This is a genomic window from Bacillus sp. M13(2017) (genome assembly GCF_002218325.1).
Lineage (GTDB): Bacteria > Bacillota > Bacilli > Bacillales > Bacillaceae_G > Bacillus_A > Bacillus_A thuringiensis_K.
In genome coordinates this window covers 346,029-403,699 of the sequence record NZ_KZ268502.1, presented here as the reverse complement: position 1 = coordinate 403,699, position 57,671 = coordinate 346,029, and the positions used below count along the sequence as shown (strand labels likewise).

Sequence of the window (57,671 nt, the reverse complement as noted above, 5' to 3'; positions counted from 1 at the left end):
TAGACCTGCTTCAGTAATTGAAATGGATCCGGCACCAATTGCTCCAGCCACCATAGCCGAGAAGATTACAAGGCCATTTGCACCGAGCATAAAAGCAATCCCGGCACCAATTGCTGGTGCCATAAGTGATTTTGCAACAACTCCGATTGTAATAAGTAATGGTATATCAACAATTCTTCCTATATTTTCGATCAGTAAACCAATTCCGAGGGATACGAAAATACCTTGTGCGATTCCAGCAGATGCTTTAAATACACGAGACATTATATATTCCTTCATTTGTTTCACCTTCTTCTATAAGTTAGTAACCAATTGTTTTCATATAATCACGTAAAATATCGTTTGATTTTGCGAATCGAGATTCTTCATCCTCTGTTAAATTGAGTTCTACAACTTCTCTTATACCGTCTCTAGTAATAATAGCTGGTACTCCTGTACAAATATCATATTCACCATACTCACCATCTAAAATGGCTGATACAGCAATGACACGGTGATCATCATTAAAGATTGAACTCGCAATATATGCTAGAGAATTTCCGATTCCGTAATAAGTAGTTCCTTTTCGCTTATAAATTTCCCATCCAGCTTTCGCAGTCTTCTCAACAATTTCATCTAAATCTATTTCACCAAATCGTTCTTTTTGTTCTTCTAAAATTTGCAGAATTGGCTTTCCACCAACAGTTACGTGAGACCAAGCAACCATTTGAGAATCACCATGTTCTCCCAATGAATACCCATGAATACTACGAGGGTCTACATGTAACATTTCAGATAAAATTGTTCTTAAGCGAGAAGAATCTAATGATGTACCTGTACCGATCACACGATTTCTAGGTAATCCAGATAATTTCCATACTTCATATGTAATAATATCAACTGGGTTCGATGCGAGTAAGAAAATACCATCAAATCCACTTTCCATTACGCCACCAACAACACTTTCCATAATCTTTGCACTTGCTCCTAAAGTATCTAAGCGACTTTGTCCAGGTTTTGGTGCTGGCCCTGCAGTAATAATAACAATGTCCATATCTTTGCAGTCTTCATAGCTTCCTGCATATACTTTTGTTCTTGTATTTGTAAAGTTAATGCAATGTGATAAATCCATTGCTTCCCCAACTGCACGTTCATGATTTATATCAATTAATAATAGCTCTTCGCAAATGCCTTGATTCACAATAGAATACGCACAACTTGATCCAACTAATCCAGTACCGATAATTGCAATTTTTCTTGTATGTCTTTTCATAGCAATCTCTCCTAAGTGATCATATAATCTATTTCTTTTGTTCTTTACACTCTTAATTATAGAGGTTATCACGATAGAAACCATGGATACTTTGTGAAATATCGAACAAAGTTTTTGTCCTTTTTGTGAATTGTTATATTCCATTTTCGTCATATTTGTTACAACTGGAAAAATATTTATTATGTATTTATTGACATACAAAAAATAAAACGAGCGAATTCATTTTCGCTCGTTTTTTCATCCTATTATTCTGCACTTAACTGACTTTTCAATTGCTGCACAATCATCGGATTCGCAGGTGCTGCTGGTTTATAATAACTCTTTTGCTTTGCGTACTCATACATATTACGTTGGCGCATCTCATCTTGATTACGAATTTGGATTAACGTTTGATGTAACTGCTCATTATCAGACTGAGCAATATAATTTGCATAACTTGTTAAACTTGCATTTAATCCTGCTAAATAATCATTTACCATATCTTTTTCATTCATGTTCCGCTTCCTCCTATCCTAAAAAAGTCATTAATTGTTGCTTCGTATTTCGTGCATCTTGTGCATCCTTTTGTAGCATTTGTTTCAGTTGTGGATCTGTACACGTCTGTGCATACTGCTCCAACTTGTTAATAATTGTTGCATGTCCACCGATTAAATGACGTAAATTTTCTACTTCAAGCTCTGTTAAATTTTGCATGGAATACTCCTACCTTTCTTCTTTCATTCTCCTTTAGTATTCTGTTCTTTTTAAATCGTATTCATGAAAAAGCTTTCTTACACTTCAAATCAATCACATCTATTTATAAATACAAAAAAATGTTATAATTACAGAAAAAATACAAAAATTAAAATTTTATCCTTATGTTACCTTGATAATTTACAAATATATTAAGAAGAGGTGCCTATGCAAAGAACATTTAAAGTTATCTTTTCATCATTTACACTATCCTATATATAAAATTACTAATTGATGTATTAACTTTAAAACCACTATTCACCTCTATACCTTTACATATATTATTTCTCATTTTTTTCTATTTATAGCACTTAACAATTATAAAAATCGTAACACTACATTTTTCTTATTGTTTATTAGTGCAACTCTATTAGTAAGTATTAGCTTCATTAAAAGTATTCTTATATAAAGGAGCAATGAACATGAAAACACATGACTTCCTTACAGAAATCCAGAAGGGCTCTGAGCCTAGTCCATATCAAGATCCCATCGTATTCAGTTTCGTTTGCTTTTTCTTAGCGATATATACATTTTTCAAACCTGCAAAATAATCTTATTAGATGAAAAAGAATCTCCAAACCATTAGAGACTCTTTTTCATCTAATATTTTCTTTTCAAAACTACGATAGTTAAAGCATAAGAACAAAGTACTCCAGCTAATAAACATGCATTTCCTAATTTATACTGTTCGCCTGTCAGTGAATATAGATTCCCAATTAAAAAGATAACTAAAAATCGCTTCTAAGGCTTCTAATTACCTTGCTTCTTATTCACGTAATCCTTTAATAAACGTTTCCAATAATACATGTAAACTTGTATCTAAATCTAGTGGCAAACCAAATCCACCCTGCTGTTCAATCGACGCAAATCCATGACAAATACTTCTGAATCCACGTGTCGCATGAAGTGCATTCTCTCCTTCTAAGCCGTATTGCTGTAAAACCTGAAGACAAAGCTTTACAATTCCGTCACCTGCTTTTCTTACTTCTTCATCTCGTAAAAAAGTTGCTTCATATAGTCCAGGATGTTTGCGGACAAATGCTACATACGCTTCTCCTAAAGCATGAACTGCTTCATCCATCCGTTTATCCTCGGCCGCTTCTTCCAGTCTGTTATGCAGCTGTTTGATTCCGTAAATGCCAAGATTTTTCCGTACATCTTGTAAACCTTTTACATGATTGTATAGCGAGGGTGAACGTACCCCTAATGTTTGCGCTAATGAAGCTAACGTTACTTCTTGTATTCCGTTTGTATCTGCAATTTCTGCTGCTGTTTCTACAATTTTCGGTAATGTAAGTCCGATTCTCGGTGACATAAATTAACCTTCTTTCCTACTTTCTATATTCCGCTTAGCTTTCTTAATAGCAAGCTCTATGATAGCACCTGGATCTTTTATCATTTTCCCATGTCCTGCCGCAAGTAAGGAAGGCTCATATTTGCTTAGCTTCTCTGCACTTTGTAACGATATTTCTTTGCTCCACGTTGCCATCGCAGGAAACGGAAACCAAAATTTCATTTGTCCCGAAACAGCCATACCTCCTCTTGTTTGAAATACATCCCCGACAATAAGAGCTTTATTTCGTACATCAAGAAATGACATGGAGCCTGGCGTATGTCCCGGTGTCCTAATCGCAAGAAGCGATCCAACTCGGTCGCCATCTTCCAATAAAACATCAGGTACCGTTTTTACCTTTTTAGGTACACCGCCTTTTATCGGTATATTTGGTTCATCCTTTTGTAATGTCGTATCTCCTTCTAACAGCTTTGCGTCCCGCTTAGAAATATAGACTGGAACGTTAGGAAGTACTTCCTTTAATGCGTCTAATGCACCGATGTGATCATCATGCGCATGTGTTAATACAATCTTAGTAATTGGTTTTCCTATTTTCTCAGCCGCCTGTAAAATACCTTTTGCGCTATATGGCAAAGCCGCATCAATTAAAGTTAAACCATCTTCTTCCTCCACAAAGTAACAATTCACTGGAAACACTCTTGGCAAAAATGACAATTGATATACCGTTTTTTCATGTATCATTCTCATATTTCCATCCCCCTTTTCACGAAAACTAATACCATTAGTTTTATTATACTAATGGTATTAGTTTTATGTCACTAAAAATTTTATTTTTTCAGAAAAAAGAACAGTAGCCGTATAAACGACTACTGTTCTTTAAAAGTATTAAACTGTGTAACGCTCATCTTCTAAAATTTTCGCAGCAATTTCACGTTTCTTCGGAATTACGTTAAGTGGTGTGTGGCGAGTTAATTTACGTAATGATGATAACATCATGCGTAGCATGTCGCCGTTTTCAACTGCGATAAGTGTTTCTTTCGCATCTGCTTCGATTTCGTTGAATGCTTCTTGGCAGAATACTTCAGTGTATAACACTTTTTGTTTATTCTTTTCAAGACCAGTTGTTTTAATTGCTTTTTCTGTACGAAGAACAGCTGATTCCATTGCATATAGGTTACTTACGATGTCAGCGATATTCACAAGAATTTCTTGCTCTTTATCTAATGCTTTACCGTATTTTTGAGCCGCTAATCCAGCTACCATTAAACCAATTTTCTTCGCATTAGTTACTAAATACTTTTGAAGTGCTAATGGCTCATCGCCTACTTCTTCTGGCATCATCATCATTAACTCTTCTTGTAATTTTTGTGCTTTTTGAAGAAGTGGTAATTCACCTTTCATCGCTTTACGTAAGAACGTACCTGGTACGATTAGGCGGTTAATTTCATTCGTTCCTTCGAAAATACGGTTAATACGAGAATCGCGGTACATTCTTTCAATCTCGTACTCTGCCATAAATCCGTAACCACCGTGAATTTGAACACCTTCATCTACTGTATAATCTAGTACTTCAGAACCGAATACTTTATTTAAAGAGCACTCGATTGCATATTCAGCGATAGAAGCTGCTACTGCTTTACCGTCTTTTACTTCTTCTTCAGATAATGTGCTCATGCGGCTTTCGAATAAACCTACTGTACGATATACAGAACTTTCAGCTGCATATGTTTTTGCTGCCATATTCGCAAGTTTCTCTTGAATTAATGGGAAGCGAGCGATTGGTTGCTTGAACTGTTGACGTTGGTTTGCATATTGTGCTGAAATTTCTACTGCACGTTTCGCAGATCCAACTGTACCAACACCTAATTTATAACGGCCGATATTTAAAATGTTGAATGCGATAATATGACCTTTACCGATTTCACCAAGTAGGTTTTCTTTCGGTACTAATGCATCTTCTAAAATTAACGTACGAGTTGAAGAACATTTAATACCCATTTTCTTTTCTTCTGGGCTTGTAGATACGCCAGCATATTCTTTCTCTACGATAAATGCTGAGAAGTGCTCTCCATCAATTTTTGCATACACGATAAATACGTCAGCGAATGCAGAGTTTGTAATCCATTGTTTTTCACCATTTAATACATAATGTGTACCTTCTGCATTTAAACGTGCAGTTGTTTTTGCACCTAATGCGTCAGATCCTGAACCTGGCTCTGTTAATGCGTATGCAGCTAATTTCTCACCAGTTGCAAGTAATGGTAAATACTTTTTCTTTTGCTCTTCGTTACCGAATAATACGATTGGTAACGATCCGATACCTACGTGAGCACCGTGAGTAATTGCAAAGCCACCTGCGCGAGAGAATTTCTCTGCGATTAACGCTGAGCTTACTTTATCAAGGCCAATTCCTCCGTACTCTTCTGGTACATCAGCACCTAATAAACCAAGTTCTCCAGCTTCTTTTAACAGACGAACAGAACGATCAAACTCATGTTGCTCTAAATATTCAAGCTCTGGAAGAACTTCATTTACGATAAAGTCCTCTGTCGTTTTTGCAATCATTTTATGCTCAGATGAAAAATCTTCTGGCGTAAACACTTGATCAATCGTAATCTCATCTACTAAAAAGCTACCGCCTTTAACCGCATTTCCTACTGTTTTTTCCATGAAAATTTCCTCCTTCATATTTTCATGAGCAGCTTCTTTCAAAAAAGAAAGAAGCTGGCTCTCAATTTTATTTTTTATAAACCTTCGTTGCTTCCATTCTTTTTTTATAATCCAGTTCCAGTGGCTAAAACAGTCGGTCGTTTCACCCCTTCCTGTGAGGCAAAAAGCGCCTCTTCGTCAGGGCTTCCAACGCCCTCCTGTTCTGAGCAAGCCGCTTCCACTTTTTTTATAGTCCAGTTCCAGTGGCTAGAATGTTCGGTGGCTTCGCTTCTTCCTACGAGGCAAAGAGCGCCTCTTCGTCTGAAGCTCCATCCCCCTCACATTCTGAGCAAGCCGCTTCCACTTTTTTTATAGTAATTCAAATACTCCCGCTGCTCCCATTCCGCCACCGATACACATTGTTACGATACCGAATTGTTCGTTGCGGCGTTTCATTTCGTGAATAAGAGATAGTGTTAGTTTTGCTCCTGTACAGCCAAGTGGATGTCCAAGTGCGATTGCACCACCGTTTACGTTTACTTTTTCTTCATCTAAACCAAGTTCACGAATAACTTGGATTGATTGTGAAGCGAATGCTTCATTTAGTTCGAATAGGCCGATATCAGATAGCTCTAAACCAGCTAGTTTTAACGCTTTCGGAATTGCAGCGATTGGACCGATTCCCATTACTTCTGGTGGTACGCCAGCTACTGCAAATGAACGGAATTTCGCAAGTGGCTTCATACCATCACTTACTGCTTTTTCACGATCCATCAATAATACAGATGCTGCACCATCACTCATTTGTGAAGAGTTACCAGCTGTTACAGAACCGCGAACGTTAAATGCTGGACGTAATTTACCTAAGATGTCTAATGTCGTTTCTGCTCTTACACCTTCGTCTTGTGCGAAAGTGATTGTTTCTTCTTGTAATTTGTTGTTTGCTCCAACAGTACGTAACGTTACATCTACAGATACTGTTTCATCAGCAAAGTTCCCTGCCGCTAATGCTTTGGCAGCACGTTGATGACTTCTTACTGCGAATGCATCTTGCTCTTCACGAGAAATTCCATATTTCACAGCAACTTGCTCTGCTGTATGTCCCATACCCATATAATATTCTGGAGCTGCTTCTACAAGGCGACTATTCGGACGAACAACGTGTCCCATCATTGGAACTAAACTCATTGATTCCGCTCCACCTGATAATACAGCTTCAGAGTGACCAAGCATAATACGCTCTGCTCCGTAAGCGATACTTTGTAAACCTGAAGAACAGTAACGGTTAATCGTAATAGCTGGAACATCGTAAGAAAGTCCTGCTAATCCACCGATATTACGAGCCATATTTAAACCTTGCTCTGCTTCTGGCATCGCACAGCCGAAAATTAAATCGTCAATTGGTCCTTCATAATTCGCACGCTTTAACGTTTCCTTTACTACTAACGCCCCTAGATCGTCAGGACGAACTGCTTTTAATGAACCCCTCTTTGCTTTTCCAATTGGTGTTCTTGCTCCCGCAACAATGACAGCTTCTCTCATGAACGATATCTCCCCTCGTTATTAGTTACGTAATGGCTTTCCTTTTACAAGCATGTGCTGCATTCTTGCTTGTGATTTCATCTCACTTACTAAGCTAATAAATGCTTCACGTTCTACATCTAATAAATATTGCTCATCAACTTCTGTTCCGTACGGCACTTTTCCACCCGCAATGACATATGCAAGTTTCTTCGCAATGTGAAGATCATGTTCAGAAATGTAACCTGATAAATGCATTGCTTCTGCACCAAGTACAAGAGTTGCATATCCTGTTTCACCAACAACTGGTATCTTTTTACGAATCGGTGCTTTATAACCAGCTTCATATAAAGCAAGTGCTTTCTGTTTCGCATCATATAGTAAGTGATCACCATTCACACTAATACCGTCTTTATCGCCTAAGAAGTTGTTCGATACAGCTTCTTGGGCTGATGTAGAAACTTTCGCCATCGCTACAGATTCGAACACTTTATTCGCAACTTTTTGCAGGTCAAACTCTACACCATTTGGCATTTTATTTAAGTGTTTAATGTATAGCTCTTTATTACCGCCTCCGCCAGGAATTAAGCCAACACCAACTTCTACTAAGCCCATATACGTTTCACTAGAAGCTTGAATGCTAGCTGCTGGTAAGCAAACTTCTGTACCTCCGCCAAGCGTCATACCATATGGTGCTGCTACAACTGGCTTAGAAGAGTACTTAATTTTCGTCATTGCATCTTGGAAGTTTTTCACAACCAACTCAATTTCAAAGTAATTGTCGTCTTGTGCTTCCATTAAGATCATCGCTAAGTTCGCACCAACGCAGAAGTTCTTCGATTGGTTACCGATAACAAGACCTTTATAATTTTTTTCTACTTCATCAACAGCATAGTTAATCATTTGCGTAATATCCATACCGATTGCATTGCTCTTCGAATGGAATTCTAAGCAAAGGATGCCGTCGCCTAAATCAATTAAGCTCGCTCCGCTATTTTTCTTTAATACACCATTTTTCGCTTTTAATTGCTTAAGAGAAATTGCTTTTTTATTACGCTCGATTAGCTTATATTCGCCATTATCGTAATAGTAGCTATCGCCGTTATCATGTTTATAGAAAGTAGTGAAACCTTTCTCTAACATTTCTTTCACCCAAGTAGGAACAACTACGCCGTTTTCTTCCATCTTTTGAACAGATTTTTCAACACCGATTGCATCCCACACTTCAAATGGTCCTTGCTCCCAGCCGAAGCCCCACTTCATCGCTTGGTCAATTGCAACGATATCGTCAGCAATTTCTTTATGAAGTTTTGCAGAGTATAAAAGAGTTGGTGTAATGATGTTCCATAACAACTCTCCTGCACGATCTTTCGCGTATACAAGCGCTTTCAATTTATTCGCTAATCCTTTTTCTTGTTTACTTAACTCTACGGATGCAGCTTTTAATTTTTTACGCGCTTCATATTCCATCGTTTTAGGGTTTAACTCTAAAATTTCTTTCCCTTGTTTTAAGAAGAAGCCTTGACCCGTTTTACTTCCAAGCCATTTTTTCTCAAGCATTTCATGCATGAAAGCTGGTACTTTAAATACATCACGCTCTTCTTCTTGCACATTTTCATATACGTTATTTGCAACGTGTACGAATGTATCTAAGCCGACAACATCTAATGTGCGGAACGTTGCGCTCTTCGGACGACCAATAAGTGGGCCTGTTACAGAATCAACTTCCCCAATACTATAGCCGCGTTTTACCATCTCTTGAAGAGTAACAAGTAAACCGTACGTACCGATGCGGTTTCCAATAAAGTTTGGTGTGTCTTTTGCGATAACAACGCCTTTTCCAAGAACGTCTTCGCCAAATAGTTTCATGAAGCTTAATACTTGTGGATCTGTTTCTTTCGTCGGTATTACCTCTAGAAGTTTTAAATATCGTGGTGGGTTAAAAAAGTGTGTGCCTAAGAAGTGTTTCTGGAAGTCGTCTGAACGACCTTCTGCCATTTTTTCAACTGAGATGCCTGACGTATTCGAGCTGACAATAGAACCCGGTTTACGAACAGCGTCTACTTTTTCAAATAATTTCTTTTTAATCTCTAAGTTTTCAACTACTACTTCAATAATCCAATCTACATCAGCTAGACGCTCAAGATCATCTTCTAAGTTACCTGCTTCAATCAGTGCTAGATTTCCTTTCACTGTCAGAGGAGCTGGTTTTTGCTTTAATAATTTTTGCACAGCCGTATTACTAAAACGATTTCTCACACTTTTATGTTCTAATGTAAGTCCCTTCGCTTCTTCTTCTTTCGTAAGCGCAGGTGGTACAATATCAAGCAATAATGTCGGAATACCAATATTAGCTAAGTGTGCCGCAATTCCCGAACCCATTACGCCTGAACCTAGAACAGCAGCCTTTTTAATTTGGAACATCCAATTCTCCCCCTATTCTTGAATGAATGCTCATTCAATTTTTCGACATAAGTCGCAATCAATGAGTGAGCCTCTACTAATAAATATATGATACTGTTTAAATTTTCGCAATATATTTATTGATAAAATTTTCTGAAATAAATATTTTTCTTTCATTTGGCTATGCTATACATGTGTATTTTCTTTGTTTAAATGCACTTTTCCTTTTTATAATCTGACGAAACTGGAGGAATATATATGGCAAAACTTAAGAAGAACCCTTCAAAGGCTGGAATTAGTGCAGCTAGTGTAACTGGAAACGCAGGTCCGCATAATCACGGTGTTGAAAAAGGACGCCAAGGTAACAACCAACAATATAAGAAGCATAATATGGGCGAAAAATAACGCTATATTTTTGGGCAGAGAACGTGGCATAATGATTAATGGCTGCTTTTTCTGCCCAATTTATTTGTACATATGGAAAACAAAAGAGGGACCGATGATGAAACGAACAATAGTTATGATTGTAATGATTGCTACACTATTTACAGGGATGATTTTCTTCTCTTATGCACAAAGGCAACAAGCTGTAAGAGTTAATCAACCTAACATTACTGGGCAATACGCCATTACAATCGATGCAGACACAGGTGAAATTTTGTATGGGAAACGTGAAGACGAACGCTCTTATCCGGCTAGTATAGCCAAAATGATGACAACCCTTCTTTTACTAGAGAATGTAAAAGAAGATGAAGAAATTACAGTTACAGAAAATGCAATTAAAACAGAAAGTCAAAGTAAGAAAATTAAACTTCGTGCTGGAGAAAAATTAAAACGTGATGAGGCATTAAAACTTATGCTTATCATTAGTGCAGATCCAATAGCTGAATCAATTGCAGAACATATCGCAGGATCAAAAAATGAATTTGTGAAAATGATGAATGCTAGAGCGAAGGAACTTGGTACAAAGCATGCGACTTTCAAGAACGCAAGTGGTGCTGATGCGATTGGAAATAAAGTATCACCATATGACATTGCTATGATTACGAAAGAAGCATTAAAGTATCCAGTTGTTTTAGAATATATGAATTCAACACGTACAACTCTACATACTTCAGAACGCTCTCCAAATATCGCAAACTATGGACGAGAAGAACTATATGACGATCCATATGCGATTGGAAGTAAAAGCGGTCTATCAGCACTTGGCAAATATACAGTCGTAACAGTCGATGAAAAAGATGGTAAACGCGTCATTAACGTCGTATTATCTTCTACTCGGGCGCAACTATATCCTGATACGAAGAAAATGGCACATTATGCATTTCAGCAATTAAAATAACCAAGGAGTATTTTCTCCTTGGTTATTTTTTAACCATACCTTTTAATACGAACGCAACGTTTGCTGGACGCTCTGCTAGACGACGCATGAAGTAGCCATACCAGTCGTTTCCATAAGGTACGTAAACACGCATTTTGTAACCTTCTTTTACTAGCTCAAGTTGACGCTCATTACGAATACCATATAACATTTGGAATTCAAATTGATCCCTTGGAATGTTGTGTTCTTCAGCAAGTTTTTTTGTATATTCAATAATCGCTTCATCATGTGAAGCAATCGCAGTATAATTTCCATTTAATAAGTGCATTTTAATAATCTTTTTATAATTGTCATCTACATCTTTCTTATCTGGGAATGCTACCTCTTCAGGTTCTTTATAAGCACCTTTTACAAGACGTAAATTAGGATTATACGCATTTAATTCTTCCATATCTTTTTCTGTACGATATAGGTAAGCTTGAATAACAGTACCAATATTATCGTATTCAGATTTTAATTGTTTAAAGATATCAATTGTTTTACCACAGCGTGTATAATCTTCCATATCAATTGTAACGAACACGCCATTTTCTTTTGCAGCTTCTAAAATACGGCGCATATTGTTCATTACGATTTCATCAGAGATATCTAATCCCATAGAAGTCATCTTTAAAGAAAGTTGCGAATCAAGACCTTCTCTTCCAATTGCACGGATCGCTTCAATCGATTGGTTAGCCATTTCATTTGCTTCTGCTTCATTATCAACGAATTCCCCTAAATAATCGATTGTTACACAAAGTCCTTGCTTGTTCAATTGTTTAATAGCTGCTGTCGCTAATTCAATTGTCTCCCCTGCGACAAAGCGACCTGCACCAAAGCGTAAACCGTACTTTTTAGCCAGTTTTGTTAGCGCTTTATTTTTAGATAAGAAAAGAAACGAATTTCGCATTAATTGTTCCATGTAATTCACCCCTATGACTGTAATTTATCTGTTTTTTACCCCTCTTCAAAATTATATCATTGTTTAAAATTATTGGATACAAATAATTATTTAGATAATTTATAAAATACTATAAAAACATTTAAAAACCTATATTCTCGCATGCAAATATGAAGGGAATATTTTTCGACATTTAGAAAAAACGGGTTTACTAGGGCAAAAATAGGCATACCGAAAATATTCGACATGCCTATAAAACCCTTAATATTCCACGTAAGTTATATAAGGATATTAATACAGAAAACTTGCGATTATATTTCCCTCAAGTTTTTTTATTGCTCATTTCGCTTCTCTTCATTCAGCCTTTTAATATCTGTAATTAACTGCACCATCTCTTCTTTCGCATCTGGATATGTCTCATTCCAATGCTTTACTAAAGCTGGCATTGTCTTCGCTATGTAAGAATAAAGCGCCCACTTCTGCACCTGCTCTTTTCTCTCTTCATTGCTCTCTCCAAGTAATAGTTCCGTGTATTTCTCTAACAACCCGTCAAATTGTTCATTAAACTTTTCACTCATCTTATTTACCTCCTATATGAAAAAAGCAGCGAAGATCGCTGCTTTTTCTTATAATTTTGATCGAACAGAGTTTAATTTTTTCTCCATTGTGCTTACTTTATCACGACGATCATCAATACGAATAGTTGTTGCAACACGCTGTGCACCTTTCGTATATGGAACTTCATGCATTTGTTGAATTACTTCTAGAATGACAGGAAGATCTCCTTCAATAATTGTATTCATCGGTGTTAATTGATACTTCACACGATCCGCATTTTTCTCTAGCACCTTTTGTACTTCTGCTACATATTCACTAACACTTGGATTACCTGTTCCTACTGGAATAATCGATACATCAACAATTGCCATAGTAGTCTTCCTCCTATAATCGTTTCTTATATATCCATTGTCTATTTTACCGAAATCCTCTTCATTTTACTAATATGTTACTCTTCCACTTTAAACTGCTCGACTAATCTTTCTAAATCTCTCATATGTTCTGTCAAACTTTCCATCGTGTGAGCTACCTTTTCTAAATGATTCACCTGTGATTCCGTTGCAGCATGTACCTCTTCAGAAACAGCTGCACTTTCTTGACTCGTACCAGCAATTGTATGCATTACCGCTGTAATTTCCCCTTGCTCGTAACCTATGTTATGTACCTCTGCTACAATTTTTTCAACTGAAGTACTAATCGTATTTACAACTGACATAATTGTCCGGAACTCTATTTCCGCCTCTGTCGTCACTTTATTTTGCACATCTGCAATATCTTTCAATTTACTTACAACTTCTACAACTCTTTTTACTTCTACTTGCACATCACCAATCATCGTTGTGATTTCTCCAGTTGCCTCTTTTGATTGTTCCGCTAATTTACGAACCTCCTCAGCAACAACCGCAAATCCCTTACCTTGCTCACCTGCACGGGCAGCTTCAATCGAAGCATTTAAAGCAAGTAAATTTGTTTGATCCGAAATACCTTTTATAAGCTCAACCACATTTTGAATAGATCCAACTCTTTGTTCTAACTTACCCGATGCTTCTTCTGTATGAACAACAATTGAAGATGATTGTCCCCTCGTACGAACTAAGTTCCTCATTGTATTTAATCCTTGCTTAGATGCCTCTTCCGCTTTGCCAGCCACTCCTTTTATTTCATCAACAGAGCTGTTCATTTGTTCCACTGACTCCGCCATATTTTCGAGCTGAGCTGAAACTTCATCCACACTATTCGCAAGAGTAGAAGCTCCTCCGCTCACATCATCCATTGCTCCTGACACTTCTCTACTAGCCGCTACTGTTTCGTTCGTTAAATAATGTAAACTATTCGTTGATTGTTGCACCGTTGATACGCTGTTTTTAATTTTACTTACCATTTCATTCATTTGTTCAACCATATCATTAAAGTGCTTCGTCAACTCTCCAACTTCATCTTTACTTGTCACTTTCATTCGCAGCGTTAAATCGCCTTCTGCTACTTTTTGCACGTGATTCTTTAATAGTTGCAGTGGTCTTGCTAATCTTCTTGAGAACAAGTAGGAAGCTACGATTCCAACTAATAAACTAATACATGCCATTATAATAACTGTATTTCTTGTACTATTTAATAGCCCATCGATCGTTTCTTTCGGATAAAAGATTCCTATCGTCCATTTCATCGTATCAAATGATTGACTATAAACAACTACATCTTCACCTTTTATTGTAGTGACCGCATATTTTGTTACCTCTTTATTTAAGCTCTTTATAAGTGGCTCTTTAGAAACATCTTTCCCTATCTTTTCTGGATAAACAAGAGCCATATTTTTATCATTTATAATAAACATTTCTCCGTCATTATTGTATTGAATATTGTGAAGCAACTTCTGAATCGTCCCAAGCGATACATCCATCGCAACAACACCTAATACAGACCCATCTTGAGCTGTAATTGCTTTAGAAACACCTACACTTAACTTTCCTGTTGCAATTTCATAAGAAGGTTGTCCCCAATGGACCTTTTTTACATCAGCCTCTGAATCTTTATACCATGGTCTTGTCGTTGGATCGTATCCTTCTGGCACTTGCCCACCTTCAGCAAGATTGGCACTTAATGTTTTTTTATCTTTCGTACCAATATATAAATCTAAAATACCAGGATGATTCTTTTTATACTCTGCAAACTCTTTCGTTAAAAACGCTTCCTCTTCTGGAGTAACCCCACCTTGAAGCATATTACGAATCATCTCACTGTTCGCATAATACCCCATATCTTCATCCGTTCTTTGAACAAATGTCGTAAGTTGCTCTGTCACAAGATCCATCGCATTTTGAGAATACTCGTCTAAGGAACGCACTTCCTTTTCTTTCTGTAATTGATACACAGCTGTACCCAATATTACGAACATCATAGAAATAAGTACTGAAAACACTACCGCAATTTTTAAACGTAAACTTCTTAACATCTTCCCCCTAGCATCCCCTTCGCATTAAACTAAAATCTTATTAATCATTATATTAAGTATAATAGATAAAATTAAAAAATTGAAATTAATTCTCACCTTAATACAATTAGAAAACGGACTACCACTTGTGCAAAAACAAATAGTTCATTATCCTTAAAATATAATCTCATTCGTTCGGAGGTAACTATGTTACAAAAATTCGGTTTCTCACAATATGAAAGCCAAGCTTATGAAGTTGTCGTATCAAGCAATGAACCGTTAGATGCTACAACAATTGTGAAGCATTCAGGTGTTCCAAAAGCAAAAATATATGAAGTACTCGCACGCCTAATCGATAAAGGAATGGTAATGGATTCTGTTTCAGAAAAGAAAAAATTGTATACAGCATTACCACTAAAGCTAGCAATTGAAAAATTAACGACAGAATTCCAATCAAATATTAAAGAACTGGAAACAAATATATCAAAAAAATCATTTACAGATGACCGTGTGTGGAGCTTAAAAATGCAATCTTCTATTCGAGTTCAAAGTAAAGAACTCATTGAAAGTGCAAAAGAATCAATCCGTATTTCAGCTTGGAATGATACTCTTTTAGAATATCTCCCTTTACTAGAACAAAAAGCAAAACAAGGTGTTCAAATTGAATCCCTTATTGTTGGAGAAGTAGAAACAGACTTAGAAAAGATGCATTTTCTAATCCCAGCTGAAGAGCCTAATGCATTAGAGCGCTACTTACTACTCATCGTTGACGATCGTGAAATTTTATTTGCTGGCGTAGAACAAGAGTCATGGCAAGCGATGAAAACAATGTCACAACCTTTCGTAAAGTTCTTTACAGAATTTTTCTATCACGACGTTGCACTTGCAAAGATCACCCAGAAGCACCACGATCTCTTTATGGAAGATGAGGAAATTAAGAGTTTGTTAATGAAATTAAGATACTAATTAAATAATAAAAAGGAGTCTAGTTTTTCACTTAGACTCCTTTTCGTTTTGTTCCTTTATCTCCATCAACAGCTCAATGATTTTCTCATTTTGCTCTACCTGTTTCTCAGAATTTTTATAGATGAAACGAACCCATCTAAGTGCAAGAATAATAAGAAACAAAGGGAGCATTGAAATTAGAAGACCAATAATTGAAAAATTCGTATACATATACCTCACCTCGCTATATACACCTTCTCCATCTTTCTACTAAAACCTGCAATTTTTTACAAATAAAAAAGAACCTATCAAACGATAGATTCTTCTTTCACGAACTGAGTAGAGCGTCCTCTTGTAATCGAGAAAATCGCACAAAGTAGTGCTAATATAATAAAGCCACCGCCTACCCAAGCATTATATATAACAGATGATTTTTCAATAACAACTCCACCTACTGTTGAACCCAGTGCAATTCCTAAATGAAGCGCAGAGTTATTTAAACCTTGCTGAATACCAGCTGATTCCGGTGCAATTTCAATTAAATAATTTTGCTGTGCTGGTGAAACCGCCCAGCTCAGCATACTCCAAAGTCCCATCATAATGATGAAGAGCGGGAATGAGAATGTCATTAATGGCAACATGAAGATTGCACATGCAAATACGATAATAATCGAGATAATACTTTTCTTCGACCCCCATTTATCAGCAAGCCATCCACCAAATCCGCCGCCAATTACTGCTGCGATTCCGAAAATGAAGTAAAACACACTAATCCAGTTTGCTTCAACATGCATGACATCCTTTAAGAAAGGCGTTAAATATGCATATAGTGTTAAATGACCCGTTAAAAATAAAAAGGATGTTAACTGTGCACTTACAATTTTTTTATCTTTTAAAGTAGCAAGTTGTTTCTTTATTGATAATACCGATGTCGGTGGTACTTTCGTTAAGAACAATGAAATACAAGCAATAGCCATAACTGTTAATATCGAAATTAATACAAATGGCGCACGCCATCCGTATGCATTTCCGAGCACAAGACCGAGCGGTACTCCAAGTACGAGTGATCCGCTAATCCCCATAAAAATGATTCCAATTGCACGCGCACGAAAATGCGGTTCCACTACACTAGAAGCAAGTGTTACCGATAGTGCAATAATTAATGAACCACTTGCCGCACAAATAACCCTTGAGAACATTAACATTCCGTAATTTACACTAAATGCCGAAATGATATTTCCGATTAAGAAAATCGATAATGCTCCAACATACAATGTTTTTCTTTCAAACTTCCCTGTCACAGCTAATAAAACTGGACCTGACAAAGCAAATACTACCGAAAATATTGTGATAAGCTGACCAGCTGCGCTAATAGATACTCCTAAATCATTGGCAACTAAATCGAGCGTTCCTCCTATAATTAACTCAACCGTTCCGACTACGAAAGCCGCGATAGCTAAAATATAAACACGAAAATTCAAGTCTTTCCCCACGCTTTCTATTTTGGTTACTACGACTATAGTAACCAAAATAGAAAGTGGACGCAAGTATAATTTTTTTGCAGTAAAAAAGGTAGGCGTATTATACGCCTACCCTTCCATCATTCTGTTTCTTTCTTCTTATTCAAGTACCAATACACCGGAAGTCCCGTAAATACAATTCCAATTGATAAAAAACAACTTACTGGATCGTTAATAATCGCACTACCGATTACAAAAAGCGAACCTAAAATCGCAACAATTGGTACGATTGGGAATAACGGTACACTATATGCACGCTCTTTATTCTTATTACGTTTTCTTAAAATGAAGACACCAATAAAAGTCATCACATAGAAAATATAAATAATGAATACGGAAATCTCAGATAGCTTATTTGGATCACTAATAATCATTAAAATAATTCCTAAAATGATTTCAACAGTAATCGCATTTGCTGGTGTTTTAAATCTTGGACTTTCCTTTGCAATAAACTTAGCAAATGGAAGTTGTCCACGTTCTGCCATCGACATCGGGATACGTGGGAACGTTAAAATCTTTCCATTTAAACAACCGAAAATAGAAACGATAATACCGATACTAATAATTTTCCCGCCATATTCTCCAAGTAGCATGCCGGCAGCTGTCGCTGTTGCATTTTCTCCAAGGTCTACAATTTTCGCTGCTGGTAATACATTTAATAACGCCAAGTTAATTAATACGTATGCAGCTGTTACAATTAAAATCCCAACTGTCATTGCTTTCGGTAATAACTTTGTTGGATTCTTCATTTCCCCGCCAATTGAAGCAAGTAAAATCCAGCCGTCATAAGCAAATAACGTTGCTAAAATTGCCATACCGATACTTTGATTTTCCGATATCGGCACAACTACGTTAAAGATATCGCTATTCCCTTTCCAAAAACCTAGCACAACAATTAACACAATCGGAATCATCTTCCCAATTGTCGTGATTGTTTGAACGATACCTCCGTATTTTGTTCCCATACTATTTACAACGCCAAGGAACACAACCGTTCCAATTGCAATTGGTAAATTCCATGCTTTATCTAAATAGAAAAAATTAATCATTAAAGAACTAAAGTATAAGCCTAATGTTCCGATAATAGCAGGTCCATAAACAATTGTTTGCATCCAACCTGATAAATATCCCCAAAAACTTCCGTAAATCTCCTCTAAATACGTATACAAACCACCATTTTTCGGGATTTGCGCTCCAATTTCAGCTACTGTTAAACCACTCGCTAGCGTCAATAGACCACCAATTACCCAAGCAAGAATGGCCATATTAGAACTTCCCGAGTAATCTAATACGCTCCCTGGCTTCATGAACACACCAGATCCAATAATCGTTCCTACTACGATAGAAAGTGCTACTGTTAAACCAATTTTGTTCTTCTCATCATGATGCATGCTGCGTATCCTCCTTCCAATCCTAGTGTGATGCAAAAATGAAATAAAAAAACACTCCTCCCTAAAAAAGGGACGAGTGTTGTATTCGTGGTTCCACCCTTGTTTCAATTCGTAAAGTAACACACTTCACCAATTTCTCAAGTCTAAATAACGGTTTTTGCCGGCAAGCAATTACTAGATATTCGTTCACTGCTGCAGTTCAGAGGTGGTAATCTATTTTTCCGTATTAGGAAGCTCACAGCCAAAGGCTTCCCTCTCTGAGAATCGTAAAAAATTGATCGTGTCCTCATCATCACTTCTTGATGTCGAATTTTGTAGTTATTGTTCATTATATTGAATTGTTATAAAAAATCAATATATTTTTTATATAACATAAGAAAGAATTCTCTTCTTATATTATAACAGAAGATACAAAACTTCTCTATTTCCCTAAAAATGGTATATTCCATTTAGGAGGTGCATCAATAATGATTGCTGTCTTTTGTATCATCGCTACATGTCTCTCTGTTCTATTCGCTATCATGCATCGGCACAAGTATCCTGGTTATAGCATTTTAGCGGTAGCTATTATACCAGCTGGTTCCTTCTACGTATTGGGTAAATATCAATATACGGAAGTGTTTATCGGTTTTGCAATCTTCTACTGCGTCTTCGGATACATACTAACAATGAAAAGAATTTTATTGAATCATTAAAAGAGACCGATTTCTATAAGTAGAAATCGGTCCTCGCACGTACCTTCCGGTTGCCCCACGAAAGATACATAAATCCATTATTTATCTTCTTTTTTCATAAAAAAACTTGCCCCGTAAAAGCCCGATTGGTGAGGGCTAATAATCAGTGGAAATGCACCACTGATTAAAGTTTCACTTTATGATGCGGAAGATCCACATTTAATTCCTCTAATTGTTTCTTTTCATTGTCTAAAATCGCTTTTGCTTTTGTTTTCGTTGCTTCATCTAATCCCACAAAGATATCTTCATGCTTCTCTTTCTCTGGAAGTTTTACACCTAGTTTTGTTAATTCTTCTTTTGCTTGCTCATGCGTTAATTTTCCGGACTTTTCTTGTTCAAAAATAGACTTTGCTTTTTTCTTTGTTGCTTCATCTAAGTTAGCAAGCATGTCTTTACGCTTACCCTTCTCCGGCATTTTCACTCCTATCTTTGTTAATTCCTCTTTTGCTTGCTCATGCGTTAATTTTCCAGATTTCTTTTGCTCTAAAATCGACTTCACTTTTGCTTTCGCCTGTTCATCTAATCCTGCAAACATGTCTCCATGCTTACCCTTCTCCGGCATTTTCACGCCTATCTTTGTTAATTCCTCTTTTGCTTGCTCATGCGTTAATTTTCCAGATTTCTCTTGCTCTAAAATTGACTTCGCTTTTTCTTTCGTTTGATCATCTAATCCTGGGAACATGTCTTTACGTTTTTCTTTCTCCGGAAGCTTTACACCTAGTTCCTCTAACTGTTTCTTTGTATCGTCCATAATTGTTTTTACTTTTTGTTTTGTAGCGTCATCCAAATCCTTTTTCGCCGTTTTTGCAGGCTGATCTGTTGCCGGAGTATTCGTTGCCGCGAATGCCGGAATACCGACTCCTCCAATGATTCCGAATGATAAAGCACCTGCAATCGCTAAATACCCAACTGTTTTCTTCTTCATAGGAAATTTCCTCCTTCATATTTCTAAAGCATGTACACTTTCGTATACATCACCTATAGTAATGTTGGTTCCTTAAAATTTCCTTAACGATTCAAATAAAAAACACCGCTCGTGATGAGCGGTGTTTCTCTATGCTTTTTGTAATTGTAACTCTTCACGTTCCATTATTTTTCTTAATACAATTGTTTGTGTCATTGTAAATAAGTTACCTGTTATCCAGTACAATACAAGTCCTGATGGCGCCGCAAACCCCATAAATAGAATCATTGCCGGCATCATAATTTGCTGCATCTTTAGCATCTGTACTTGTTCTCCAGGTGTAATATTAGATTGGAAAACTTTCATTTGAATAAATGTCGTTAACGCTGCAATAATCGGTAATATATGATATGGATCTGCATGTCCTAAGTTCACCCATAAAAACGAAGATGTGCGAATCTCTTCTGTTCGGCTAATCGCATAATACAAAGCAGAGAAAATCGGCATTTGTATAAAAATTGGCCAGCAACCAGCAAGTGGATTCCAACCGCCTGATTTCATTAGTTCTGACATTTCTTTTTGATACTGTTTTTGTTTTTCAAGATCTTTACTTACATCACCGTATTTTTTCTTTAGCTTCTGCAATTCAGGTTGCATTTTCTTCATTTTCGCTTGGCTGCGATATTGCGAAACAGCTAATGGAATCATGGCTGAACGAATAACGAGCGTCATGATAATGATGGCAATCCCAAAGCTAGCTCCAGATATATGATGCGCAACAAATTGAATCATAAACGAGATTGGATATACAAAATAATGATCCCAAATCCCAGTACTATGTGCATCAATTGGGGCCGCATTACTGCAACCAGATAAAACAAAAACAAGTAATAATGATAAACTAACGAGCACAGCTCGGTATGATTTTAACATGTTCATTCCTCCAATGTTTCGTAATTATTTAGCGAAACATTGGTGTATACGGACCGACCTCGTCATTCTCTTCACTTGATTCTTGTCTGCGTACAGAACGAATCATTCCATATTTATAAAAAATAGAAAATAGCGGTACATTTCCCGCACTATCTTCACATGTATCAACTAACGCAAAAGCTCTTTGTCTACCGCTTGATGCTTGTTGACGCACAAAGCGAGAAACATTAGCAAGGAAGAAAACTTCTAATAAACAAAGTGCTGTCGTTACAAACGATATATATAGAATTGCATCCTGCAATAAAAATTCCATCGCTTCACATCCTTAATAAGGTCATTTTAGCACATTCAGCAAACATTCTCTATTTCCTTTTATTTTCAAAAAAAGCATTTTGCATATTTTCTCAAGAAAATAATAATTAAGAAACATTGTATTCGCTTTCTTTAGTATATTCACACACATCAATGAATAGGCTTGATTTATTAGAAATTTATAAAATTTTTGCATTATAATAAAACTATTGCCAGTTTTTGAAAAAACCTTTATTCTCTTCTTGTAATCAAAAATGAATATGGAGATGAAACATACTATGGGTCAACTAGGAGACGCCGATTACGTTCCCGACACCGCCTTTTTATCCTTCCCAGCAGCGAAAACATTTCACTTAGAATTTATCATACAGTTGGTTGTTATTTTTATAGCTTCTATTTTGTATGCAATTTCTATGAATATGTTTTTTATCCCGCATAATATGATTAGCGGTGGGTTCGCTGGTGTAGGGATGATTATCGGTTATTTAATGCACTACAATATCGGTGCACTTATCTTTTTACTAAACATTCCTCTTCTTATTTTAAGTCACTTTTACTTAGGCAAGAAGACAACCTTTTTAACAGCGTACTTTGTAGCTGTATCATCGTTAGCGATGAACATTATCCCGGTACACCAAGTTTCAGACGATATTTTACTTTCTTCTGTATTCGGTGGTGTTATCTGCGGAGCAGCTTCAGGAATTATATTCCGATTTGCTTCTTCAACAGGTGGTTTTGATGTTGTTGGATTGATTGTAGCGAAATATCGAGATGTTTCAATTGGAGCAATCATATTTGTATTCAACTTAATCTTACTTGTAGCAGCAGGTTTTATTTTCGGTTGGGATATTACACTTTATACGTTAATTAGTCGATTTGTAGTCAGCAAAGTTATCGACGCTGTGCATACGAAACATATTAAATTAACGATAATGACTATTACAGAAAAAGGCGAGGAAATAAAAAGCGCACTACTACATCACGGTATACGCGGGGTGACAATGGTAGACGCTGTCGGCGGCTATACAAACCATAAGAAAAAAATGATTTACACTGTCGTGACTCGCTATGAGTTAGGCGAAATGAAACGTATTATCCGTCAAGTGGATAACAAAGCATTTATGAACATTACTGAAACAGTTGAAATTGTCGGCCGTTTCAAACGTATATAAAAAAGGGTAATAAATTAAAGGGCATAACATATTAGTCATATATAATATGTTATGCCCTTTGTTATTCAACTAACGCACCTTTTAGCATAATAAAATCACTAAGTTTATTACTACAAATCGGAGGATAGCATTCCATATACAATACTATCTGTCCATTCATTTTTATTCCAAAAATCTTGTATGAAATGTGCTTCCTTTCTCATGCCTATTCGTTCACACAATTTTTGTGAAGCTGTATTACGTGCATCAAGATTAGCCTGTATACGATGTACATTACATTCATTAAATAATTTCAATACTAAACTACTTACTGCTTCTGTTGCCAAACCTCTCCCAGCTACTTCATTTGAAAAACTATAACCAATCTCAACAGTGTCTTTCATATTTGTGTACCATACAGATAAATCACCAACTACTTTAGCCTTATATATAACTGCCAAACTTAATATTGATTCTTTAGTAAGTACATTATTTGCTAGCTTCTTATTAAATCTTTTCTGCATGTCTTCATGAGTCCACTTATTATGTAATAGGAACTTACATGTATCATCACTATTATAAATAGCAAATACATCCTGTAAATCAGTACTCTTAAAAGGTCTAATTATTAATCTTTCTGTTGTGAACTCCAAGTTAGCTCTCCTCCCTTACATTCATGCTATAAAACATTTTTTATAGTATTTAAGCCTCATTCTTAGATCTCACCTTGATTACATATTTCATCATAATAAATTAAAGTCCTTCTTCCACTAAACTGCACCGTTAATGGTATTTCCTTGCGATTTTTATTTTTTACACTTATTACAAAATCAGATAATTCTATTATTATGTCCCTAAATGTGTTATAATGAAAGCAGACTCACAAAAAAAGAGTATATAGACTTGGAAGTTTCTCTTATTTTACAAGCAAAAAGAAACGAGCAGTCGGGTATATTTCAGACACCATACACGTAACGGTTTAAACAACCGATCATCTTAGTTACTCTTCAATGATCTTTTTATAAAAAGATACGTACAATTAAAACTCACTTCAATATACTATACCTACCTTTTTGACTTCCAAATCATCTTATTACATAGGGAGATGAACATATGAATCAATATATACGATATACAATAGCTGTCCTGTTTGCTATTATCGGCGGAACAATCTGCTTCTGGACAAACACTCAGCTTGGAGAGAATATCATTTTTAATGGAATCGAAACACTTGTAAGCGCTTCAATTTTAGGCGGATACATTTACTTCCTCTTCAATCCAGAAGAAAATGCTCAAAAAACAATGTTATTAACAATGATCGGAATCGTTGGTGGATGTATTTCCTACTCAATGACAAACTATACATTACCACTTCAATTAAGCTCAGCTTTCTTCCACGGTCTATGGACTTGGTTCATTGCATTCTGCTTAGCAGACGTATTCAACCTATTACAAGACAATGAAGAAGATAGCGGTCGCCAAATTGAAAGTAACTCTTAAGCTGGAAGGAATTCTTCCAGCTTTTTTATGTTGGTTTGCATACCCCGGTTAGTATCTACCGTAATATATCAGCGATTCTCCAAATATATCGGCGATTTCCCCACTTATATCAGCGATTTTTTCATTATATCGACGGTTCGACACATTATATCGACTTACCGACAATTTTCGGCAACCTATTTATGCTCTATACCCCGTCACCACAATAAAAAGAAGCTACCCAACGGCAACTTCTTTTCCACATACCCCACTTCGTATTCACTTAAATATATCAACGATTTTTCAAATATATCGATCGTTTCTCCACTTATATCAACGATTCGGCACAAAATATCGTTTTAACGACAATCTTCGACACTCGAAACGTACAACATACCCTATCCCCCAAGCAACTTACTGCCGAACTCTACGATTAAAAAGATAATTAATAGGATCGCGAGTATCTTTAATGCTACATATGCCACTTTAAAAACAACATAAATGAGCAAGACTATCAAAATAATTGATAAAATTTCCATATTTACTTCCTCCAAGCTGCGCTCTTCTTATCTTATTTTACTCGCCCTAGGCTGTTTATGGAACGGCATAAGATGACATAGAAAAAAGAGGATACCTCACCCATCGTAAGATACCCTCTTCTTTAGCTGCTCAAACCATTCTCTCTCTAATTGTAAATATCCCATTTCACTCTTCTCGGCGCTCTTTAATTCTTTATCAGCTTTCCTCATATAAGTACGGGATGCTTCCATATCGCCCTCTAAATATTTAATAATTCCTTTTGTACGGTAATATCCGTTTAGATCCATTTTTGTAATGGCCTTTGCATGTTCCTTTGCTTCTTGCAAAGAAAGACTGTCCATCTCATAAAGTGCTTTATATAAAAGGTACCAACTATGAAAACTACTAACGAAAAACTTATTTTCTTTCGTTACAGGTAGTTGAACAATTCGTTCTATATGCGGTATCGCTCTTTCCATTCCCTCTTGATCTGCACGAGCAAAAAAGACAAGCATAAGTCTACTCATTATCTCTCTTATCTCTTTATTCTCTTTTATTTTCTCCTCACTAAGTTCTACTAATCTTTCATCCCAATCTTTCGGTCTTTTATAACTAAATAACTCACTCGATATTTGAATCTCATATAAATGATTTCTAGCTCTTTCATCATCTTTAATTAAAATAAGAAATTGCATCCCATCACTCATAAGCGTTCCTTTTATCGGCACAATTGTAACCGCAAAGATTGCAAAATGGAAAAAGGAAAAATATAAAAGATATTGATAATAACTTACCATGTATATGTAACCAAAAGTAATACCAAATAGTAAATTCGTAATCGGTCCACCTAAAGTGAGCCAAGCCCATTTTTTCGAAAGATTCGGTGTCTCTATAGAAGGTGGTACTAATGTTGCAACGCCTCCAAAGTACGCCCATAATTTATTTTCTCGAATGCGTAATTTTCCTTTTTCTTTTTGAATAGTAATGGGTCCTACTGTTATAAATTTAAATGTCAAACCACCTATTACACCAAATACTACATGCCCTAGCTCATGAATGGCTAACACTAACAATGCAATCCCAACTATTGCCCACAGGTTCAAAATTACTTCTAATTTCCCAGTTCGGATTACTCCGTATAAAATGGACAGAATTAGCGCCACTGTCATTGAGCCAGCTGGCCTTCTTAAAATATCCACCTTTTTCTCCCCTTAATAAATCATTTTTCTCTGCATTTCGTACATGAACTTCCCGAGATGCAATATCCAAATAAATGAGATTAAACCAATTAACACAAAATCGATATCACTAGCAGCTGTATATATAACAGCAGCCCACCATACATATGCCAATATTGTATTCGTAAATTCATATGCTTTATATCCAGCCTCATGCACAATGTGCTTTAATCCTTCATCTGCGTTTTTCGTCCACATTTTCATAGATTCCATATATGTTACACCTTGTTCAGGATATAGCTTATTATAACGATTTTTTGTTATGAGTCCGATAATTACTACAGTAGTTAAACAAGCAATAGAAGCTACTAAATTCCACACCGCAAATGAAACATTTGTATCTTGCAACAGTGCACGTCTACATGTAATAACTGCATATACAAACCATGCCTGCGTAACTATATCACCTACACGTAAATATATACTTATAATGCCTAATTTTCTGCCTTGCACGCTCTCTTCTTCATCGCGTGCCTCTGCTAACATACGTGTATTCTTCCAAGTGTAGTACATCATTAAGATTCCAAAAATAGTACATATACCTATAAATGTATTGGATGATAATTTTCTCGGTTCATCCGAGAGTAAATTTAAAGCTATATAAGACGTTAAAAAACCACCCAGCATACTTAATGCTATTTTCCCTACAGAATCAAATTGTTTTTTTCGCTTACTCTTCATCGTCCTCTTCCCCCTCTACTAACGTAAATATTTCCTCCACCGATACGTTGAAAATTTTTGCGATTTTTAACGACAATACGATAGATGGCGCATAATCCCCACGCTCGATTAAACTAATCGTTTGCCGCGATGATCCAATCGCTTTCCCTAAATCCCCTTGTGATAAACGATGCTTTGCTCGCAATTCCCTCACTCGATTTTGAAGCTTCATGTCTTCCCTCTTTTTCATTTATTTAATTAAAATTGTAAATAATATCCTTATTTTTGTCAATTATAATTGTCATTACGACTATGATAATTGACAAAAATAAGGATATCTTATGATAGAAATAACCTATATAATGAATGTGAAATATTAAACAAAGGAGATTCCATATGAAGAAAACATCTACCTTTTCTTACATTCTTACTAAGCTTACAGCAGCTTTCTTGTTATTATTACTTATTAGCACGCTTCTCTTAACAACTAGTCAACCAACACTATATAGTTTCTTAACTGGATTACGCGAACTACTATATGTTCCCTTCGTTCCTATTCTTGCTGCATATGCAATTTTTTGTTCTATTTGCATCGATAAATTGAAATTAAAAACACATACAAGACTAAAGACATTATTCCTTTATATTTTTTGCGGCTATTTATTTTTTCTTCCCTTCCTAATATTTAAAGAAGCTAGTCTAACACAGTTCTTGTACCTCGGATCAATTGGAGCATTATGTTCTCTTTTTTTCTATTTATGTATAGTTATAGCAACAAAATTTAAGTGGATACAATATGTCGTCCCAGGCATTATGCTTATTATATTTATCACAATCAACTTTATTGATTTAGAAAAGGTTGGAACATCAAAAGAGCAATGGGTCGAAACAATAACAGATAACTCTTTCGAAGCATCTTTTCAACATTTTAGTGGTGAACATAAAGTCCCCATTGAGCTAAAACGAGGTGACATATTAGAATTCACCATTGAATCACAAGCTGAAAATCCAGATGGCTACATGGGAGACGTAAAAATGGCTAGTGAGTTTCAAGAGGAAGAAAATTATTTAGCTTCAGTCGGCCCTAATACATACCATTTCGCAGCAATTAAGACCGGAACTTACTACATTATAGTTAGCGGACACCAGTTAAAAGGAAAATTAAAAATAAACTGGAACATAAAATAAAAAAGGCAGTGCGTCTGCACTGCCTTTCAAAATTTTGACATAGAATGGATTTCATATTAACTTGCGTTTTGTAGTAATACTCGTTTTAACTGCTTACGGAAACGAATACCTAACGTAACCGCTACAATCACAATCACCCCAAAAATGATTTTACCGATGTGACCTTCTAGCGCCCCAAAAATATCATGTAAGTTGCCACCTAACCAGTAACCACCAATTAAGAAGAATGATACCCAAAATAGAGCACCTGAGTAAATTGTAATGGCAAAACGACGGAATGGTAAGTTAATAATTCCTGCAAAGTATCCTGTGAAATGACGTACACCAGGAATAAAGAAACCAATAAAAATTAAGAAGTACCCATACTTATCAAACCACATTCTCGTTAAGTCAATTTTTCTTTGTGTTAAAAATACGTATTTTCCATACTTTTGAATGAAAGGCATACCTAATTTATTTCCTAAAAAGTATTGAATCGTCATTCCTACACTTGTCCCAATAAAGGATAGAATAATTAAAATCGGTAAACTTAAATCACCCTTATGTGCTAAAAATCCCGCATATGCTAATGTTGGCTCTCCCGGAAACGGAAGTGCAATATATTCTAACAGCAAGCCGACAAGTACAACATAGTACCCGTATTGCTGAAATAATTCATGAATCCATTCCATGTCATCTCTCCTTTCAGTCACGTACAACTTCTTACTATTATTGTATAAAAAAATTGTCGAAATAACTATCACAATAGCTTACATTTTTATTACATTTTTGTAAGGGTCACACTAATGATTTTCGTTCTTTATTAAATAGTAAAAATCATTTTTTAAGTCGAAATAGCGAAAAGGTACATTAATAACATGCAGATTTCATCCATTTTTTAGCACTAAAAAACCTCTCTTATTTTGTTCTCAATAAAAAACCATCACAAACTCATGCTAACTTCATATTAGCTTCATATACGTATTGTAAGATTATATCGGAATTTGTTGAAAAATTTAACCAATATATGACTAAGCATTAATTTGAATAAATATAAGTCGTTTTTCGAAATTGAAAAAAGGGTGAATACGAAATGGAAGCATATAAAATGCACGATTTTATTAATACAAATGTTGAATCTCATCAAAATGAAACCGTTTTTAATTTACAAATATGTGAAACAAGTGAATTTGACGTAAGTTTAACAAAATCTACAACACTATCTTTTATCGTTTCAAAAAAGAATATTAAAATTGTCACGAAAAAATGGATTAATTCAAATCAAGAAAGCATGATTGGCAAAAGCTACATCATTCCAACAAAAGCTTTTCACTATTTCTTACCAATCATTTCTGAAAATGAAGATGAGCTAAATATTCAAGTTCAAAGTTTTGGACTACGTGGTGAGCTTTTATTAAATGAAAGATTACTTATTGATAACAACAAACATAACAGCAAAATCACTACATTCTTTGAAACATTAGATGAAAATGTAAATAAAGCATTACGAGGATTACAACTTCATTGTATGTAAGACTATTACGATAGTAAAAGGAGAATAACAATGAAAAAATTATTATTAAGCGCACTATTATCATTAGGATTTTTAACTCTTCCATTCGCTAGCACAGAGGCAGCTACAACGAAAGATCAATTAATCGTAGATACTCAGTTAAATAAAATGGATTATTATCAGGATGGAAAATTTATAAAAAGTTTTACTGTCGCTACTGGAAAAGCAGCAACACCTACACCTAAAGGCACTTTTCAAATCGTAAATAAAATTAAAAACCGCCCTTATTATACAGGCAAAATTAAAGGCGGCGATCCACGTAATCCACTTGGTGACCGTTGGCTTGGATTAAATATGGCAGGAACTTACGGAACAACTTATGCGATTCACGGAACTAACAATACTCAAGCAATCGGCAAATGGACAACACTTGGTTGTATTCGTATGTATAACAATGATATACACTGGTTATTTGAGCGCGTTCAGCAGCAAGCTACCGTCACTGTAAAATAGCCTAAAAACAAGATTTATGTGTAGCCAAGAATTTTATGTCTTGGCTTATTTTATTTATTCATTTACAGTAGCAAAACAACTGTATTTACATATATAATAGGAATAGATTTGATTAGCTAATGTCTAAACATTGATAAACGTAGATATTAAAATTATACAGTTATAATATTTTATAAATTTTATAATACATACTATAATAGAACTACTGTAATTCTGAACTATTCAGTAACACTAAACTATTCCCCTTGCTACCTTCATGATTATTTTATAGCGGGGGCTTATTATATGTATAAACAATCTGAGTCACTCGAAAAATGATGAATTCGAATATTGCAGTAAAAAGCGTTATTTAGGAGGTGTTACTATGACGCATATACTGGTGATTGAAGACAACCCAGATATACAAGAACTTATTCGTGAATTTCTAATGGCACAAAACTTTACCGTTGATGTAGTTGGTGCTGGAACAGAAGGTATTCTTCTTTTCCAAAAAAATTCATACGATCTTGTCCTCCTCGATGTAATGTTACCAGATATAGATGGCTATAGTATTTGTAAAATTATGCGAGGACAATCTGATGTACCAATCATTATGTTAACAGGCTTACATAATGAAGAAAGTGAAATTAAAGGATTTGAATTAGGTATTGATGACTATATTACGAAACCGTTCCATTACACTGTATTTATTAAGCGTGTAGAGGCTGTATTAAGAAGAGCAGCAACGAAGGAAGCAGAAGCTGCAACTATACTACAATTCCATGAATTGATGTTAAACTCTACAGCATATGCAGCTTATGTTCATGGTAATCAAATTGAATTGACAACAAAAGAATTTGAAATTATTTATACTTTACTGCAAAATCGAGGAAAAGTATTATCAAGAAGTGATTTGTTGAATAAGGTATGGGGCTATGAACATTATGGTGATGTAAGAGTTATAGATACACATATTAAAAACTTAAGAAAAAAATTAGGAATTCCTTATATTAAAACGGTGAAAGGCATTGGCTACAAAATCGAATCGTAGCAAAGACAACATCACCAAAAATATTTTCATCAAAACCTTATTATTTTGTATTCTTTTATCACTTTGTCTTTATCAAATGATTTACTTTCTAGCTTCAAACTACGATAAAGAACGTTTTGCAAAAGAAAATGGAACGCCGACTACAGAACAGGCCGATTCAGATAAGCAAAACGACGAAAGTAAAACGACGCAAAATAAAGCTGTATCAAAGGGGAGCATTTCTAATTTCCAATCTTCTATTATAGATTATAAATCTCTTTCTACGGCTATCAATCACCTTTTGCAGCCTAGCCAAACTGCAAAGGCAAAAGAACATACACAAAATCTTTCGGGGAAAAATAGCACTTCTAATCTGCCTATAGAAGCAGAAAAGAAAGCTGCTAATAATGATGCCTTACATACACAAAATGCAGCAAGTAAAACAAATGATACAAATGATAATCCAAAGTTAGCAGATGCGTTGCAGCAATTAGCTCCACATATTGGCGCGACAATGCTTGCATTATCACTACTCGGATCTTTAATTTATACAAAACTAATTGCCAAACCTTTTCAATATATGAGCGATGCTTTAAAAGATATTATGAACCTTGATTTCTCAGATAAAAAGCTACTTAACAAAAATACAGATCAAACAGATTTTAATTTGCAAGTAGCCGCTTCACAAGTACCAAATATTGTGAAGAATTTACATGCAAGCAATCAAGATTTAAGAAATGAGCTCAAAAAGGAAAAACAATTAGAGCAATCTCGTAAAGAATTTATGTCTATGGTATCCCATGAATTAAAAACACCAATCGCAGCCGTTATGGGACAGCTAGATGGCATGATTCACGGGATTGGAGCTTATAAAGATAGAGATAAATATTTAAAACGTTCCTATGAAATGATGCAAGACATTAACATATTAACGGAAAAAATGTCGGAATTATCCAAAATACAGAACCCTCAATTTAAACCAGATTTAAAAGTTATCTCATTAACTAACATTATTGAGGACGTTATGAAGAAGGTAGATTATTTCGTATCTGTAAAGCAATTAAATGTTCAATCTAACATTAAACAAGATGTACAGGTTTTAGCTGATCCTACATTTATTCAAACTGCTATTTTTAACATCATTTCAAATGCAATTCATTACACAATTGACCATCAGCATGTATATGTAAAACTTTATGAAAAACCAAACGGTTATGCATTAGAAGTATTAAATACAGGTTCGCAAATTGATGAAGATAAACTTGCTCATTTATTTGAGCCTTTCTATCGCGCAAACCCTGGCAAACATGGTTTAGTACAAGGTAGTGGTCTTGGATTATATATCGTGAAACAAATATTAGATAAACATCAGTTTCCTTATGGGATACAAAACACAGCTCAAGGTGTAAAATGCTCCATTGTATTCCCAAAAGCAATGTAACATTCACTATAATTACATACCCCAAACTCATACTTCATGTGTGAGTGGCGGAATTTTGTAGAGTATCTTACTCTGTTTCGTTCGCCCGTTATCCTTATTTGGATAGCGGGCGTTTTTTATTACTTAAAAGGAGGATTTTTTATGGAGAAGTTTAAATATTCCTTGCTCGTTTTATTTGGTGCTTGCAGCTACGGCATACTTTCAACTATTTTCAAACTCGGATTCCTAAATGGATTTTCAGCACATCAACTATTAGGAGGACAATATGTCTTCGGATGGATTGGACTTCTTCTACTCGTTCTTTTCTTTTCACGTCATAAAGTAACAAAAAAACAATTCTTTTCATTACTAACCGTCGGAACAACAATGAGTATGACGGGGATTTTCTACGCTATTTCTGTAGAAGAACTACCCGCATCTATCGCTGTCGTCCTACTCTTTCAGTTCACTTGGATTGGTGTCATTATCGAAGCCATTGCAAATCGAACATTTCCAAGCCGCGATAAGATCATATCTATCCTTATTTTATTTGCTGGTACATTGTTTGCAGGTGGTGTATTTGAAGGCCTCGGACAAAGTTTTTCTACGAAAGGGATTATATTTGGACTATTAGCTGCCGTCTCTTTTTCATTCTATGTTTTTGCAAGCGGACGCGTTGCTACCGATGTTCCGCCTTATACGAAAAGCTTTCTTATGACAACAAGTGCGACTCTTATTGTATGTCTATTCTTCCCGCCAACCTTTTTAACAGATGGTGCCCTGCAAGCCGGTCTATGGAAATATGCTTTCTTCCTCGGATTATTCGGCGTTGTTGTACCTGTCATTTGTTTTTCAATCGGTGTACCAAAGGTTGGAACAGGACTCGGTACAATATTAGGTGCAGCTGAATTACCAACTGCTATTATCGCTTCTATTACACTTGTACATGAAGTCGTAACATTCATGCAGTGGATTGGAATTATTTTTATATTGATTGGGATTTTCACTCCCCAGCTGCTTACAGCTAGGAAAGCAAGGAAACATAATCGCGTGCATAGCGCTTGAAAAAAATGCAGAATTTATCTGGAGGTATAAATGACTATTTTAAGCATCGTATTTTTTGCTATTATGTGTATCTTCTTCCTAATAAGATATATGAAAGAAAAGAAATTTTACGATTTACTTCTCATTCCCGTTTGTATATATGCAGGAGCAGTGAAAACTCCTTTCGTAGAGTACTTAAACTTTAATACTACATTTAAAATAACGTATGATATTGCAGCTATTATTCTTGTAATCCTTGCTGTACTTTTCTTTTTGAAAGATAAGAAAGAGAATCATACTGCATAACAAAAGACCTTTCATTTACTTGAAAGGTCTTTTTCTATATTTCACGTTACCGCTCCATACAGCTTCTCTATCTCATGTTCAATTTGTTTTACATCGATTCGCTCAAATAATGGCTGCACGCTATCAATTCTACTTGGCAACGTATTTTGAGGTTCCCAATTTCGTTTCACAATCGATAATGTGTTTCTAACCCTTTCACTTGAAAATGGTAAAAACGGTTCAAGGAGATTTGCAAAATTAGCGATAAGATACACACAGTTATAAATCATTTCTTCACACGAAACTGGATCATCTTCTCGTTGTTTCCAAGGCTGCTTTTCATCAAAATATTTATTTGCAAAACGGACTGCATCAAATATTGTCTCTAACGCCACCTTAAATTGAGTTTGCTCAATCGCCTCTCCTACATATTTATATAATCCTTCTACTTTATCTTTCAGCTCTACCTCAATACTTCCCTTCGGCACGATACCACCATAATATTTTTCAATAAACTTTAATGTCCGGTTCACAAAGTTCCCGTATGCACCTAATAATTCACTATTATGACTGTAAATAAATTCCCGCCATGAAAAATCAGTATCGTGATTTTCTGGTGCATTGACGGTTAAAAAGTAACGAATAGAATCTGGATCATAGCGTTCTAATATGTCAGGCACCCATACTGCCCAGTTTTTACTTGTAGATAATTTTCTTTTTTCAACTGTTAAATATTCATTCGAAACGATATGACGCGGGCTTGCTCCTTCCCCTATTCCAAGTAATACCGCTGGCCAAATGACGGAATGAAACGGAATATTATCCTTTCCGTGCACATAATATGTTTTCGCTTCGCTATCCCAAAACTCTTGATCATCTTTCCCTGTTTTTTCAGCCCAATGTTTACTCGCTGAATAATAGCCTGTCACTGCTTCAATCCATACGTAAATTTTCTTATCTTCATACCCTTCTACTGGAATTGGTACCCCAATTGGTAAATCACGTGATACGGCCCTATCTAGTAATCCTTCCTTTACATATCTCTCTGTTAGTTGAATCGCATTGTCGCGCCATGTCCCTGTTTGTTTGGCAATTTCTACAGCCCTTTTAATTTGCTCCTGAAATGTATGCAACGCGAAATAGAAATGCTCTGTTTCCTGTACAGATGGTGTACTACCACATAACTTACATTTCTTTTCTAATAAATCGAGTGGATCTAAAATAGCTGAACACGCATCGCATTGATCTCCTCTTGCTGCTTCATGACAATGCGGACATATTCCTTCTACATAACGATCCGGTAAAAATTGCGTACACGTTTCACAATATGCTTGTTCCACTGTTTTTTTATAAATATAGCCTTCTTCTAATAAACGTAAAAAAACATTTTGAACCGTTTCATGATGATGCTCGCTAGCGGTATGTGTATAGCAATCATAGGTAAAACCTAGGTCATGAAAACATCTCTGGAATTCTTCATGATACTTATTAGCAATTTCTTTCGCTGTCACACCTTCTTGTTTTGCCCTAATTGCAATCGGTGTTCCATTACAATCACTCCCTGAAACATACAACACATTCTCACCTTTTGCCCTATAATAACGCGCTAAAATATCTCCTGGTAATAAACTTGCAATATGGCCAAGGTGTAACGAACCATTTGCATACGGCCAAGCGCCTCCAATAAAAATACTCATCTTATATTCCTCCTTTAAAATATAAAAAGCCCCGCCCTTATCTTAAAAAAGATAAGGGCGGGGCTGTATAAACAGTCGCGGTACCACCTTATTTCGCTAATTACTCACATAATTAGCCTTAACAAGTACGGAGCTCTATGCTCTTATACTGTGGTTTTGATAACGAGTACCAACTCTCGTCGCCGCCTACTATTATCATTTGATAAGTTCAGGACGAAGCTCAAAGGCCATTGTTCAAATGAATATTCTTGCTTCTTCTCAGCTACCGAAGCTCTCTGGAAAGAATGTGTTCATCCTACTTTTCCTTTTCAACGCTTTTACGTATAACAAGTATTGTACGACTTAATCACAGAAAAATCAAACTTTTATCCAGAAAGAAAAGGAAATCCCATCCTCTCACCGAATACCTATACGTTCACAAAAGGAGTGATAACATTGAACCAAAAACAACTAAGCACTATAAATGAAAAAAGCTGGAATGCAGCTGCCTATGAAGCTTGGACGAATCGCCATGGGGCGCCGGAGGGTTATGCGAAAAAAATTATGGAAGATCCCACGCGCGAGGTAGCACATTATTTACCTTACATACAATCTCCAAAAGGAAAATGTATTATTAATTTACTCGGCTCAAAAGGAAATAAAGGTGTTGCTCTCGCCCTTTTAGGAGCTGACGTAACAGTTGTTGATATTTCAGCGAGTAATGCAAAATATGCAAATGAACTTGCTGCCGCCGCAGACGTCTCTATTCATTACATCGTTTCTGATGTACTAGATGTAAATCTCTCCAAATCATTTGATATCGTATTGCTGGAGCTTGGTGTACTTCATTACTTTCTAGATTTAAAACCACTCTTTCAAAAAATTGCTACTTTACTTAAGCGAGATGGAATGCTTATCCTTCGTGACTATCATCCTGTTTACACGAAATTATTAGGAGTCAACCACCCATCATTTCAGGCCAATGGAAATTATTTTGATGAAGAATTAATTGAAGATGATGTTGCTTATAGCATCCTTCTTACAGAACCACAGAAAGAATCGTTACCTAAAACAACCATCCGTCGCTGGACGCTAGGAGAAATCATTACAACACTTGCGGAAGAACGTTTTAAAATTGAAAAACTAGTTGAAGAACATGGGCCCCATCAAAGATGGGTCTTCCCTTCTACTGCACCAGAAGGAATCGAAGAACGTATCCCTGGTCTATATACAATAATTGCGACAGCATGCAAAAAAGGATCCCTTCACGGATAGGATCCTTTTGCATGCTCACGCATATAAGTTGAGGTTGGAGATTACCATAATTCTGTAGAATAGGACACAAGATATTTCAACATTTCGTCTCTGACTTACGTCGTCAAAAAGGGGTATGACCAACATAACGAAGAGTAATGTTTTTAGTTGATATTGATAATCGTTATCAACTAATTAGAAGTATACATGATGTCATTTCAAATTTCAATAGCATTTCTAATATTTATTTATGAATTTTATGATATGCAAATGTATACATTTTAAGAACTTTTTCTAATACCAATCTGACTCCTTCCATTATCTGCTATAATTTTCATTGAACAGATTAATAACTTCATAATAATGTTTTTATTAATTTCGTTTTAAAAATCTATAAATCATAATAAATAGTTTAAATGAGGGTAGGGGTAACGATGAAATATGTTAGTATTCGAAAAAAACTACTGTTCACACTCTTAAGCATTTCTTCTTTATTTAGCATTGCTCTTATTGTTATTCTTTCATTCGCCATGAATCAAGCAAGTGAAATCGAAACGTTAAAAAATGATGTATCAAAAAGAGCGACGATTTTAAAAGAACGTGGCGATTGGTTCCAAGCACAAGTTGCTGGTTTACAAGAATATTTACTATCACATGATCAAAAAGGATTAGATAAGTTCAACCGAGAAGGGAAAAAATTAGCTGATACTAGAGAGAAAGTAACAAGTGACAAGAAGCTCCCAGAAGGAATGAAAGAAGCTATTTTAATGGGGGGAAAATGGCGTAGCGTCATAGATAATGAGGTACTCCCTCTTGCGCGTGAAGGAAAATGGGACGAAGCATCTAAAATTGCTTTAGCACAAACAGATTATGTAAATGATCTTTTAGGTCGTTTTAATAAATATACAAATGAAGAAAATGAGAAACGTGACGCATTAATTGCTGACGTCGAGTCTTCTTCATCACTTATTCAATATATTATTTTCTTCTCACTCATTGCATGTACATTAACGTCTATCTTATTAGCATGGTGGTTCTCTGGTAAACTCGTTAAACCAATTCGACAAATTGATGAGAAGTTAAAAGAATTAGCTTCTCAAGATGGAGATTTAACGGCTAGATTACACGTAACAAGTAAAGATGAAATTGGTGACATTGCAAATTCCTTTAATCAAATGCTCACTAACTTACAGCATATAATAAAACAAGTTCAACAAACATCAACAAGTGTAAAAGAAGCTTCCGAAAATGTATTTATCGAAACAACCGCTTCTATGGAAAATACCGCAAGAACCCAAGAAACTATGAATGCTCTTGAACACAATATTCGTTCACAAGTTTCTAGCATTGAAGAAAGTTCAACCGCGATGGATGACATGGCAACGAGTGTTCAGCGTATCGCTGAGTCCGCCTCTTCTGTTACTAGTTTAGCTGTCACAACGTCAGAAAAAGCAGATGATGGGAATAAAGTCATTGAGAAATCTATTACACAAATGCATACAATTAACGAAGCTGTTAACGCTACATCACAAGTAGTTGAGCGACTCATTACACATACAAATCATATAGATACTGCACTTCAATCTATTTCGAATATCGCCGACCAAACAAATTTACTCGCTTTAAATGCTTCTATTGAAGCAGCTCGTGCTGGTGAACACGGAAAAGGATTCGCTGTTGTTGCCGATGAAGTTCGAAAACTTGCTGAACAATCTCAACTAGCCGCAACTGACATTAACCATTTACTGCATCAAATTCAAGCCGATACAAAAATAGCAAATGACATGATGACACAAGGTCAAGCAGAAGCTTCTGAAGGAATTGCTGTTATTCGTACTGCCGGATCTTCATTCTCAGAAATTGTTAACCACATTAACAAAGTCTCTACGCAAATGCAAGAAATGTCTGCAACTGCTGAAGAGATGGCTGCAAGCTCTGAAGAAATGAACGCAGCTTTAAATAATATCGCTTCTATTTCAAACGAAGTTGCTGCAGAAACATCACAAACCGCACACTCGGCTGGTGATCAAGTAAACAAAATGAGTATCGTGGCTAAAAAATCATCTGAAATGAAAACAATCGTACAAGAACTTGAAGTTCTCGTCTCTCATTTCAAAACAAACGCTTAAAGTGAAAATGACACGAGCTCAAAGGTATAGGAAAGAAAGTTTTACAGTCTCTCTTTTTTCACTTTAAAATATCTCTTTCTATCTCTCATTCCGTCTGCTATAATTCCTAAAGGAAATAAGAAAGCTTTATTCCAACCGGAGTAAAGCTTTCTTTCAATTTTTTACATTTATTAATTCTAATACTAAGATTTCACAAAGGAGGCTTTTAATCATATGAATTTTGTAAGTATCAGAAAAAAACTTATGTTCATGATGGGAACGATTTGTGCTTTATTTGGTATCGCCTTAGCTTTTATTTTATTTTTTGCTATTGATCAATCTCGTAAAGCTGAAACATTACAAAAAGAAATTTCTCCACTGGCAACAGAATTGAAAGAACGTGGAGACGCTTATCAAGTACAGCTCTCTGCTTTAAGAGGTTATTTACTACAACATGATCAAGTCGAATTAGACAAGTTTAATGAGATGAGTAAACGTCTTGAGGATTCAAAAGATAAACTTCTTTCTAATCCAAATCTTTCTTCGTCCGTAAAAAGCACAATGGAATTAGGGTCTACTTGGAGAAAGTTCGTTGAAGAAAAAGTATTCACTCTTGCAAAAGAACAAAAATGGGAAGAAGCTTTACAAGTAGCTTCTTCAGAAAACGGAACTGTCTATAAAGTAATTGGTGACTTCACAAACTACAGTAATGAACAAGCTAAATTACGTGAACAATCTATTGAAAAAATTGATCAATCTGCACTCTTAATCGAATATGTTATTTTCTTATCACTTGTTGTATGTATTATCGTTGCAATTATTCTTGCATGGTGGTTCTCTGGTAAACTGGTGAAACCAATTCAACAAATTGACACGAAACTAAAAGAATTAGCCTCTCAAGAAGGTGACTTAACGGCACGTCTACAGGTAAATAGCAACGATGAAATCGGTGCTATCGCAGCATCATTTAATAAAATGTTAGAAAACCTACAACATATCATTAATCGTGTTCAAAAAACATCTGTGGAAGTACAAACTGCTTCTGAAAATATGCTAGAAAAAACGAATACATCACGTGAGGCAACATTAAGAGTCCAAAGCTCGATGTCCAACTTAAATGCAAGTATTCAATCACAAACTTCTAGTATGGAAGAAAGTTCAACTGCAATGGATGATATGGCAGTAAGTGTTCAGCGTATTGCTGAATCTGCTTCATCTGTAGCGGAACTTGCTGTTGCCACATCTGAACATGCTAGCGATGGAAATACCGTTATCCAAAAATCTGTTTCACAAATGACAACGATACATGAAGCTGTAAATGCTACGTCAGAAGTGGTTGAACGTCTAATCACTCATACGAAATATATTGATACTGCTGTACAATCTATTTCTAATATTGCTGAGCAAACAAACTTACTTGCTTTAAATGCTTCTATTGAGGCAGCTCGTGCTGGCGAGCAAGGAAAAGGATTTGCTGTCGTAGCTGACGAAGTTCGAAAACTTGCTGAACAATCTAAAACAGCTGCAACAGACATTAATCAATTACTACATCAAATTCAAAATGATACAGAAACTGCTAGCTCTATGATGTCTCAAGGCCGTTCTGAAGCATTTGAAGGTATCAATGTTATTCGTGAAGCTGGTACTTCTTTCACAACAATTGTGGAACAAGTAAATAAAGTATCTACTCAAATGCAAGATATATCAGCAACTGCTGAAGAAATGGCTGCAAGTGCTGAAGAAATGAATGCTTCACTTAATAACATCGCTTCTATCTCTACTGAAGTATCCAGCGAAACTGCCGCAACGGCACAATCTGCTGAACAGAAAGTTATTGTTATGAATGAAATGACAGTAACTGCTAGAAAAATGAAACAAACAGTTGAAGAGTTAGATCAGCTCGTATCTCATTTTAAAACAGAATAGATGTTCAAAAAATATCCCTCTTGCGAAGAGGGATATTTTTTTGAGCTCATTTCCTGCACATTATGCTCATTTCCGTTATAATGAGAATCGATATCATTAAAATGTAGGAGGGGCTGCTTATGTCACAAGAAGCATTTGAAAATAAATTATTTGCCAATTTAGAAGCTGTTATTGACCCTGAACTAGGTGTTGATATCGTTAATCTTGGATTAGTGTATGATGTTACAGCAGATGAAAATAATAATGCTGTCATTACGATGACTATGACTTCTATCGGTTGTCCAATGGCTGGGCAAATCGTATCAGACGTTAAAAAAGTATTATCAACGAACGTACCTGAAGTTAATGAAATAGAAGTTAATGTCGTTTGGAATCCGCCCTGGTCGAAAGAACGTATGTCACGTATGGCGAAAATCGCATTAGGTATTCGCGACTAAATAAAGTGAAAATTTCATCATTTGCGGATAGTGGGATAAAGAAAAGACCTGACTAGGATGTCAGGTCTTTTCTCTTATTATTTTACACCTACTGCATCATAAGCTTTCGTTACAGCTTGTACAGCTTTAGAGTTTTTACCATATAAATCTTCAGCTGACTGAAGAGCAGCTTGACGCATCATTTTGAAGTCAGAGTTTGCAGTTAAATATTTCGTAAGAGCACGGTAGTAAATTTTTTCTGTCGCTTCACGGCCCACTCCAGTTACTTTCACGCCGTAATGATCTCCGCCTTCAGATACTAAGTATGCAGCTTTATTGTTAATACTGCTGTTAATATGAACGCCGCCATTATCAGCTGTTCCAGTATAACGTTTACTATAGTGATCTGGGTAACCTTCACTTGGTTTTAATGGGTTTGGAATAGACGCTGGGTCTTTAAGAGAGCGAAGCGCATCACCAGGTTTATCAGGTGTATAAATGTCAGCACCTAAATCCCAGCTCTTCTTCTCAACCATAACACCCATAATATCAGATAACGATTCATTTAACGCCCCTGACTCATTTTTGTAAACAAGGTTTGCTGTATGTTCAGTTACAGCATGCGTTAATTCGTGACCGATAACATCAAGTCCAGCAGATAATGGAATGAATGTTTTTCCATCGCCATCACCATACATCATTTGCACACCATTCCAAGCTGCGTTATTCCAGCTCTCCCCTACGTGAACAGTTGAAATAAGCTTCGCACCTTTATCATCGAAAGAGTTACGATTAAATGTCTTTTTGTAGTAATCATATACTTTTCCTGCATTTACATGCGCATCAACTGCAGCTTTATCTTCGAAGAACTTAGATTTACTTTCAACTTCTTCTCCTGTATATCCAAGAATTTGTGAGAATAAATTAAACCAGTTCTCGTCCATATTTTCTGCATCAAATGTGTGAACACCTTGTCCTCGTTTACCATCAAACAAGTTGAATTGTCCTGTTTTCGTATCTTGAGCAATTTCAAATGATTGTCTAGCACCTAATACTCCGTAACCAAATCCAGTAATGTTATCTACAGCGTTATATTTCTCAATAACATTTCCATTCGTTGCATCAACAAAATAATGCCAATATCCTGGAGCTGGTTTTGAAATCGATGCCTTAACTAAGTATGCAAGGTAGTAATTACCGTCCTTTTCATATACAAATAAATCTTTTTTCACACCGTCATAACTCTTTACTTTACCAATTTCTTTCTCAATATCTGCCTTTGCAATTGTTTCTGCTTGTTCCGCACTAATGCTTGCAGATGCAGGAATATTTTTATCATCTAAATTCGGAATAACTTGTCCGAAGAATGCTTTTACATTGTTCTCTTTATCAAGTGTAACAGTTTGATCAGAACCGTACACAGGGATGTTATTATGTTTCTCAACTAGCTTCACATGTGTCGTATCAGATTCAGCGTCTTTTTCTTCTCCAACGATATTAAAATGCTTTTCAATATTTCCTGCTAATTTAAACATATCTTTCTTACTCTCTAAGTATTGAAAGACCGTCTCTTTTTTATCTAGTCCTTCCGGTGCTTTCCATTCTTCACCTATGTATGCAGGTGTTTTAAATTCTTGATGATATTGAATTTTTTGTTCTTCCGCTTTCGTTGTCGTTGCCCCAAACGCTCCAAATCCCCCGGCGATAACAGTTAACGCTAATGCTGATGAAATGACTTGCTTTTTCACTATAACATTCCCCATTCCCATAAAGATTTTTGACACTTTTATACAATTCTGATTTTTACAGCTCATACCTCTACCGAAAATTTGAGAAACATTTTTCAGACAATTCCAATCAAAAAAAGAGGACATCCGATAGGATGTCCTCTTTTTTTACGCATTTTATTGTTTTTTCAATTCAATTGCTAAATAGTGTGATTGCTCTTTCGCTTGAATGTGAATATCTTCTCCTACAGATTCTGCTGCATCCCGCATAACAAATGTTTCACCATTTATTACACTGCTTCCTTCAATTTGTACAAGGTACAATTGACGGCCTTCTTTCACAGGAAAATGAATTTCTTTTCCAGCCTCTAATGATAAAGAATATAAATTCGCATCTTGGTGAATTTGAATTGGTGCATTTCCTTCTACTGAAGACACCATATGGAACCATTCATTTTCACGCTTGCTCCAATCAAATTTAAACTCACCGTAGTTTGGTTTATGATCTGCACGGTCTGGTAAAATCCAAATTTGTAATAAACGCAGCGTTTCATCGCCTAAATTATGCTCGCTATGAAATACACCCGTACCAGCACTCATATATTGAACATGTCCACGCTCAATCGTTCCGCGATTTCCCATGCTGTCTTCATGTGTTAAAGCACCATCTACAACGTAAGAAATAATCTCCATATCACGATGTGGATGCATATCAAAACCAGTTTGCGCCGCTACTAGATCATCATTAATAACACGTAACGCTCCGAAGTTCATATTATTTGGATTATAGTAATTGGCAAAAGAAAAATGAAAATGTGTATTTAACCAACCATGATTTGCTCTGCCCATATTTTTATGATCAACTTTTCTAAACATATCCTTCACCTCATACTATCTCGAATTCGAGATTTATTCTAAAATTTTTTCTTACTGTAACTTTTTTAGTAGTTTTAATAATTGCTTTTGTTCCTCTATATTTAAATTATGAAACTTCTCTGCTTGGAACGTTTCTTGAGGTGGGACGATTTCCTCATATAAAGCTCTTCCCTTTTCTGTTAAAGAAATATATTTCGTAGTACCCTCTTGTTCACGCAAAATCCACTCAAGCTGCTCCATTTTATTTAAAAGCTGCGTTACATTTCCTTTCGTAACAAATAGCTTATTTCCAAGTTCTTGCTGCGTTAAACGATCATGTCCTCCAACTTGAGCTAACACATCAAACTGGGCGGCAGATACATTCCATTTTTTTAAGTGCTGATTCGTCTCACGAATACTCTTATTATAAAAACGTGACAAACGAAACCATAATAGTAGCCCTAGTCTATCCTCTGTTTTCATTTCATCACCTCGCTCGTTTCATATCATTAGTTTAGAACTAAACTTAATAAAAGTCAAATACTTATTTTTAATAAGTATAAGGAAAGCACAGCGCTATTTCTCCACTATGCTTTACATTAACTTTCTACTCTTATATTCATCCAATTTCCTCTCCGCGAACTTCCTCGCATCTTTTTCAATCCATCGCTCTTCGTACCGTTCACTTCCCACATACAATATATCTCTCTTATGCTGCATCGCATGGCGAAATTCATGCAGTAGCGTTTTGAGAACTTGCTCATACTCTTCCCACATACAAACGAAAATTAATTGTTTTTCTTTATGATAAAAACCACCTACTGGGAATAGAAACTCTTCTTCCTCTTCCCCTAATGATAGAAGCACATCGTTTGCATCACACGTATCACAAAAAATAACGGGCGTTTTACATACTTCAATAAGAGAAAATAAATCCTCTCTTAGCTTTTTGACATCCCAAGGAAGCTCCGAATCCAACACATACCAATTCTCTACCTGTTGATATACATTTTGAAACTGGAGTTCCATTTCTCTTTATTCCCCTTTCCAAGCACCCTTTTTCTATATGTATGCCACAATATGGTAAATATTAAACGTATTCTCTTACCCTAAAAAAATGACAATAAAAAGAACCTATATCAGCATAGGTTCTTCTAAATTTTAAATTTTTGTAGCTTTCGTATCCCACTTAAAGATTTTATTTAAGAATTTATATACATTCTTCGACTCTTTTGTCAGAAGTGGGCCTAAAATGGATAGTATAAGCACGTATAGTGCTGAGAATGGTTTCAGTACTGACATTAAGCCACCGGCGATACCGATATTAGCCATAATGATGGAGAACTCTCCTCTTGAAACGATTGTTAATCCGATATTTGTTGATGCTTTATGAGATAATCCAGCTTGTCTTCCCGCGATCATTCCTGCTACAAAGTTACCGATTATCGTAAGAAGGACAGCGCCTAACGTTAACCATATCGCTCCGCCTAATGAGAACGGATCAATACTTAACCCGAAGCTGAAGAAGAAAATAGCTCCGAAAAAGTCTCTAAATGGAACAACAAGATGTTCAATTCGGTCACTATGCTCTGTCTCAGAGAAAACTAATCCTAGAAGAAGTGCTCCAATTGCTTCTGCAACGTGAATTGTTTCTGAAAAACCAGCAATGAAGAATAAAGAAGCAAATACTACAATAATAAAGATTTCATCTGAGCTAATATTGAGCAATTTATTTAATAACGGCGTAGCCTTTCTAGCTACTATAAAGAATAGAAGCATATATCCTAAAGCAATTCCAATTGAAGTAAGGGCACCTAAGAAGGAAGCGTGATCCCCTAGTACTAAACCAGAAACAACTGATAAATATACAGCAAGGAATATATCTTCAAACATAATAATTCCTAAAATTAATTCGGTTTCATTATTACCAGTTCTTCTTAAGTCCACTAACACTTTAGCAACGATAGCGCTAGAAGAAATCGTAATAATACCCGCTATAATTAAGATTTCTAGTAATGGGAATCCCATTATAAATCCGTATAACAAACCAAGTGAAAAGTTAATTAAAATATAAATCGTTCCGCCAATCGCAATAGAGCGTCCAGATTTAATTAGTTTTTTCATTGAAAATTCTAATCCTAGATAGAATAGAAGGAATAGAACCCCAATTCGTCCAAGGAAGGAAATTACACTTGCACTTTCAATAAATTTGAGATTGATAACACCTATTGTCGGTGCATGCGGTCCTACTAACATTCCAAGAACGATTAGAAAAGGAATTACTGAGAACTTAAATTTTCCAGCAATTACTGCTGCAACTGCCACTAAAACTAAAGCTGTACCAACTTCAAAAATTAACGTATCCATCTAATCAGTCCCCCCTATTTGAAAGTAATTCATTAATGATTTTTTTAATTTCTTCTCTCTCACCTGAAACTACAAGCATATCTCCTTCTTCAATTACTGTTTCTGGTCCTGGATTAAATAGCTTCTTCATGTTCTTCTTCATAACTGCGATTATCGTTACGCTATATGTTTTTCTTATTTCAAGATCGCCAATTGTTTTTCCGATTGCTGGAGCTGTATTCTCTACTTTAAACCACTCAATTGCTAAACCTTCAAAAACCATCTCAACATTTTCTAACGCCCTAGGCTTATATACCATTCCACCTAATATTGCTGCAATTTGTCTTGCCTCTGAGTCACGTAGTGAAATACTTGAGATGCTTTCTTCATGGTCTGAATCAAAATGATACATTTCTCTACGTCCATCATCATGAATAACAATTACCATCTTTTCGTTACCTTTCGTAACGATTTGAAACTTATAACCAATACCCGGAAGTTCACTTTCTCTAATATTCATTTTTAGCTCCTCCATAACTTATTTATTTTAATTTTCTGTTTTTCTGTCTTTTATTCATCCAATCAGCTTTAGAAATTCTAACCACTCAGGATATTTGTGATTTGGAAATCTTTTATTGTAATAATAAGTGGACCCTAAAAAGATACTTAAAGATGTAATGATAAAAAATATATTACTTCTCATTTTCAAACTCTCAAGGCTTACTTTCAATAAAGAATCTTCTTTCAAATTATCCCCACCTTCTCGCTTTAAATTTAGTTTTTTAAAATGTAAATAATTCTAAAAATATTATTATGTAACATAATCATAACACAAAAATGATTTAAGTAACATGATTTTTTAGAAAAATTGATTCTCGTATATTTTTTGCATATAATTTTCTTATTACGAAAAAAAGGAAGTGTATTATATGGTTGATATCTTTAGCAGATTCCTTGAGGTAACGAATAATATTTTATGGTCATATATTCTTATTGCAATGCTAATCGGCTTCGGTCTTTACTTCTCTTTTAAATTAAAATTTGTCCAAATTACTCATTTCAGTGAAATGGTCAGCTTAATTAGTAAAGGGTTTAATCGAAAGGAAAAAAAGAAAGATAGCATCTCCCCATTCCAAGCATTTTGCTTAAGTGCAGCAGCACGTATCGGTATCGGAAACTTAGCCGGTGTAGCATTAGCAATTTCAATGGGTGGACCTGGCGCAATATTTTGGATGTGGTTTATCGCAATTATCGGAGCAGCTACTAGTTTCGTAGAATGTACGCTCGCTCAAATTTATAAAGTAAAAGATGGTAGCAGGTTCCGTGGTGGGCCGGCATATTACATGGAAAAAGGATTAAACAAACGTTGGATGGGTGTTTGGTTCTCACTTCTTATTACAGTTGCGTACGGATTAATTTTCAATTCAGTACAAGCGAATACAGTAACAATAGCGTTTGAAAATGCTTTTGGACTAGAGCGAACGATCGTAGGAGCTCTATTAGCCTTATTAGTTGCAGTCATTATTTTTGGTGGTATTAAGAGCATTTCACGTATTACAGAAATGATTGTTCCGCCAATGGCAATCGTTTATATTGGCGTGGCTATTTTTGTCGTTATTAACAACTTCAGTATGTTACCAAGCATTTTTATGGAAATCTTTAACGGTGCATTCGGTTTAGACCAAGCCATCGCTGGTGGTATTGGAGCAGCAATCAAGTTCGGAATTCAGCGCGGTTTATTCGCGACAGAAGCAGGAATGGGTAGTTCTCCTAATGCAGCCGCAACATCTGATGTATCTCACCCTGTAAAACAAGGACTTGTTCAAGCGTTAGGCGTTTTCGTAGATACATTCTTAGTATGTACATCAACAGCATTTATCGTATTATGTTCTGGACTTTACAAAGGATCAAATTTAGAAGGTATCGAATTAACACAAAACGCATTAAGTTCACAAATTGGACCGTGGGCAAGCACTTTCTTAGCGATTATTATTTTCCTATTCGCTTTCAGTTCACTTCTAGGAAACTACTATTACGGTGAAACAAATATTGCATTCATTAAAGAAAGCAAAACATGGTTAATGATTTATCGTGTTGCAGTTGTTGGAATGGTATTCTTCGGATCAATTGCTGCTCTTAAAACAGTTTGGAGTTTAGCTGATTTATTCATGGGACTAATGGTATTCACAAACTTAATTGCCATCTCATTCCTTAGCAAATTTGCTTACGCTGCATTAGTAGACTATTTGAAGCAAAAGAAGCAAGGAAAAGATCCTGTCTTCGTTGCAAACTCTATCCCTGGCTTAAAGAATACAGAGTGCTGGGATGGACAGGATGTAGAAGAAAAACAAAAGGCTGTTTAACAAATAAAAGCGGAAGCGGCTCGTTCAGAATCGCAGGACACTTCAAGCTCTCGACCTTGAAGCGCTTTTTGCTTCGAGCGAGAGAGCGAAATGACCGGAGATTCTAGCCGCTGGAGCTGGATATTAATTAAAAGCGGAGGTGACTTGCTCAGAACAGGAGGGCATTGGAGCTCCTGACGAAGAGGCGTTCTTTGCCTCACAGGAAGGCGCGAAATGACCGACTGGTCTAGTCACCGGAGCTGGATATCACTAAAAGCACAAGTGGCTCGTTTAGAACAAGAGCTATATATTAAACAAAATCCCTATTACTCCACAGTAATAGGGATTTTTATTTACAACAGTTCATAATTTGTTCAAATTAATTCCAGCAAAAGGGTTGATTTATAGAGATTACTAGATTATAATAATTATAAATTAGTAATTGATATCACATAACAACTCAAAAGGAGATTGATCATAATGAACAAACAAGTAATCGAAGTATTAAACAAACAAGTAGCAGACTGGAGCGTTTTATTCACAAAACTTCACAACTTCCATTGGTACGTAAAAGGACCTCAATTCTTCACATTACACGAGAAATTCGAAGAACTTTACACAGAATCAGCTACTCACATCGATGAAATTGCAGAACGTATTTTAGCAATTGGCGGCAAACCAGTAGCAACAATGAAAGAATACTTAGAACTATCTTCTATTCAAGAAGCAGCATACGGAGAAACTGCAGAAGGGATGGTCGAAGCAATCATGAAAGACTACGAAATGATGCTAGTCGAACTGAAAAAAGGCATGGAAATCGCTCAAGACTCTGATGATGAAATGACATCTGACCTACTACTAGGCATCTACACAGAACTAGAAAAACACGCTTGGATGCTACGTGCGTTCTTGAATCAATAATATGTAAAAGCGGAGGCGGCTTGCTCAGAATCGCAGGGCATTGGAGCTCTCGACCTTGAAGCGCTTTTTGCTTCGAGCGAGAGAGCGAAATGACCGGAGATTCTAGCCGCTGGAGCTGGATATCATCTAAAAGCGAAGCCACCGAACATTCTAGCTACCGGAGCTGGATATTACTTTAAAGCAGAAGCGGCTCGCTTAGAACAGGAGGGTGTTGGAACTCCTGATTACGAGGCGCTTTTTGCCTCGAATGAAGGAGTGAAACAACCGACTGTTCTAGCCGCTGGAGCTGGATATCATTAAAAGCGGAAGCGGCTCGCTCAGAGTCGCTTTTTTCTGTAATGGTTGCACTTAACGGTACACGAAATTATATCAACGATTTTTCAAATATATCGATCATTACTCGAAATATATCAACGATTTTTTCATTATATCAATCATTACCCGCAATATATCAACGATTCAACAAAGGATATCAATTTGCCGACAAATCACGACAATATCAGCGCCCCTCTCCTCCACTTTCATCACTATATTACAATCTCATCTATGTTAAAATATAGGAAACACCCTTTAGTATCATAGATCCAAAAAGCTTTTCCAAATTCATCATTTACTACTTAAATGACGGGAGTGGTTCAGTTGAAAGACTACTTAATTAGAGCATTTTTTGCGTTAATAACAGTTGGGATTCTCTTACTTATAGCTAATATTTTCAATATACGTGTCGAGGTTAAGGACTATGCTTTCCTCGTTGTCGTAGCAATTGGTGGCGGCTGGGGTGGCTGGTACCTGTATAAAAAACAAAGTAATCAAAATGATAAAGGCATTCCAAAGTAATATGGAATGCCTCTTTTATTGCCTTCTGTAATAAATAATGAAATTCAGGCCACTAATACAACCAATCGCAATAAACATACAAAACGATTGTGGATCTCCAGCCAAATTATACTCATCAACAATAAAGCCAATCATAAAGAGTGTTATCGCCGAAACACCGATACACAATATCGAAATAAACCAAAGCGAAAATTCATTAATTAGCTCTTTCTTCTGCGTTGAAACGATTAGCATAACAAGAATAGACGCTGCTAAAATACTTTTAAAAACAGGACGTAAATACACAAACTCCTCCATCAATTTCTCCTTTTCCAAAAAACATCATATCTCAACATTAACATATTTAACCAATTTAAAACACATGCCATCTTAAATTAAAACGACATGTGTTTCCGTATTTGCTATGATAGTTGCTTCCACTTCGTTCCCAAAACAGGACGCTCATAATTTTGGATTGCATGAATTAGTTTATCTGCTGTCTCTGCTGAAACGATTAATTCTTTATTTGATGGATTCATAAATCCTTCTTCCGCTGCACGTTCAACCATTTGCAAAATTGGTCCGTAAAAACCTTTTATGTTTAATAAACCAACCGGCTTATTATGTATACCAATTTGTGACCAACATACAACTTCAAATAGTTCTTCAAACGTTCCGTATCCGCCTGGAAGCGCAATAAAAGCATCCGCAAGCTCTGCCATTTTAGCTTTACGTTCGTGCATCGTCTCTACTTCAATTAATTCTGTTAATCCTGTATGCACAATTTCTCCTCGGAATAGACCGCGCGGCATAACACCTGTTACACGTCCACCTAAACGAAGAACTTCGTTTGCTACTTCTCCCATTAATCCGACACATGAACCACCGTATACGAGCTCATAGTCGTTCTCAACAAACATTTTACCTAACTGAATTGCCTGCTCTTTAAATTCTGGTCTCTCCCCTAAATTTGAACCTGCAAACACACAAATCTTTCTCATTCTTACACCCCGAAACTATATATTGTTATGATACAATGAACATTGTACAACATATTGAGGGGATGAGAAAGAAATGGATATCGTTGCATTTCAAAGATGGGTTGAGGAATTTTACGAAAAACGAAGCTGGTCACAGTATAATGCTTTTATTCGGTTAAATTTCTTAACAGAGGAAGTTGGAGAAGTTTCACGCGTTGTTCGCGCAATCGAAATCGGTCGTGATCGTCCTGATGAAGACGCGAAAACAGAAGAAGAGCTAAAACAAGAACTAAAAGAAGAACTTGGTGATGTACTATCTAACCTTATTATTCTTTCGCAAAAATATGATTTAGACTTACAAGACATTATGGACGCACACGTCACAAAGCTTTCGAAAAGGTTCGAGACATCCAAATGAGAATATTATCAATTATGGTATAATATTCTTGTCACAATACTAAGGGGGATTTTATGTTATCAAAAAAATTGCACGACGCATTAAATGAACAAATGAACTTTGAATTTTACTCTGCCCATGCTTATATGGCAATGGCTGCTTACTGTACAGCGGAGAGCTATGATGGATTCGCTAACTTTTTCCTTGTACAAGCTGAAGAAGAACGTTTCCACGCAATGAAACTTTACAACTATATTAATGACCGCGGAGAGCGTGCTATTATTACTGGATTTGATAATCCGAATAACGAATACGAATCTGTATTAAACGCTTTTGAAATCGCACTTGAACACGAGCGTGAAGTAACGAAGCGTATTTATAACTTATCTGATATCGCTTGGGACGAGCGTGAACATGCAACAATTACATTCTTAAAATGGTTCGTTGACGAACAAGTGGAAGAAGAAGCTTCATTCGATAGCATCATTCAAAAATTAAAACGTATTACAAGCGATTCAAACGCACTGTTTATGCTAGATGCTGAATTAGAGAAACGTACATTTACGCCTCCAGCTGAATAATATTTCAATCACCTTAATACATGTATTAAGGTGATTTTTTTGTTTGCTCTCTATCTTAAAATCACCTTAAATTTCCTCATATTTGACATAGTGCCAGCTATAAAATGGTATTATTTTCAATATAAAAACGAATATACGAGGAGAGGAAAAATGAATCAACGTGTAGAAGCTGTTGATGCAATTCGTGGTTTCGCTTTGTTTGGCATTTTACTAGTCAATATGACATTAATTCAATTCGGGTTCTTCACCAGTGAAAAACCAACTTATCTATTCGGCGATCTTGATAAAGGCGCTAATTGGTTTATTCAATTCTTCGGCACACATAACTTTATATCCCTATTTTCTTTTCTATTTGGGCTTAGCATTATTTTGTTACAAAAAAGTATTATCGCAAAAGGAAAAAAATTCTTCCCCACATACATAAGACGTATTATCATTCTTTTACTACTAGGCTACATTCACGGCACTTTTGTTTGGGAGGGCGATATTTTATTTGCATACGGAATAATCGGGATTTTCTTAATGATGTTCATCAATCGAAAACCGAAAACTTTGCTCATTTGGGCGATTATTCTACTCGCACTTATTACACTTATGTCTTATCAAACTGATCCATCTACAAATATAGATGATTTTGCACCTTATACTGAAAAAGAACATAAAGTCCATCAAACTGGAAGCTATATGGATCACGTCAACTTTAGATTGACTGAAAATCCTTTTGATTACATGGGAATTGACGGTGCATTCGGATTATTTTTCATATCAGTTTTCGCAATAATTTTTATGTCTCCACTGTTCCTACTCGAAATGTATGTAGGGAAAAAAGGCTGGCTATTTGAGGTCAGTAAACATATACCTGCTATCAAAAAAATATGGTTTGCCACCGGTCTCTTCTCTTTTACAATTAAAATCTTAGCTATGTTCGTAAAGCACCCGCTTTTAATTATGCTACAAGATGGCCTTACACCAGTAACTATGACCTTCTTTTACGGAAGCACGGTTATTTTATTATTCCATTATAAAAAAGCGACTCGTCTCCTAACATACATGGCGAACATGGGGAAAATGTCCGTTAGTAATTACTTAGCGCAATCTATTATCGCAACAACCATTTTTTACGCATATGGATTTGGCTTATACGGGAAAATTGGCTATTTCTTCGGTATTCTTTTAACCATCGGAATTTATACGATTCAATTATTCGTTAGCACCTATTGGCTCCAAAAATACCGAATGGGGCCAGTGGAATATGCGTGGAGACTGGGAACTTATTTAGAGAAACCACGTTTTAAAAGAGACTTGGATAAAGCAAGTTAAACAAAAAAAGCAATGAGCCCACGCTCATTGCTTTTCTTAATTTATTAAAGCATAACCCCAACGATAATCGCTGATAATATACTTACTAACGTTGCACCGTATACAAGTTTTAAACCGAATGATGATACAACGTTTGCTTGTTTGCCATCGATACTCTTCGTTGCACCTGCGATAATTCCGATAGATGAGAAGTTCGCAAATGATACAAGGAAGATAGATAAAATACCTACTGTACGAGCTGATAAATCACCAGCTACTTTTCCAAGGTCAAGCATTGCAACGAATTCGTTCGTTACTAATTTTGTTGCCATAATTTGTCCTGCTTGTAGCATCTCTGATGTTGGAATACCCATTACGAATGCTAATGGTGAGAAGATGTATCCTAAAATGCTTTGGAATGTGATTCCGAAAATTGAATCGAATACACCGTTAATTGCTGTAATTAATGCTACGAAACCGATTAACATCGCCGCTACTGTTACAGCGATTGAGAAACCAAGCATAATATATTCGCCTAACATTTCAAAGAATGTTTGTTTCTTGTCTTCTTGTAATTCTAAAATATCGTCTTCTTCTTTTACTTCATATGGATTAATGATATGAACGATAATGAATCCACTGAATAAGTTTAATACAAGTGCTGTTACTACATATTTTGGATCAATCATTTTCATATAAGAACCGACGATTGACATCGATACTGTAGACATTGAAGATGCACAAAGTGTGTATAAACGATTTTTCGGTAATTTGCTTAGTTGATCTTTTACTGTAATGAATACTTCCCCTTGACCAACGATTGCAGCTGCTACCGCATTATATGATTCTAGTTTTCCTAAACCGTTAACTTTACTTAATAGGAAACCGACTGCACGAATGATAATCGGTAAAACTTTAATATGTTGCAGAATCCCGATTAATACTGCTAAGAAAATAATTGGTAATAATACTGTTAAGAAGAATGGTGCTTGTCCATCGTTTGCTAGACCACCAAATACGAAATTAACCCCAGCTTCCGCAAATTTTAAAATAGCGCCAAATCCATCTGCGATCCCTTTTACTAATACAAATCCGACCTTTGTATTTAGTAAGAAATACGCAAGTACCAATTGAATGACAAGCATAAGTGCAATTGGTTTATATTTAATTTTCTTACGATCTGAACTGATAAGGAAACCTAGTACAAATACTACAAGTAAACCGACTAGAAACATTACTATTTTCATATGTGAATCCTCCACTTCTCCCATGAGTTATTGGTCGTATAACGTATAACGTATAACGAATGACGTCTGACCATTGATGTTAAAAAAATTTAAAACCCCTAAATACTATTCAACTGTCATCTAAAATCAGTAAGCGTTTACATAAATTGCAATTTATAAAAGGTAGCCTCTTCTCTCCTACCATATTTGAAAGTCTGAAATTGATACCACCTACAAATCAAATTGTAAGCGTTATCTAGACGAAATGCAATATAAATTTTAAAAGATTTTTATATGTTAATATATTCCTAATTAATTGGTTTTTTCATGCAATTTTACCATAAAAATAGCCCTAGCTATGAGCTAGGACCATCCTTTTTTACCCCGATTGGTGAGGGCTAATAATCAGCGGGGGATAAAGCCACCCACTGATTAAAGTTTCACTTTATAACATAACACCAACGATAATCGCTGATAGAATACTTACTAATGTCGCACCATACACAAGGCGTAGACCAAATGATGATACAACATTTGATTGATTTTCATCGATACCTTTCGTTGCACCTGCGATAATTCCGATAGATGAGAAGTTCGCAAATGATACAAGGAATACAGAAAGAATACCAACTGTACGAGCCGATAAATCACCAGCTACTTTTCCAAGATCAAGCATCGCAACAAACTCATTTGATACTAATTTTGTTGCCATAATTTGTCCCGCTGTTACCATCTCAGCTTGTGGGATACCCATTACGAATGCTAATGGTGAGAAAATATATCCTAAAATAGCTTGGAATGTAATACCGAACACGGAATCAAACAAGCTATTAATTGCTGTAATTAATGCTACGAAACCAAGTAACATAGCTGCTACTGTAATCGCAATCGTGAAACCAAGCATAATGTACTCGCTCAGCATTTCAAAGAATGATTGTTTTTTCTTATTTTCTAATTTCAGTGTATCTTCTTCTTCTGTAATATCGTACGGGTTAATAATATGAATGATAATGAAACCACTAAATAAATTTAATACAAGTGCTGTTACTACATATTTCGGTTCGATCATTTTCATATAAGAACCAACGATTGACATCGACACCGTCGACATAGAAGATGCACATAATGTATATAAACGATGTTTTGGGATTTTACTTAATTGATCTTTTACTGTAATAAATACTTCCGCTTGTCCAACAATGGCAGCTGCTACTGCGTTATATGATTCTAGTTTTCCTAGACCATTTACTTTACTTAACAACGTACCAATAGCACGAATAAATACAGGTAAAATTTTAAAGTGTTGCAGAATTCCGATTAAAACGGCAAAGAATACGATTGGTAATAGCGCTGTTAAGAAGAATGAAACCTCTCCTTTATTAACAAGACCACCAAATACGAAAACGATTCCAGCTTCCGCATATCCAAGAAGTGCCCCAAATCCATCTGAAATTCCTTTTACTAAAATATAACCGACTTGCGTATTTAATAAGAAATAAGATAATGCTAGCTGAATAATAAGCATAATTGCGATTGGTTTATACTTAATCTTCTTTCGATCGGCACTTATAAGAAAACCGAGTACAAATACAACAAGTAATCCTACAAGGAACATAACAAACTTCATTAATAAAATCCTCCATTTAACTCTTCATTAACGTTGAACGTCTGACCACTCAAAACAAGAAATAATCCGAACTTTCTATTTCTCCTCCAAAACCTTCAATCGAATAGGAAAAATCATAAAACCTCTTGTTTCAAAGGCATTTATCATTCTAACACAAATCACATCTCACATCCGCACTTTCCTTAAAAAAATTACATTTTATTATAAAACACTCATTAATGTTCGTCTTTTACTCCCAACAAATATATGGATAAAACAAAAAATGAGCATCAAGTTTCACTTGATGCTCACCTCATTATACTGCTTTTTCTTTATCAGCTACTTGCTCTTCCCAGCACTCTGTATTTTCCAGGCCTGGAATTGAATTCGCATAAAAGACTGGATCTTTTCCTTGTTTCTTTTGCTTTACGTAATCTGATAATGCTGCAAAGGCATACTTAGAAAGGAATACGATTGCCACTAAGTTAATAACAGCCATAATACCCATGAATAAATCTGCTACATCCCAAACGATTTGAATTGTCGCTACAGATCCTAGCATAACCATACCAAGTACAGCAATGCGGTATGCATTTAATAACACTTTACTTCCATTTAAGAACTCAATATTCGTTTCACCATAGTAGTAGTTACCTACTAATGAACTAAATGCAAACAAGAAGATCGCAACTGCTACAAATATAGAAGCCCATGGACCGATATGTTGACTTAACGCCTGCTGCGTTAATTGAATTCCATTTAAATCAGCTGCATTATGCACATCTGATAAAAGAATAATAAATGCTGTACAACTACAAATTAATAATGTATCAGTAAATACCCCTAAAGTTTGAATGAAACCTTGTTTAACTGGGTGCGTTACGTTTGCAGTTGCTGCTGCGTTCGGCGCACTACCCATACCTGCTTCATTTGAGAATAACCCACGTTTTACCCCTAATAAAATCGCAGCTCCTAATCCTCCGCCTACTACTTCTTTAATTCCGAAAGCATGTAAGAAAATTTCTTTAAATACATATGGAATTGCCGTAATGTTTGTTACAACAACGAATAATGCCACTGCTACATAAATAATTGCCATTACTGGAACAATCATTTCAACCGCGCGAGCAATTCGTTTTACTCCGCCAAAAATAATAACTGCAAGTAAACCAGCCATTACAAGACCTACTAATCTACTATCTGTTTTGAATGCTCCATCAAAAGCAGCTGCTACAGTATTAGATTGCACAGCGTTAAAAATCAATCCAAAACTTACTGTTATTAATACAGAGAAAATAGCTCCAAGCCAGCGTTTATTTAAACCCTTTTCCATATAATACGCTGGACCACCACGGAACGT

60 protein-coding genes, 1 pseudogene and 2 other annotated features (2 of these 63 cut by a window edge) are annotated in these 57,671 nt (G+C 35.8%); of the genes and pseudogenes, 23 read left to right on the top strand and 38 right to left on the bottom strand.

All coding sequences use genetic code 11. The features are described 5' to 3' along the window. The 10 genes and pseudogenes from CGQ22_RS11210 to CGQ22_RS11165 form a co-directional block, all read right to left on the bottom strand. Window positions 1-279: the start of a PTS sugar transporter subunit IIC gene (locus CGQ22_RS11210; protein ID WP_000666162.1), read on the bottom strand. It extends 735 nt beyond the left edge of the window; the window shows 279 of its 1,014 coding nt (coding positions 1-279); the start codon lies at window positions 277-279; the stop codon falls past the left edge of the window. A gap of 22 nt (window positions 280-301) precedes the next feature. Continuing rightward, window positions 302-1,252, bottom strand: a complete 951-nt coding sequence (locus CGQ22_RS11205; RefSeq protein ID WP_000820650.1) for an L-lactate dehydrogenase — start codon at window positions 1,250-1,252, stop codon at window positions 302-304. A 245-nt stretch (window positions 1,253-1,497) separates the two neighbouring features. Then, window positions 1,498-1,746, bottom strand: a complete 249-nt coding sequence (locus tag CGQ22_RS11200) for a spore coat protein (RefSeq protein ID WP_001002987.1) — start codon at window positions 1,744-1,746, stop codon at window positions 1,498-1,500. A gap of 13 nt (window positions 1,747-1,759) precedes the next feature. Further along, the gene (locus CGQ22_RS11195; protein WP_001180555.1) at window positions 1,760-1,945 is read right to left on the bottom strand and encodes a hypothetical protein; all 186 of its coding nucleotides are present in this window, start codon (window positions 1,943-1,945) and stop codon (window positions 1,760-1,762) included. Between the two features lie 639 nt (window positions 1,946-2,584). Further along, window positions 2,585-2,719: pseudogene (locus CGQ22_RS32415) on the bottom strand (DUF2178 domain-containing protein); the annotation flags it as partial. 31 nt (window positions 2,720-2,750) lie between these two features. Further along, window positions 2,751-3,299 carry a TetR/AcrR family transcriptional regulator gene (locus CGQ22_RS11185; protein WP_089148706.1) on the bottom strand — a complete coding sequence of 183 codons (549 nt, stop codon included), beginning with the start codon at window positions 3,297-3,299 and terminating at the stop codon, window positions 2,751-2,753. A 3-nt stretch (window positions 3,300-3,302) separates the two neighbouring features. Next, window positions 3,303-4,025, bottom strand: a complete 723-nt coding sequence (locus CGQ22_RS11180; RefSeq protein WP_089148705.1) for an MBL fold metallo-hydrolase — start codon at window positions 4,023-4,025, stop codon at window positions 3,303-3,305. 138 nt (window positions 4,026-4,163) lie between these two features. After that, the gene (locus CGQ22_RS11175; protein WP_000416287.1) at window positions 4,164-5,948 is read right to left on the bottom strand and encodes an acyl-CoA dehydrogenase family protein; all 1,785 of its coding nucleotides are present in this window, start codon (window positions 5,946-5,948) and stop codon (window positions 4,164-4,166) included. 348 nt (window positions 5,949-6,296) lie between these two features. Beyond that, window positions 6,297-7,469, bottom strand: coding sequence for an acetyl-CoA C-acetyltransferase (locus CGQ22_RS11170; RefSeq protein ID WP_089148704.1), 1,173 nt, complete (start codon window positions 7,467-7,469; stop codon window positions 6,297-6,299). Between the two features lie 21 nt (window positions 7,470-7,490). After that, a complete protein-coding gene (locus tag CGQ22_RS11165) occupies window positions 7,491-9,872 on the bottom strand; it encodes a 3-hydroxyacyl-CoA dehydrogenase/enoyl-CoA hydratase family protein (protein WP_000486395.1) in 2,382 nt (793 codons plus the stop codon). Between the two features lie 237 nt (window positions 9,873-10,109). Here CGQ22_RS11165 and CGQ22_RS11160 point away from each other — a divergent pair, with 237 nt between their 5' ends. Then, window positions 10,110-10,256, top strand: a complete 147-nt coding sequence (locus CGQ22_RS11160; RefSeq protein WP_001096344.1) for a YuzL family protein — start codon at window positions 10,110-10,112, stop codon at window positions 10,254-10,256. 97 nt (window positions 10,257-10,353) lie between these two features. Continuing rightward, complete coding sequence (locus CGQ22_RS11155; protein WP_000831481.1) at window positions 10,354-11,193, top strand: D-alanyl-D-alanine carboxypeptidase family protein; 840 nt, start codon at window positions 10,354-10,356, stop codon at window positions 11,191-11,193. Between the two features lie 22 nt (window positions 11,194-11,215). Here the strand turns inward: CGQ22_RS11155 and CGQ22_RS11150 are convergent, their stop codons facing one another. From CGQ22_RS11150 to CGQ22_RS11135, 4 genes are all read right to left on the bottom strand, one after another. After that, window positions 11,216-12,133: a proline dehydrogenase family protein gene (locus tag CGQ22_RS11150; RefSeq protein ID WP_000436776.1), complete on the bottom strand. Its 918-nt coding sequence runs from the start codon at window positions 12,131-12,133 to the stop codon at window positions 11,216-11,218. 311 nt (window positions 12,134-12,444) lie between these two features. Further along, window positions 12,445-12,690 (bottom strand): YusU family protein, encoded by a 246-nt coding sequence (locus tag CGQ22_RS11145; protein ID WP_001290594.1) that lies wholly within the window; start codon window positions 12,688-12,690, stop codon window positions 12,445-12,447. 48 nt (window positions 12,691-12,738) lie between these two features. After that, window positions 12,739-13,041: an MTH1187 family thiamine-binding protein gene (locus tag CGQ22_RS11140; protein ID WP_001018860.1), complete on the bottom strand. Its 303-nt coding sequence runs from the start codon at window positions 13,039-13,041 to the stop codon at window positions 12,739-12,741. A gap of 77 nt (window positions 13,042-13,118) precedes the next feature. Then, window positions 13,119-15,119, bottom strand: coding sequence for a methyl-accepting chemotaxis protein (locus CGQ22_RS11135; RefSeq protein ID WP_089148703.1), 2,001 nt, complete (start codon window positions 15,117-15,119; stop codon window positions 13,119-13,121). Window positions 15,120-15,305: 186 nt separating this feature from the next. On the opposite strand from CGQ22_RS11135, the gene CGQ22_RS11130 reads away from it, so the two are divergent. Further along, complete coding sequence (locus CGQ22_RS11130; RefSeq protein ID WP_000939477.1) at window positions 15,306-16,064, top strand: TrmB family transcriptional regulator; 759 nt, start codon at window positions 15,306-15,308, stop codon at window positions 16,062-16,064. A gap of 27 nt (window positions 16,065-16,091) precedes the next feature. On the opposite strand, the gene CGQ22_RS11125 is transcribed toward CGQ22_RS11130, so the two are convergent. The 3 genes from CGQ22_RS11125 to CGQ22_RS11115 all read right to left on the bottom strand — a co-directional run bounded on the left by CGQ22_RS11125 (window position 16,092) and on the right by CGQ22_RS11115 (window position 18,954). Beyond that, window positions 16,092-16,274: a hypothetical protein gene (locus CGQ22_RS11125; protein WP_000288473.1), complete on the bottom strand. Its 183-nt coding sequence runs from the start codon at window positions 16,272-16,274 to the stop codon at window positions 16,092-16,094. Between the two features lie 77 nt (window positions 16,275-16,351). Next, a complete protein-coding gene (locus CGQ22_RS11120; protein ID WP_139032804.1) occupies window positions 16,352-17,536 on the bottom strand; it encodes an MFS transporter in 1,185 nt (394 codons plus the stop codon). Between the two features lie 107 nt (window positions 17,537-17,643). Then, window positions 17,644-18,954, bottom strand: a complete 1,311-nt coding sequence (locus tag CGQ22_RS11115; RefSeq protein WP_000546304.1) for an APC family permease — start codon at window positions 18,952-18,954, stop codon at window positions 17,644-17,646. 65 nt (window positions 18,955-19,019) lie between these two features. Then, window positions 19,020-19,256 (bottom strand) — a binding site (T-box leader). Window positions 19,257-19,421: 165 nt separating this feature from the next. Here CGQ22_RS11115 and CGQ22_RS11110 point away from each other — a divergent pair. After that, window positions 19,422-19,649 (top strand): hypothetical protein, encoded by a 228-nt coding sequence (locus CGQ22_RS11110; RefSeq protein WP_000562230.1) that lies wholly within the window; start codon window positions 19,422-19,424, stop codon window positions 19,647-19,649. Between the two features lie 163 nt (window positions 19,650-19,812). Here CGQ22_RS11110 and CGQ22_RS11105 read toward each other — a convergent pair whose 3' ends face one another. From CGQ22_RS11105 to CGQ22_RS11095, 3 genes are all read right to left on the bottom strand, one after another. Continuing rightward, window positions 19,813-20,613 (bottom strand): hypothetical protein, encoded by an 801-nt coding sequence (locus tag CGQ22_RS11105; RefSeq protein ID WP_089148701.1) that lies wholly within the window; start codon window positions 20,611-20,613, stop codon window positions 19,813-19,815. A gap of 129 nt (window positions 20,614-20,742) precedes the next feature. Beyond that, complete coding sequence (gene yidC, locus CGQ22_RS11100; RefSeq protein ID WP_000920540.1) at window positions 20,743-21,525, bottom strand: membrane protein insertase YidC; 783 nt, start codon at window positions 21,523-21,525, stop codon at window positions 20,743-20,745. Window positions 21,526-21,553: 28 nt separating this feature from the next. Beyond that, the gene (locus CGQ22_RS11095) at window positions 21,554-21,838 is read right to left on the bottom strand and encodes a hypothetical protein (protein ID WP_000394930.1); all 285 of its coding nucleotides are present in this window, start codon (window positions 21,836-21,838) and stop codon (window positions 21,554-21,556) included. 277 nt (window positions 21,839-22,115) lie between these two features. On the opposite strand from CGQ22_RS11095, the gene CGQ22_RS11090 reads away from it, so the two are divergent. Continuing rightward, the gene (locus CGQ22_RS11090) at window positions 22,116-23,009 is read left to right on the top strand and encodes a YitT family protein (protein ID WP_000530032.1); all 894 of its coding nucleotides are present in this window, start codon (window positions 22,116-22,118) and stop codon (window positions 23,007-23,009) included. A 110-nt stretch (window positions 23,010-23,119) separates the two neighbouring features. Here the strand turns inward: CGQ22_RS11090 and CGQ22_RS11085 are convergent, their stop codons facing one another. Then, entirely contained in the window at window positions 23,120-23,641 is a 522-nt protein-coding gene (locus tag CGQ22_RS11085; RefSeq protein WP_000397304.1) for a GNAT family N-acetyltransferase, read from the bottom strand. A 460-nt stretch (window positions 23,642-24,101) separates the two neighbouring features. On the opposite strand from CGQ22_RS11085, the gene CGQ22_RS11080 reads away from it, so the two are divergent. After that, window positions 24,102-24,488, top strand: a complete 387-nt coding sequence (locus tag CGQ22_RS11080; protein ID WP_001077773.1) for a DUF3938 domain-containing protein — start codon at window positions 24,102-24,104, stop codon at window positions 24,486-24,488. 377 nt (window positions 24,489-24,865) lie between these two features. On the opposite strand, the gene CGQ22_RS11065 is transcribed toward CGQ22_RS11080, so the two are convergent. The 4 genes from CGQ22_RS11065 to CGQ22_RS11050 all read right to left on the bottom strand — a co-directional run bounded on the left by CGQ22_RS11065 (window position 24,866) and on the right by CGQ22_RS11050 (window position 27,116). After that, window positions 24,866-25,006, bottom strand: a complete 141-nt coding sequence (locus CGQ22_RS11065) for a DUF3985 family protein (RefSeq protein ID WP_000404758.1) — start codon at window positions 25,004-25,006, stop codon at window positions 24,866-24,868. Between the two features lie 96 nt (window positions 25,007-25,102). After that, complete coding sequence (locus tag CGQ22_RS11060; protein ID WP_002164230.1) at window positions 25,103-26,155, bottom strand: site-2 protease family protein; 1,053 nt, start codon at window positions 26,153-26,155, stop codon at window positions 25,103-25,105. Window positions 26,156-26,197: 42 nt separating this feature from the next. After that, entirely contained in the window at window positions 26,198-26,905 is a 708-nt protein-coding gene (locus CGQ22_RS11055; protein WP_046946676.1) for a DUF3169 family protein, read from the bottom strand. Further along, window positions 26,895-27,116: a helix-turn-helix transcriptional regulator gene (locus tag CGQ22_RS11050; RefSeq protein WP_000776161.1), complete on the bottom strand. Its 222-nt coding sequence runs from the start codon at window positions 27,114-27,116 to the stop codon at window positions 26,895-26,897. The genes CGQ22_RS11055 and CGQ22_RS11050 overlap by 11 nt, the downstream gene beginning before the upstream one ends. 164 nt (window positions 27,117-27,280) lie before the next feature. Here CGQ22_RS11050 and CGQ22_RS11045 point away from each other — a divergent pair, with 164 nt between their 5' ends. Continuing rightward, on the top strand, window positions 27,281-28,072 hold the full coding sequence (locus CGQ22_RS11045) for a hypothetical protein (protein ID WP_000753815.1): 792 nt from the start codon (window positions 27,281-27,283) through the stop codon (window positions 28,070-28,072). A 56-nt stretch (window positions 28,073-28,128) separates the two neighbouring features. On the opposite strand, the gene CGQ22_RS11040 is transcribed toward CGQ22_RS11045, so the two are convergent. Next, window positions 28,129-28,743, bottom strand: coding sequence for a DedA family protein (locus CGQ22_RS11040; protein WP_000454751.1), 615 nt, complete (start codon window positions 28,741-28,743; stop codon window positions 28,129-28,131). 401 nt (window positions 28,744-29,144) lie between these two features. Here CGQ22_RS11040 and CGQ22_RS11035 point away from each other — a divergent pair, with 401 nt between their 5' ends. From CGQ22_RS11035 to CGQ22_RS11010, 6 genes are all read left to right on the top strand, one after another. Continuing rightward, on the top strand, window positions 29,145-29,585 hold the full coding sequence (locus CGQ22_RS11035) for a DUF3978 family protein (protein WP_000388768.1): 441 nt from the start codon (window positions 29,145-29,147) through the stop codon (window positions 29,583-29,585). 30 nt (window positions 29,586-29,615) lie between these two features. Then, window positions 29,616-30,077 carry a L,D-transpeptidase gene (locus tag CGQ22_RS11030; RefSeq protein ID WP_089148700.1) on the top strand — a complete coding sequence of 154 codons (462 nt, stop codon included), beginning with the start codon at window positions 29,616-29,618 and terminating at the stop codon, window positions 30,075-30,077. Window positions 30,078-30,441: 364 nt separating this feature from the next. Continuing rightward, on the top strand, window positions 30,442-31,107 hold the full coding sequence (locus CGQ22_RS11025; RefSeq protein ID WP_000148833.1) for a response regulator transcription factor: 666 nt from the start codon (window positions 30,442-30,444) through the stop codon (window positions 31,105-31,107). Further along, the gene (locus tag CGQ22_RS11020; protein WP_000201969.1) at window positions 31,085-32,527 is read left to right on the top strand and encodes a sensor histidine kinase; all 1,443 of its coding nucleotides are present in this window, start codon (window positions 31,085-31,087) and stop codon (window positions 32,525-32,527) included. The genes CGQ22_RS11025 and CGQ22_RS11020 overlap by 23 nt, the downstream gene beginning before the upstream one ends. A 141-nt stretch (window positions 32,528-32,668) precedes the next feature. Then, window positions 32,669-33,571, top strand: coding sequence for an EamA family transporter (locus tag CGQ22_RS11015; protein ID WP_000410490.1), 903 nt, complete (start codon window positions 32,669-32,671; stop codon window positions 33,569-33,571). A 30-nt stretch (window positions 33,572-33,601) separates the two neighbouring features. Continuing rightward, window positions 33,602-33,856: a hypothetical protein gene (locus tag CGQ22_RS11010; protein ID WP_000154129.1), complete on the top strand. Its 255-nt coding sequence runs from the start codon at window positions 33,602-33,604 to the stop codon at window positions 33,854-33,856. Window positions 33,857-33,897: 41 nt separating this feature from the next. On the opposite strand, the gene metG is transcribed toward CGQ22_RS11010, so the two are convergent. After that, window positions 33,898-35,532: a methionine--tRNA ligase gene (gene metG, locus CGQ22_RS11005; protein ID WP_089148699.1), complete on the bottom strand. Its 1,635-nt coding sequence runs from the start codon at window positions 35,530-35,532 to the stop codon at window positions 33,898-33,900. Between the two features lie 50 nt (window positions 35,533-35,582). After that, window positions 35,583-35,853: a binding site (T-box leader), on the bottom strand. A gap of 114 nt (window positions 35,854-35,967) precedes the next feature. Between metG and CGQ22_RS11000 the strand changes: the two genes are divergently transcribed. From CGQ22_RS11000 to CGQ22_RS10985, 4 genes are all read left to right on the top strand, one after another. Continuing rightward, window positions 35,968-36,786: a class I SAM-dependent methyltransferase gene (locus CGQ22_RS11000; protein WP_001072236.1), complete on the top strand. Its 819-nt coding sequence runs from the start codon at window positions 35,968-35,970 to the stop codon at window positions 36,784-36,786. Between the two features lie 413 nt (window positions 36,787-37,199). After that, window positions 37,200-38,894 (top strand): methyl-accepting chemotaxis protein, encoded by a 1,695-nt coding sequence (locus CGQ22_RS10995; RefSeq protein ID WP_089148698.1) that lies wholly within the window; start codon window positions 37,200-37,202, stop codon window positions 38,892-38,894. A gap of 213 nt (window positions 38,895-39,107) precedes the next feature. Beyond that, window positions 39,108-40,799: a methyl-accepting chemotaxis protein gene (locus CGQ22_RS10990; RefSeq protein ID WP_001012198.1), complete on the top strand. Its 1,692-nt coding sequence runs from the start codon at window positions 39,108-39,110 to the stop codon at window positions 40,797-40,799. 119 nt (window positions 40,800-40,918) lie between these two features. Then, window positions 40,919-41,236 (top strand): metal-sulfur cluster assembly factor, encoded by a 318-nt coding sequence (locus CGQ22_RS10985; RefSeq protein WP_000076418.1) that lies wholly within the window; start codon window positions 40,919-40,921, stop codon window positions 41,234-41,236. Window positions 41,237-41,313: 77 nt separating this feature from the next. Here the strand turns inward: CGQ22_RS10985 and nprB are convergent, their stop codons facing one another. The 6 genes from nprB to CGQ22_RS10955 form a co-directional block, all read right to left on the bottom strand. Continuing rightward, window positions 41,314-42,963 carry a neutral protease NprB gene (nprB, locus tag CGQ22_RS10980; protein ID WP_000745128.1) on the bottom strand — a complete coding sequence of 550 codons (1,650 nt, stop codon included), beginning with the start codon at window positions 42,961-42,963 and terminating at the stop codon, window positions 41,314-41,316. Between the two features lie 156 nt (window positions 42,964-43,119). Next, complete coding sequence (locus CGQ22_RS10975; protein ID WP_000488930.1) at window positions 43,120-43,818, bottom strand: pirin family protein; 699 nt, start codon at window positions 43,816-43,818, stop codon at window positions 43,120-43,122. Window positions 43,819-43,869: 51 nt separating this feature from the next. Beyond that, complete coding sequence (locus CGQ22_RS10970) at window positions 43,870-44,280, bottom strand: MarR family winged helix-turn-helix transcriptional regulator (protein ID WP_000845479.1); 411 nt, start codon at window positions 44,278-44,280, stop codon at window positions 43,870-43,872. 111 nt (window positions 44,281-44,391) lie between these two features. Continuing rightward, window positions 44,392-44,826: a DUF3920 family protein gene (locus CGQ22_RS10965; protein ID WP_000422801.1), complete on the bottom strand. Its 435-nt coding sequence runs from the start codon at window positions 44,824-44,826 to the stop codon at window positions 44,392-44,394. A gap of 132 nt (window positions 44,827-44,958) precedes the next feature. Beyond that, window positions 44,959-46,164 carry a cation:proton antiporter gene (locus CGQ22_RS10960; protein WP_089148697.1) on the bottom strand — a complete coding sequence of 402 codons (1,206 nt, stop codon included), beginning with the start codon at window positions 46,162-46,164 and terminating at the stop codon, window positions 44,959-44,961. A 4-nt stretch (window positions 46,165-46,168) separates the two neighbouring features. Next, entirely contained in the window at window positions 46,169-46,663 is a 495-nt protein-coding gene (locus tag CGQ22_RS10955; protein WP_001026075.1) for a cation:proton antiporter regulatory subunit, read from the bottom strand. Between the two features lie 409 nt (window positions 46,664-47,072). Here CGQ22_RS10955 and CGQ22_RS10945 point away from each other — a divergent pair, with 409 nt between their 5' ends. From CGQ22_RS10945 to CGQ22_RS10930, 3 genes are all read left to right on the top strand, one after another. After that, window positions 47,073-48,506, top strand: a complete 1,434-nt coding sequence (locus CGQ22_RS10945; RefSeq protein WP_000227591.1) for an alanine/glycine:cation symporter family protein — start codon at window positions 47,073-47,075, stop codon at window positions 48,504-48,506. Between the two features lie 459 nt (window positions 48,507-48,965). Then, window positions 48,966-49,406, top strand: coding sequence for a Dps family protein (locus tag CGQ22_RS10940; RefSeq protein ID WP_001041895.1), 441 nt, complete (start codon window positions 48,966-48,968; stop codon window positions 49,404-49,406). A 639-nt stretch (window positions 49,407-50,045) separates the two neighbouring features. Then, window positions 50,046-50,243: a hypothetical protein gene (locus CGQ22_RS10930; protein WP_000656312.1), complete on the top strand. Its 198-nt coding sequence runs from the start codon at window positions 50,046-50,048 to the stop codon at window positions 50,241-50,243. A 15-nt stretch (window positions 50,244-50,258) separates the two neighbouring features. Here the strand turns inward: CGQ22_RS10930 and CGQ22_RS10925 are convergent, their stop codons facing one another. Together CGQ22_RS10925 and CGQ22_RS10920 are read right to left on the bottom strand one after the other, a co-directional pair. Then, complete coding sequence (locus tag CGQ22_RS10925; protein WP_000390916.1) at window positions 50,259-50,540, bottom strand: hypothetical protein; 282 nt, start codon at window positions 50,538-50,540, stop codon at window positions 50,259-50,261. Between the two features lie 104 nt (window positions 50,541-50,644). Then, a complete protein-coding gene (locus CGQ22_RS10920; protein WP_001225751.1) occupies window positions 50,645-51,223 on the bottom strand; it encodes an LOG family protein in 579 nt (192 codons plus the stop codon). Between the two features lie 73 nt (window positions 51,224-51,296). Between CGQ22_RS10920 and CGQ22_RS10915 the strand changes: the two genes are divergently transcribed. The 3 genes from CGQ22_RS10915 to CGQ22_RS10905 all read left to right on the top strand — a co-directional run bounded on the left by CGQ22_RS10915 (window position 51,297) and on the right by CGQ22_RS10905 (window position 53,500). Next, entirely contained in the window at window positions 51,297-51,620 is a 324-nt protein-coding gene (locus CGQ22_RS10915; RefSeq protein WP_000355748.1) for a MazG nucleotide pyrophosphohydrolase domain-containing protein, read from the top strand. Window positions 51,621-51,673: 53 nt separating this feature from the next. Beyond that, window positions 51,674-52,180: a ferritin gene (locus tag CGQ22_RS10910; protein WP_000949398.1), complete on the top strand. Its 507-nt coding sequence runs from the start codon at window positions 51,674-51,676 to the stop codon at window positions 52,178-52,180. Between the two features lie 150 nt (window positions 52,181-52,330). Then, window positions 52,331-53,500: a DUF418 domain-containing protein gene (locus tag CGQ22_RS10905; protein WP_089148696.1), complete on the top strand. Its 1,170-nt coding sequence runs from the start codon at window positions 52,331-52,333 to the stop codon at window positions 53,498-53,500. Window positions 53,501-53,544: 44 nt separating this feature from the next. Here the strand turns inward: CGQ22_RS10905 and CGQ22_RS10900 are convergent, their stop codons facing one another. The 3 genes from CGQ22_RS10900 to CGQ22_RS10890 all read right to left on the bottom strand — a co-directional run. Further along, window positions 53,545-54,726, bottom strand: a complete 1,182-nt coding sequence (locus CGQ22_RS10900; protein ID WP_000706848.1) for a NupC/NupG family nucleoside CNT transporter — start codon at window positions 54,724-54,726, stop codon at window positions 53,545-53,547. A gap of 424 nt (window positions 54,727-55,150) precedes the next feature. Then, window positions 55,151-56,332: a NupC/NupG family nucleoside CNT transporter gene (locus tag CGQ22_RS10895; protein WP_000673843.1), complete on the bottom strand. Its 1,182-nt coding sequence runs from the start codon at window positions 56,330-56,332 to the stop codon at window positions 55,151-55,153. 295 nt (window positions 56,333-56,627) lie between these two features. Continuing rightward, window positions 56,628-57,671 carry the 3' portion of an alanine/glycine:cation symporter family protein gene (locus CGQ22_RS10890; protein ID WP_000346393.1) on the bottom strand. It continues 396 nt past the right edge of the window, so 1,044 of the gene's 1,440 nt are visible here — the last part of the coding sequence; the start codon falls outside the window, past its right edge — the gene reads right to left on this strand; its stop codon occupies window positions 56,628-56,630.

Excerpts from the sequence above, each read along its gene's own strand:
- CGQ22_RS11205 (WP_000820650.1), bottom strand. The coding sequence starts at position 1,252 with ATGAAAAGACATACAAGAAAAATTGCAATTATCGGTACTGGATTAGTT.
- CGQ22_RS11200 (WP_001002987.1), bottom strand. The coding sequence starts at position 1,746 with ATGAATGAAAAAGATATGGTAAATGATTATTTAGCAGGATTAAATGCA.
- CGQ22_RS11195 (WP_001180555.1), bottom strand. The coding sequence starts at position 1,945 with ATGCAAAATTTAACAGAGCTTGAAGTAGAAAATTTACGTCATTTAATC.
- CGQ22_RS11185 (WP_089148706.1), bottom strand. The coding sequence starts at position 3,299 with ATGTCACCGAGAATCGGACTTACATTACCGAAAATTGTAGAAACAGCA.
- CGQ22_RS11180 (WP_089148705.1), bottom strand. The coding sequence starts at position 4,025 with ATGAGAATGATACATGAAAAAACGGTATATCAATTGTCATTTTTGCCA.
- CGQ22_RS11175 (WP_000416287.1), bottom strand. The coding sequence starts at position 5,948 with ATGGAAAAAACAGTAGGAAATGCGGTTAAAGGCGGTAGCTTTTTAGTA.
- CGQ22_RS11170 (WP_089148704.1), bottom strand. The coding sequence starts at position 7,469 with ATGAGAGAAGCTGTCATTGTTGCGGGAGCAAGAACACCAATTGGAAAA.
- CGQ22_RS11165 (WP_000486395.1), bottom strand. The coding sequence starts at position 9,872 with ATGTTCCAAATTAAAAAGGCTGCTGTTCTAGGTTCAGGCGTAATGGGT.
- CGQ22_RS11160 (WP_001096344.1), top strand. The coding sequence starts at position 10,110 with ATGGCAAAACTTAAGAAGAACCCTTCAAAGGCTGGAATTAGTGCAGCT.
- CGQ22_RS11155 (WP_000831481.1), top strand. The coding sequence starts at position 10,354 with ATGAAACGAACAATAGTTATGATTGTAATGATTGCTACACTATTTACA.
- CGQ22_RS11150 (WP_000436776.1), bottom strand. The coding sequence starts at position 12,133 with ATGGAACAATTAATGCGAAATTCGTTTCTTTTCTTATCTAAAAATAAA.
- CGQ22_RS11145 (WP_001290594.1), bottom strand. The coding sequence starts at position 12,690 with ATGAGTGAAAAGTTTAATGAACAATTTGACGGGTTGTTAGAGAAATAC.
- CGQ22_RS11140 (WP_001018860.1), bottom strand. The coding sequence starts at position 13,041 with ATGGCAATTGTTGATGTATCGATTATTCCAGTAGGAACAGGTAATCCA.
- CGQ22_RS11135 (WP_089148703.1), bottom strand. The coding sequence starts at position 15,119 with ATGTTAAGAAGTTTACGTTTAAAAATTGCGGTAGTGTTTTCAGTACTT.
- CGQ22_RS11130 (WP_000939477.1), top strand. The coding sequence starts at position 15,306 with ATGTTACAAAAATTCGGTTTCTCACAATATGAAAGCCAAGCTTATGAA.
- CGQ22_RS11125 (WP_000288473.1), bottom strand. The coding sequence starts at position 16,274 with ATGTATACGAATTTTTCAATTATTGGTCTTCTAATTTCAATGCTCCCT.
- CGQ22_RS11115 (WP_000546304.1), bottom strand. The coding sequence starts at position 18,954 with ATGCATCATGATGAGAAGAACAAAATTGGTTTAACAGTAGCACTTTCT.
- CGQ22_RS11110 (WP_000562230.1), top strand. The coding sequence starts at position 19,422 with ATGATTGCTGTCTTTTGTATCATCGCTACATGTCTCTCTGTTCTATTC.
- CGQ22_RS11105 (WP_089148701.1), bottom strand. The coding sequence starts at position 20,613 with ATGAAGAAGAAAACAGTTGGGTATTTAGCGATTGCAGGTGCTTTATCA.
- yidC (WP_000920540.1), bottom strand. The coding sequence starts at position 21,525 with ATGTTAAAATCATACCGAGCTGTGCTCGTTAGTTTATCATTATTACTT.
- CGQ22_RS11095 (WP_000394930.1), bottom strand. The coding sequence starts at position 21,838 with ATGGAATTTTTATTGCAGGATGCAATTCTATATATATCGTTTGTAACG.
- CGQ22_RS11090 (WP_000530032.1), top strand. The coding sequence starts at position 22,116 with ATGGGTCAACTAGGAGACGCCGATTACGTTCCCGACACCGCCTTTTTA.
- CGQ22_RS11080 (WP_001077773.1), top strand. The coding sequence starts at position 24,102 with ATGAATCAATATATACGATATACAATAGCTGTCCTGTTTGCTATTATC.
- CGQ22_RS11065 (WP_000404758.1), bottom strand. The coding sequence starts at position 25,006 with ATGGAAATTTTATCAATTATTTTGATAGTCTTGCTCATTTATGTTGTT.
- CGQ22_RS11060 (WP_002164230.1), bottom strand. The coding sequence starts at position 26,155 with ATGACAGTGGCGCTAATTCTGTCCATTTTATACGGAGTAATCCGAACT.
- CGQ22_RS11055 (WP_046946676.1), bottom strand. The coding sequence starts at position 26,905 with ATGAAGAGTAAGCGAAAAAAACAATTTGATTCTGTAGGGAAAATAGCA.
- CGQ22_RS11050 (WP_000776161.1), bottom strand. The coding sequence starts at position 27,116 with ATGAAGCTTCAAAATCGAGTGAGGGAATTGCGAGCAAAGCATCGTTTA.
- CGQ22_RS11045 (WP_000753815.1), top strand. The coding sequence starts at position 27,281 with ATGAAGAAAACATCTACCTTTTCTTACATTCTTACTAAGCTTACAGCA.
- CGQ22_RS11040 (WP_000454751.1), bottom strand. The coding sequence starts at position 28,743 with ATGGAATGGATTCATGAATTATTTCAGCAATACGGGTACTATGTTGTA.
- CGQ22_RS11035 (WP_000388768.1), top strand. The coding sequence starts at position 29,145 with ATGGAAGCATATAAAATGCACGATTTTATTAATACAAATGTTGAATCT.
- CGQ22_RS11030 (WP_089148700.1), top strand. The coding sequence starts at position 29,616 with ATGAAAAAATTATTATTAAGCGCACTATTATCATTAGGATTTTTAACT.
- CGQ22_RS11025 (WP_000148833.1), top strand. The coding sequence starts at position 30,442 with ATGACGCATATACTGGTGATTGAAGACAACCCAGATATACAAGAACTT.
- CGQ22_RS11015 (WP_000410490.1), top strand. The coding sequence starts at position 32,669 with ATGGAGAAGTTTAAATATTCCTTGCTCGTTTTATTTGGTGCTTGCAGC.
- CGQ22_RS11010 (WP_000154129.1), top strand. The coding sequence starts at position 33,602 with ATGACTATTTTAAGCATCGTATTTTTTGCTATTATGTGTATCTTCTTC.
- metG (WP_089148699.1), bottom strand. The coding sequence starts at position 35,532 with ATGAGTATTTTTATTGGAGGCGCTTGGCCGTATGCAAATGGTTCGTTA.
- CGQ22_RS10995 (WP_089148698.1), top strand. The coding sequence starts at position 37,200 with ATGAAATATGTTAGTATTCGAAAAAAACTACTGTTCACACTCTTAAGC.
- CGQ22_RS10990 (WP_001012198.1), top strand. The coding sequence starts at position 39,108 with ATGAATTTTGTAAGTATCAGAAAAAAACTTATGTTCATGATGGGAACG.
- CGQ22_RS10985 (WP_000076418.1), top strand. The coding sequence starts at position 40,919 with ATGTCACAAGAAGCATTTGAAAATAAATTATTTGCCAATTTAGAAGCT.
- CGQ22_RS10975 (WP_000488930.1), bottom strand. The coding sequence starts at position 43,818 with ATGTTTAGAAAAGTTGATCATAAAAATATGGGCAGAGCAAATCATGGT.
- CGQ22_RS10970 (WP_000845479.1), bottom strand. The coding sequence starts at position 44,280 with ATGAAAACAGAGGATAGACTAGGGCTACTATTATGGTTTCGTTTGTCA.
- CGQ22_RS10965 (WP_000422801.1), bottom strand. The coding sequence starts at position 44,826 with ATGGAACTCCAGTTTCAAAATGTATATCAACAGGTAGAGAATTGGTAT.
- CGQ22_RS10960 (WP_089148697.1), bottom strand. The coding sequence starts at position 46,164 with ATGGATACGTTAATTTTTGAAGTTGGTACAGCTTTAGTTTTAGTGGCA.
- CGQ22_RS10955 (WP_001026075.1), bottom strand. The coding sequence starts at position 46,663 with ATGAATATTAGAGAAAGTGAACTTCCGGGTATTGGTTATAAGTTTCAA.
- CGQ22_RS10945 (WP_000227591.1), top strand. The coding sequence starts at position 47,073 with ATGGTTGATATCTTTAGCAGATTCCTTGAGGTAACGAATAATATTTTA.
- CGQ22_RS10940 (WP_001041895.1), top strand. The coding sequence starts at position 48,966 with ATGAACAAACAAGTAATCGAAGTATTAAACAAACAAGTAGCAGACTGG.
- CGQ22_RS10925 (WP_000390916.1), bottom strand. The coding sequence starts at position 50,540 with ATGGAGGAGTTTGTGTATTTACGTCCTGTTTTTAAAAGTATTTTAGCA.
- CGQ22_RS10920 (WP_001225751.1), bottom strand. The coding sequence starts at position 51,223 with ATGAGAAAGATTTGTGTGTTTGCAGGTTCAAATTTAGGGGAGAGACCA.
- CGQ22_RS10915 (WP_000355748.1), top strand. The coding sequence starts at position 51,297 with ATGGATATCGTTGCATTTCAAAGATGGGTTGAGGAATTTTACGAAAAA.
- CGQ22_RS10910 (WP_000949398.1), top strand. The coding sequence starts at position 51,674 with ATGTTATCAAAAAAATTGCACGACGCATTAAATGAACAAATGAACTTT.
- CGQ22_RS10905 (WP_089148696.1), top strand. The coding sequence starts at position 52,331 with ATGAATCAACGTGTAGAAGCTGTTGATGCAATTCGTGGTTTCGCTTTG.
- CGQ22_RS10900 (WP_000706848.1), bottom strand. The coding sequence starts at position 54,726 with ATGAAAATAGTAATGTTTCTAGTCGGTTTACTTGTAGTATTTGTACTA.
- CGQ22_RS10895 (WP_000673843.1), bottom strand. The coding sequence starts at position 56,332 with ATGAAGTTTGTTATGTTCCTTGTAGGATTACTTGTTGTATTTGTACTC.